This is a genomic window from Sphingobium lactosutens (assembly GCF_013393185.1).
Lineage (GTDB): Bacteria > Pseudomonadota > Alphaproteobacteria > Sphingomonadales > Sphingomonadaceae > Sphingobium > Sphingobium lactosutens_A.
The window spans coordinates 1-57,671 of sequence record NZ_QJQX01000061.1; the positions used below are offsets into that span (position 1 = coordinate 1).

Annotated in this window: 53 protein-coding genes and 2 pseudogenes (1 of these 55 running past the window's edge); 42 read left to right on the top strand and 13 right to left on the bottom strand. The window is 58.4% G+C overall.

The window, feature by feature from the left end:
- The 5 genes from DM806_RS17615 to DM806_RS17635 all read left to right on the top strand — a co-directional run.
- Positions 1-1,033, top strand: a 1,033-nt coding sequence (locus DM806_RS17615) for an IS256 family transposase (RefSeq protein ID WP_179041586.1), incomplete at its 5' end; no start/stop codon positions are given.
- Positions 1,034-1,170: 137 nt separating this feature from the next.
- A complete protein-coding gene (locus DM806_RS17620) occupies positions 1,171-1,527 on the top strand; it encodes a nuclear transport factor 2 family protein (protein ID WP_179044486.1) in 357 nt (118 codons plus the stop codon).
- 132 nt (positions 1,528-1,659) lie between these two features.
- Complete coding sequence (locus DM806_RS17625) at positions 1,660-2,535, top strand: SDR family oxidoreductase (protein ID WP_179044487.1); 876 nt, start codon at positions 1,660-1,662, stop codon at positions 2,533-2,535.
- Between the two features lie 38 nt (positions 2,536-2,573).
- Positions 2,574-3,464, top strand: coding sequence for an NAD(P)-dependent alcohol dehydrogenase (locus DM806_RS17630; RefSeq protein WP_218647548.1), 891 nt, complete (start codon positions 2,574-2,576; stop codon positions 3,462-3,464).
- A gap of 44 nt (positions 3,465-3,508) precedes the next feature.
- Entirely contained in the window at positions 3,509-4,231 is a 723-nt protein-coding gene (locus DM806_RS17635) for a helix-turn-helix transcriptional regulator (protein WP_179044489.1), read from the top strand.
- 130 nt (positions 4,232-4,361) lie between these two features.
- Here the strand turns inward: DM806_RS17635 and DM806_RS17640 are convergent, their stop codons facing one another.
- The 3 genes from DM806_RS17640 to DM806_RS17650 all read right to left on the bottom strand — a co-directional run bounded on the left by DM806_RS17640 (position 4,362) and on the right by DM806_RS17650 (position 8,023).
- Positions 4,362-5,114 carry an SDR family NAD(P)-dependent oxidoreductase gene (locus DM806_RS17640; RefSeq protein WP_179044490.1) on the bottom strand — a complete coding sequence of 251 codons (753 nt, stop codon included), beginning with the start codon at positions 5,112-5,114 and terminating at the stop codon, positions 4,362-4,364.
- Positions 5,115-5,195: 81 nt separating this feature from the next.
- Positions 5,196-5,687, bottom strand: coding sequence for a flavin reductase (locus DM806_RS27835; RefSeq protein WP_179044491.1), 492 nt, complete (start codon positions 5,685-5,687; stop codon positions 5,196-5,198).
- A gap of 119 nt (positions 5,688-5,806) precedes the next feature.
- Positions 5,807-8,023, bottom strand: coding sequence for a TonB-dependent receptor (locus DM806_RS17650; RefSeq protein ID WP_179044492.1), 2,217 nt, complete (start codon positions 8,021-8,023; stop codon positions 5,807-5,809).
- 239 nt (positions 8,024-8,262) lie between these two features.
- Here DM806_RS17650 and DM806_RS17655 point away from each other — a divergent pair, with 239 nt between their 5' ends.
- The 4 genes from DM806_RS17655 (at position 8,263) to DM806_RS17670 (ending at position 12,564) form a co-directional block, all read left to right on the top strand.
- Complete coding sequence (locus DM806_RS17655; RefSeq protein ID WP_256869365.1) at positions 8,263-9,255, top strand: thiamine pyrophosphate-dependent dehydrogenase E1 component subunit alpha; 993 nt, start codon at positions 8,263-8,265, stop codon at positions 9,253-9,255.
- Entirely contained in the window at positions 9,252-10,226 is a 975-nt protein-coding gene (locus DM806_RS17660) for an alpha-ketoacid dehydrogenase subunit beta (RefSeq protein ID WP_179044494.1), read from the top strand. Before DM806_RS17655 ends, DM806_RS17660 begins: the two co-directional genes overlap by 4 nt.
- A gap of 31 nt (positions 10,227-10,257) precedes the next feature.
- Positions 10,258-11,433 carry a dihydrolipoamide acetyltransferase family protein gene (locus DM806_RS17665; RefSeq protein WP_256869366.1) on the top strand — a complete coding sequence of 392 codons (1,176 nt, stop codon included), beginning with the start codon at positions 10,258-10,260 and terminating at the stop codon, positions 11,431-11,433.
- A 105-nt stretch (positions 11,434-11,538) separates the two neighbouring features.
- Positions 11,539-12,564, top strand: a complete 1,026-nt coding sequence (locus DM806_RS17670; protein ID WP_179044496.1) for an aromatic ring-hydroxylating dioxygenase subunit alpha — start codon at positions 11,539-11,541, stop codon at positions 12,562-12,564.
- A 19-nt stretch (positions 12,565-12,583) separates the two neighbouring features.
- Here DM806_RS17670 and DM806_RS17675 read toward each other — a convergent pair whose 3' ends face one another.
- Together DM806_RS17675 and DM806_RS17680 are read right to left on the bottom strand one after the other, a co-directional pair.
- The gene (locus DM806_RS17675) at positions 12,584-13,390 is read right to left on the bottom strand and encodes a helix-turn-helix transcriptional regulator (RefSeq protein WP_179044497.1); all 807 of its coding nucleotides are present in this window, start codon (positions 13,388-13,390) and stop codon (positions 12,584-12,586) included.
- Positions 13,391-13,532: 142 nt separating this feature from the next.
- Positions 13,533-14,315: an enoyl-CoA hydratase-related protein gene (locus tag DM806_RS17680; RefSeq protein WP_179044498.1), complete on the bottom strand. Its 783-nt coding sequence runs from the start codon at positions 14,313-14,315 to the stop codon at positions 13,533-13,535.
- A 197-nt stretch (positions 14,316-14,512) separates the two neighbouring features.
- Here DM806_RS17680 and DM806_RS17685 point away from each other — a divergent pair, with 197 nt between their 5' ends.
- From DM806_RS17685 to leuD, 10 genes are all read left to right on the top strand, one after another.
- A complete protein-coding gene (locus DM806_RS17685; protein ID WP_179044499.1) occupies positions 14,513-15,241 on the top strand; it encodes a dienelactone hydrolase family protein in 729 nt (242 codons plus the stop codon).
- Between the two features lie 10 nt (positions 15,242-15,251).
- Positions 15,252-16,418 (top strand): acyl-CoA dehydrogenase family protein, encoded by a 1,167-nt coding sequence (locus tag DM806_RS17690; protein ID WP_179044500.1) that lies wholly within the window; start codon positions 15,252-15,254, stop codon positions 16,416-16,418.
- Positions 16,419-16,466: 48 nt separating this feature from the next.
- Positions 16,467-18,065, top strand: coding sequence for an AMP-binding protein (locus tag DM806_RS17695; protein WP_218647549.1), 1,599 nt, complete (start codon positions 16,467-16,469; stop codon positions 18,063-18,065).
- Positions 18,066-18,180: 115 nt separating this feature from the next.
- Entirely contained in the window at positions 18,181-19,425 is a 1,245-nt protein-coding gene (locus DM806_RS17700) for an acyl-CoA dehydrogenase family protein (RefSeq protein WP_179044502.1), read from the top strand.
- Positions 19,426-19,454: 29 nt separating this feature from the next.
- Positions 19,455-20,012: a VOC family protein gene (locus DM806_RS17705; RefSeq protein WP_179044503.1), complete on the top strand. Its 558-nt coding sequence runs from the start codon at positions 19,455-19,457 to the stop codon at positions 20,010-20,012.
- A 34-nt stretch (positions 20,013-20,046) separates the two neighbouring features.
- On the top strand, positions 20,047-21,210 hold the full coding sequence (locus DM806_RS17710; protein WP_179044504.1) for an alpha/beta hydrolase family protein: 1,164 nt from the start codon (positions 20,047-20,049) through the stop codon (positions 21,208-21,210).
- A 16-nt stretch (positions 21,211-21,226) separates the two neighbouring features.
- Entirely contained in the window at positions 21,227-22,450 is a 1,224-nt protein-coding gene (locus tag DM806_RS17715; protein ID WP_372859610.1) for a CaiB/BaiF CoA transferase family protein, read from the top strand.
- Positions 22,451-22,452: 2 nt separating this feature from the next.
- On the top strand, positions 22,453-23,370 hold the full coding sequence (locus DM806_RS17720; protein ID WP_179044506.1) for a hydroxymethylglutaryl-CoA lyase: 918 nt from the start codon (positions 22,453-22,455) through the stop codon (positions 23,368-23,370).
- 2 nt (positions 23,371-23,372) lie between these two features.
- Positions 23,373-24,788 carry a 3-isopropylmalate dehydratase large subunit gene (gene leuC, locus DM806_RS17725; RefSeq protein ID WP_218647556.1) on the top strand — a complete coding sequence of 472 codons (1,416 nt, stop codon included), beginning with the start codon at positions 23,373-23,375 and terminating at the stop codon, positions 24,786-24,788.
- Entirely contained in the window at positions 24,785-25,441 is a 657-nt protein-coding gene (leuD, locus tag DM806_RS17730; RefSeq protein ID WP_179044507.1) for a 3-isopropylmalate dehydratase small subunit, read from the top strand. Before leuC ends, leuD begins: the two co-directional genes overlap by 4 nt.
- A gap of 319 nt (positions 25,442-25,760) precedes the next feature.
- Here leuD and DM806_RS17735 read toward each other — a convergent pair whose 3' ends face one another.
- Entirely contained in the window at positions 25,761-26,540 is a 780-nt protein-coding gene (locus tag DM806_RS17735) for a thiazole synthase (RefSeq protein ID WP_179044508.1), read from the bottom strand.
- 215 nt (positions 26,541-26,755) lie between these two features.
- Here DM806_RS17735 and DM806_RS17740 point away from each other — a divergent pair, with 215 nt between their 5' ends.
- From DM806_RS17740 to DM806_RS17750, 3 genes are all read left to right on the top strand, one after another.
- Complete coding sequence (locus DM806_RS17740; protein ID WP_179044509.1) at positions 26,756-27,580, top strand: SDR family NAD(P)-dependent oxidoreductase; 825 nt, start codon at positions 26,756-26,758, stop codon at positions 27,578-27,580.
- 97 nt (positions 27,581-27,677) lie between these two features.
- Complete coding sequence (locus DM806_RS17745) at positions 27,678-28,772, top strand: alkene reductase (protein ID WP_179044510.1); 1,095 nt, start codon at positions 27,678-27,680, stop codon at positions 28,770-28,772.
- 185 nt (positions 28,773-28,957) lie between these two features.
- Positions 28,958-31,153, top strand: a complete 2,196-nt coding sequence (locus DM806_RS17750) for a TonB-dependent receptor (protein ID WP_179044511.1) — start codon at positions 28,958-28,960, stop codon at positions 31,151-31,153.
- Positions 31,154-31,314: 161 nt separating this feature from the next.
- Here the strand turns inward: DM806_RS17750 and DM806_RS17755 are convergent, their stop codons facing one another.
- Positions 31,315-32,193, bottom strand: a complete 879-nt coding sequence (locus DM806_RS17755) for a LysR family transcriptional regulator (RefSeq protein ID WP_179044512.1) — start codon at positions 32,191-32,193, stop codon at positions 31,315-31,317.
- Between the two features lie 102 nt (positions 32,194-32,295).
- On the opposite strand from DM806_RS17755, the gene DM806_RS17760 reads away from it, so the two are divergent.
- The 4 genes and pseudogenes from DM806_RS17760 to DM806_RS27345 all read left to right on the top strand — a co-directional run.
- The gene (locus DM806_RS17760) at positions 32,296-33,405 is read left to right on the top strand and encodes an S-(hydroxymethyl)glutathione dehydrogenase/class III alcohol dehydrogenase (protein ID WP_179044513.1); all 1,110 of its coding nucleotides are present in this window, start codon (positions 32,296-32,298) and stop codon (positions 33,403-33,405) included.
- 30 nt (positions 33,406-33,435) lie between these two features.
- Entirely contained in the window at positions 33,436-33,834 is a 399-nt protein-coding gene (locus DM806_RS17765; RefSeq protein ID WP_179044514.1) for a VOC family protein, read from the top strand.
- Positions 33,835-33,842: 8 nt separating this feature from the next.
- The gene (fghA, locus tag DM806_RS17770; RefSeq protein WP_179044515.1) at positions 33,843-34,697 is read left to right on the top strand and encodes an S-formylglutathione hydrolase; all 855 of its coding nucleotides are present in this window, start codon (positions 33,843-33,845) and stop codon (positions 34,695-34,697) included.
- Positions 34,698-34,718: 21 nt separating this feature from the next.
- Positions 34,719-34,895 (top strand): annotated as a pseudogene (locus DM806_RS27345) (2Fe-2S iron-sulfur cluster-binding protein); the annotation flags it as partial.
- 60 nt (positions 34,896-34,955) lie between these two features.
- Here the strand turns inward: DM806_RS27345 and DM806_RS17775 are convergent.
- Positions 34,956-35,394: pseudogene (locus DM806_RS17775) on the bottom strand (transposase); the annotation flags it as partial.
- A 46-nt stretch (positions 35,395-35,440) separates the two neighbouring features.
- Between DM806_RS17775 and DM806_RS27840 the strand changes: the two are divergent.
- Entirely contained in the window at positions 35,441-35,611 is a 171-nt protein-coding gene (locus DM806_RS27840; RefSeq protein ID WP_372859612.1) for a hypothetical protein, read from the top strand.
- 178 nt (positions 35,612-35,789) lie between these two features.
- Here DM806_RS27840 and DM806_RS17785 read toward each other — a convergent pair whose 3' ends face one another.
- The 3 genes from DM806_RS17785 to DM806_RS17795 form a co-directional block, all read right to left on the bottom strand.
- Complete coding sequence (locus DM806_RS17785) at positions 35,790-36,143, bottom strand: EthD domain-containing protein (protein ID WP_179044517.1); 354 nt, start codon at positions 36,141-36,143, stop codon at positions 35,790-35,792.
- Positions 36,144-36,356: 213 nt separating this feature from the next.
- Complete coding sequence (locus tag DM806_RS17790) at positions 36,357-37,127, bottom strand: SDR family NAD(P)-dependent oxidoreductase (protein WP_179044518.1); 771 nt, start codon at positions 37,125-37,127, stop codon at positions 36,357-36,359.
- Between the two features lie 121 nt (positions 37,128-37,248).
- The gene (locus DM806_RS17795) at positions 37,249-38,487 is read right to left on the bottom strand and encodes an aromatic ring-hydroxylating dioxygenase subunit alpha (protein WP_179044519.1); all 1,239 of its coding nucleotides are present in this window, start codon (positions 38,485-38,487) and stop codon (positions 37,249-37,251) included.
- 387 nt (positions 38,488-38,874) lie between these two features.
- Here DM806_RS17795 and DM806_RS17800 point away from each other — a divergent pair, with 387 nt between their 5' ends.
- The 5 genes from DM806_RS17800 to DM806_RS17820 are packed head-to-tail and all read left to right on the top strand — an operon-like array spanning position 38,875 to position 44,035.
- Positions 38,875-40,101, top strand: a complete 1,227-nt coding sequence (locus DM806_RS17800) for an LLM class flavin-dependent oxidoreductase (protein ID WP_179044520.1) — start codon at positions 38,875-38,877, stop codon at positions 40,099-40,101.
- 10 nt (positions 40,102-40,111) lie between these two features.
- Positions 40,112-40,993 (top strand): alpha/beta fold hydrolase, encoded by an 882-nt coding sequence (locus DM806_RS17805; protein WP_179044521.1) that lies wholly within the window; start codon positions 40,112-40,114, stop codon positions 40,991-40,993.
- A complete protein-coding gene (locus DM806_RS17810; protein ID WP_179044522.1) occupies positions 40,993-41,949 on the top strand; it encodes a 3-carboxyethylcatechol 2,3-dioxygenase in 957 nt (318 codons plus the stop codon). The genes DM806_RS17805 and DM806_RS17810 overlap by 1 nt, the downstream gene beginning before the upstream one ends.
- Positions 41,950-41,965: 16 nt before the next feature.
- Positions 41,966-42,901 carry an alpha/beta hydrolase gene (locus tag DM806_RS17815; RefSeq protein WP_179044523.1) on the top strand — a complete coding sequence of 312 codons (936 nt, stop codon included), beginning with the start codon at positions 41,966-41,968 and terminating at the stop codon, positions 42,899-42,901.
- Positions 42,902-42,925: 24 nt separating this feature from the next.
- Positions 42,926-44,035 carry an NAD(P)/FAD-dependent oxidoreductase gene (locus DM806_RS17820; protein WP_218647551.1) on the top strand — a complete coding sequence of 370 codons (1,110 nt, stop codon included), beginning with the start codon at positions 42,926-42,928 and terminating at the stop codon, positions 44,033-44,035.
- Here the strand turns inward: DM806_RS17820 and DM806_RS17825 are convergent.
- The gene (locus tag DM806_RS17825; RefSeq protein ID WP_179044525.1) at positions 44,022-44,939 is read right to left on the bottom strand and encodes an SMP-30/gluconolactonase/LRE family protein; all 918 of its coding nucleotides are present in this window, start codon (positions 44,937-44,939) and stop codon (positions 44,022-44,024) included. The genes DM806_RS17820 and DM806_RS17825 overlap by 14 nt on opposite strands.
- 160 nt (positions 44,940-45,099) lie before the next feature.
- Here DM806_RS17825 and DM806_RS17830 point away from each other — a divergent pair, with 160 nt between their 5' ends.
- The 10 genes from DM806_RS17830 to DM806_RS17875 are packed head-to-tail and all read left to right on the top strand — an operon-like array spanning position 45,100 to position 55,353.
- Complete coding sequence (locus DM806_RS17830) at positions 45,100-45,858, top strand: SDR family oxidoreductase (protein ID WP_218647552.1); 759 nt, start codon at positions 45,100-45,102, stop codon at positions 45,856-45,858.
- 33 nt (positions 45,859-45,891) lie between these two features.
- A complete protein-coding gene (locus DM806_RS17835) occupies positions 45,892-46,440 on the top strand; it encodes a phosphonopyruvate decarboxylase (protein ID WP_179044526.1) in 549 nt (182 codons plus the stop codon).
- Positions 46,440-47,042 (top strand): thiamine pyrophosphate-dependent enzyme, encoded by a 603-nt coding sequence (locus DM806_RS17840; protein WP_218647553.1) that lies wholly within the window; start codon positions 46,440-46,442, stop codon positions 47,040-47,042. The genes DM806_RS17835 and DM806_RS17840 overlap by 1 nt, the downstream gene beginning before the upstream one ends.
- Before the next feature lie 10 nt (positions 47,043-47,052).
- The gene (locus DM806_RS17845) at positions 47,053-48,282 is read left to right on the top strand and encodes a CoA transferase (RefSeq protein ID WP_179044527.1); all 1,230 of its coding nucleotides are present in this window, start codon (positions 47,053-47,055) and stop codon (positions 48,280-48,282) included.
- On the top strand, positions 48,279-49,910 hold the full coding sequence (locus tag DM806_RS17850; protein ID WP_256869367.1) for an acyl-CoA dehydrogenase family protein: 1,632 nt from the start codon (positions 48,279-48,281) through the stop codon (positions 49,908-49,910). The genes DM806_RS17845 and DM806_RS17850 overlap by 4 nt, the downstream gene beginning before the upstream one ends.
- On the top strand, positions 49,907-51,043 hold the full coding sequence (locus tag DM806_RS17855) for a CaiB/BaiF CoA transferase family protein (RefSeq protein WP_179044528.1): 1,137 nt from the start codon (positions 49,907-49,909) through the stop codon (positions 51,041-51,043). Before DM806_RS17850 ends, DM806_RS17855 begins: the two co-directional genes overlap by 4 nt.
- Positions 51,036-52,520 carry an aldehyde dehydrogenase gene (locus DM806_RS17860; RefSeq protein ID WP_218647554.1) on the top strand — a complete coding sequence of 495 codons (1,485 nt, stop codon included), beginning with the start codon at positions 51,036-51,038 and terminating at the stop codon, positions 52,518-52,520. Before DM806_RS17855 ends, DM806_RS17860 begins: the two co-directional genes overlap by 8 nt.
- Before the next feature lie 5 nt (positions 52,521-52,525).
- The gene (locus DM806_RS17865) at positions 52,526-53,683 is read left to right on the top strand and encodes an acyl-CoA dehydrogenase family protein (protein WP_179044529.1); all 1,158 of its coding nucleotides are present in this window, start codon (positions 52,526-52,528) and stop codon (positions 53,681-53,683) included.
- Positions 53,684-54,514 (top strand): FAS1-like dehydratase domain-containing protein, encoded by an 831-nt coding sequence (locus DM806_RS17870; protein ID WP_179044530.1) that lies wholly within the window; start codon positions 53,684-53,686, stop codon positions 54,512-54,514.
- The gene (locus tag DM806_RS17875) at positions 54,508-55,353 is read left to right on the top strand and encodes an HpcH/HpaI aldolase/citrate lyase family protein (protein ID WP_179044531.1); all 846 of its coding nucleotides are present in this window, start codon (positions 54,508-54,510) and stop codon (positions 55,351-55,353) included. Before DM806_RS17870 ends, DM806_RS17875 begins: the two co-directional genes overlap by 7 nt.
- Here the strand turns inward: DM806_RS17875 and DM806_RS17880 are convergent.
- Positions 55,322-57,671: the 3' portion of a LuxR C-terminal-related transcriptional regulator gene (locus tag DM806_RS17880; RefSeq protein ID WP_179044532.1), read on the bottom strand. 464 nt of this gene lie beyond the right edge of the window; 2,350 of the gene's 2,814 nt are visible here — the last part of the coding sequence; its start codon lies beyond the right edge, outside the window; the stop codon is at positions 55,322-55,324. The genes DM806_RS17875 and DM806_RS17880 overlap by 32 nt on opposite strands.

Sequence of the window (57,671 nt, forward strand, 5' to 3'; positions counted from 1 at the left end):
CGGCTATGGCCGCAAGACAGTGACGACCGACGGGGGACGGATCGAGATCGAGGTGCCGCGTGATCGGGCCGGCAGTTTTGATCCGCAGCTTATCGCAAAATATCAGCGCCGTTTCCCCGGTTTTGATGACAAGATCATCTCGATGTACGCGCGCGGCATGAGTACCCGTGAGATCACCGGGCATCTGCGCGAACTGTACGGCATCGATGCCTCACCCGACCTGATCAGCACGATCACGGACGCTGTGCTGGAGGAGGTCACGGCCTGGCAGCAACGGCCGCTGGACCCAGCCTATCCGCTGGTTTTCTTCGATGCGATCCGGGTCAAGATCCGCGACGAAGGCATGGTCCGCAACAAGGCGATCCATATTGCCCTGGGCGTCATGGCCGACGGCACCAAGGTGGTCCTTGGCTTGTGGCTGGAGCAGAATGAAGGCGCCAAATTCTGGCTGCGCGTCATGAACGAACTGCGCAACCGCGGTGTCGAGGATATCATGCTGGCCGTCGTCGATGGCCTGAAGGGTTTTCCCGACGCCATCACCGCCGTCTTCCCCGAAGCGATGGTTCAAACATGCATCGTCCATCTGCTGCGGAACTCGATGGATTTCGTGGCGTGGAAAGACCGTAAGGCGCTCGGAACGGCCCTGAAGGCCATCTACCGTGCTGTCGATGCCGCGGCCGCCGAGGAAGCGCTAACGGCCTTCGAAGCGAGCTTCTGGGGGCAGCGCTATCCTGCCATCGGCCAGAGCTGGCGTCGGGCATGGCCCGAGGTCATCCCATTTTTCGCCTTCCCCGACGAAGTCAGGCGGATCGTCTACACCACCAATGCCATCGAGGCCTTGAACTCCAAGCTTCGTCGCGCTGTTCGTGCGCGGGGCCATTTCCCCAATGATGAGGCGGCCACCAAGCTGCTCTATCTGATCTTGAACCGATCGGAAAAAGAGTGGAAAATGCCGCCGCGCGAGTGGAACATGGCGAAGGCTCAATTTGCCGTTCTCTTCGGCGAACGCTTCATCAGGGCCATGACGGCCTGATGGTCAACCGCCTCGCCGCACACGAAATTCCTGACAGTCCCCTGTTCGTTTCTGCGGCGGCTCGACATCATGCTGACAGATCCTGTCACCGCCTTGTGCTATATGCTGTTTATCCCAACCCGCAAAGGATGAATAATATGACCAACACTGCAAGCCCTGCACTCCAGATCGCTCTGGCATACCACGAAGCCTGGAAGAACCGCGACCATGCAACAGCCATGAAAGTTGTCGCTGATAACGTGATTTCCGAAACGCCATTCGGCCCGGTCGAGGGTGGCGAGGCGCTGCACAAAGGCGAATCCGAGTTCGCACACATCCTCAAAGGAGCGACGATGATCGCCGCTTTCGGCGACGAGAACACGGCGCTCCTGATGTACTACACCCATACCATTCCCGTCCCCAGTGTCCTTTCCTCGAAGTATTTCAAGGTCGAGAACGGGAAAATCACCGAGATCAAGGCGCTCTTCGACAAGAGCCAGTTCGCGGCCCAGTAAGCTATCTCATCGAAGGTCGCGGAAGCGTGGCGGCAAAGAGCCGCGACCTTCGGCGAGTACGACGCCAAACTGGCCCTCGAATAGATGAAGACGATTCAGCCGCACCAAGGTGTCGGCAAGGAGTATCCCCACATGATTACCATCACCGCAGCAACGGGCCGCTACGGGCGGCTCGTTGTCGACGCTCTGTTGCGTCATGGCGTTCCCGCCAATGAAATCGTGGCCGCAGTCCGCAGCCCGGAAAAGGCGGCTGATCTTGGCTCCAAAGGCGTGCAGGTTCGCGAGGCGGACTTTGATCGACCCGAAACCCTGTCAGCCGCCTTCGCCGGCGCCGACAAGCTCTTGCTGATCCCGTCGGCCGACTTCGAGCAACGTTACCCGCAAATGGTGCGCGCGATCGAAGCCGCGGTCGAGGCCGGGGTCGGCCTTGTCGCCTATGCGAGCTTCGTCAACACTGACACCAGCACGATCCGGCTCGGTGAAGCGCACAAGCTAACCGAGGCCCTCATTCGCGACTCCGGGCTGCCTTACGTGATGTTGCGCAACGGGGCCTATATCGAGGTCTACGCGGGCGACCTGGGCGGCATGGACTATGCCGTCAATTCAGGCACGCTCGTCGGCTCGGCCGGTACGGGGAAGATCTCCGGCGCGAGCCGTGAAGACCTGGCCGAAGCGGCGGCCGTGGTGCTGACGAGCGACGATCAGGCTGGGAAGGTTTACGAACTGGGCGGGACGGCGTGGACGAAGGCCGATCTTGCCGCGGTTGTGTCGCAGCTCACCGGCCGGCCGCTCGTCTACCAGGACATGCCTATGGACGCCTACACGCAGGTGCTCGTCGCGGGTGGCTTTCCGCAGTTTCTGGCGGAGATCATCGCCGACGCCGGCTTTTCCGCGACAAGGGGCGACTGGTACACCGAGAGCAACGATCTGCCGCGCCTCCTTGGGCGGCCGAGCACGCCGCTCACTGATGTTGTCGCCGCAACCCTGAAGCGGAATGGCCTGCTATGAAACGAATCCAGTATCACCAATATGGTGGCCCGGAGACCATGAAGCTCGAAGACTTCGCGCTTCGGTCACCGGGCAAGGGCGAGGTCGCCGTAAAGGTGGCCTTCGCGGCGATCAATCCGATCGATTGGAAAGTGCGCAACGGAGCGCTGAAGATGGTGACGGGGAAGACATTCCCTCGCGCCCTCGGAAGCGACTTTTCGGGGACGGTGATTTCCGTTGGGCCTGACGTGACGCGCGTCAAGGCTGGTGACGCGGTGTTCGGCCTCGCGCCGATCAAGGAGGGCGGCGCGATCGGTGAAGCCGTGATCGCACCTGAGACCCTCCTTGCCAGGAAGCCGGATGCGATATCCTTCGAAGACGCGGCCTGCCTCGGGACCCCAGGCGTCACCGCCTGGAACGGCCTTGTCGACAAGGCGGGCCTGAAACGCGGGCAGCGCGTGTTTATCAACGGCTGCAGCGGCTCCGTCGGTGAATCGGCGGTCCAGATCGCCCGCATGCTCGGTGCGACGGTCTCGGGCAGTTGCAGCGCCGAAGGGGCGCAAAGAGCGCGCGATCTCGGCGTCGAGACCGTGTTCGATTATCGCACGACCGATCTGTCGAAGATCAGCGAGCGTTACGACATCGTCTATGACACGACCGCCACGATGGAGGTGGCCGTTGGGCTCGGTCTGCTTCGCAAGGGCGGTGTGTTTCTCGACATCAACCCAACGCCGATCAAGTTCATTCGCGCACTCTTCAATCGACGGCTGAAACCGATCGTCTGCACCGCGCGAGCCGACATTCTCGATGGCGTGGCTCGGGCCGCGGGCGAAGGGAAGCTGAAGCTGCCGGTCGCCAAGATCGTTCCGCTTGCGGATGCGATCGCGCTGGTCATCGCTCTCGAACAGGGGCGCAAGCTCAATGGGAAGGGCCTGGTTTCAATAGATTGAGCAACCCACTGCCAAATTTTGGCATTGGCTGGTAGAATGGTCTGATGTCCAAGAGCAACCGGCTTTTCGATCTTATGCAGACTTTGCGCCGACACAGCGGTCCTGTGGCGGGCACTGAACTCGCACGCGAAGCTGGCGTCTCGTTGCGGACCATCTATCGCGATATCGCCAACCTCCAGGCGATGGGTGCGGACATCGAGGGAGAGCCGGGCTTCGGCTATGTGCTGAAGCCCGGCTTTCTGCTGCCGCCGCTGATGTTCTCGCAGGAGGAGCTACAGGCGCTTACGCTAGGGGCGCAGTGGGTCGGCCGCCAAACAGATGATGGCCTGGCGCTCGCCGCCCAGAACGCTATCGCCAAGATCGGGGCGGTGCTCCCCTCTGAACTCCGGCACATGCTGACCGACAATGCCTTCCACGTTGGTCGCGCTGCGCCAGCGCCTGCCTCGGTGGATCTTCAGGTCCTGCGCCAGGCGATGCGCGAACAGTTCAAACTTCACATCGCCTATCGCGATCCGAAAGGCGATGAGACCCAGCGGATCATCTGGCCAATCATGCTCGGTTTTATCGAGACCAAACGCTTCGTCGCGGGGTGGTGCGAGCTTCGACAGGATTTTCGAACGTTCCGGACCGATCGTATCGGGCGAGTTGAACTTCTCGAAGAGCGCTATCCGGGGCGCAGGCGTGACCTCGCGAAGCGATGGCGAACTCTGGTTGACGCAGAAAAAGCAAAAGCCGCAGCCAATGAGGGCGTGACGGAAAGGTCCTAACGTTTCATCCGGTGCTTCATGCTGACAACGGCTGTCACCTGACTGCGCTATGCATTGCAGTTCGCCCGCAATGAAAGGAAACACTGCGGTGTGAGCCACGAGCGGAATGCTCTTGGCTTGGTCTTCCCCGTCATAATGTCGAGACCATGTGGCCGCCATCCACCGTAAGAACTGATCCGGTCATGTAGTTTGACCCGTCCGAAGCCAACAGAAGCAGCGGCGCTTCAAGATCCTCGAGTGTGCCCAAGCGGCGCATCGGATTCCGCTGGACCAAATCACTCCCGGCGTCGCTTGTGAAAAAGCTGTGATTGAGGGCGGTATCCACGTAGCCAGGTGCGAGTGCGTTCACACGAATTCCATAGCGCGCGAGTTCGAGTGCGAGTTGTTTAGTGAGCTGAATCACAGCGGCCTTGGAAATGGCATATGGAGTGACATGTCCCGCTTGCCGTAACCCCAATATTGAAGCAATATTGATGATCGATCCGCCTCGCTTACGATCGCGCATCCCCCTTGCAACTTCTGTAGCCGTTAGAAACGCGCCTTTCAGATTTGTCCCGAGTATTAGCTCATAATCTGCTTCGGTTTGGTCCAGAACCGGCTTGCTGTTTGTCACACCGGCAGCGTTGACGAGAATATCGACCGCGCCGGCTTGAGCGACGCCATTTATAACGGACTTTCTATCCGTCACATCCATCACAACCGCTTCGGCGCTGCCGCCATAGGCGGCTATCTCAGCAATTAAAGTATCGAGGGCTTCGGTCCGTCGAGCCGCGACAACGCCATGGGCTCCAGCCCTCACTAATATATTAGCAAATTGCCGGCCCAGCCCGCTGCTAGCCCCTGTTATTAACGCGCGCTTGCCCGCAAGCAATCCTTTAGGCATCCATTCCTCCGGACGTTTTGATCTATATAAAAATCACCGTCGGCGATCGGATGACGTCGCCAGCGATGCTTAGAGATAGAGCTATCGGAGGTTATGGTAGCGTCGATCAAACCATATCAATCCGCTAGCCGCTTCATGCACATGAAGACCGAGAACCTGCGCAAAAAACACGCTATGGCTCCCAACTTCACAGATAGAATCGATGCTACAATCAATGGAGGCAGTCGCGTCTACGAGTGCAGGTGCGCCTGTTTCAAGGTCAGTCCACTTTCCCAGTGCGAATCGCTCACCATGATCATCTTTCATGAATTGTGAGCACATGTCTTGCTGGTGCTCGCTTAGAATATTCACGCACAATACACCGTTTCTCTTAATTGTTGCATTTGCGCCTGACGATCGGTTGACACACACAATGATGGTCGGCGGGTTGTCTGTAACACTACACACAGCAGAAGCCAGGATACCATATCGGCCCCCAACACCATCGGTAGTGATAAAGTTTACAGCTGCGCCAAGCCGGGACATTGCCGAACGAAAAAGATCGGCTTTCGATATATCTTCTGATCCTCGCATCGCTGATCCCTAGGAAATATGAAAATTTACTGTGCGACCCCTTTTGTGAAGGGTTAGCGTAGAGAGTATCGGGGCCCCAACTGCGAAAGCTGGCCCACCCGTTTACGACAGGCTGCGAGCTATTTTAGCGACCAGCTGAGCGAAACCCCATACATTCTTGGCTCCGCATCAAATACATTGACGCCGAAAGAGTTCGGATTGAGCAAGGTGTTATAATATTGATTGGTCAGATTCGTGGCCCACAAAGTAGCTTTGAGCGGCGTGCTGGGGAGGGTGTAACTGATCGATCCATTGACGGTCCAGTAGGACTTTTGCGCAAACAAGTTGGAGGGATCCCAGAAATAACGGCCCGTATGCCGTGCCTTTATGCTCGCTTCTACTTTCGAGGAGTCGCTAAATTCGTGCGTATAATCAGCTCCGAGCGCGACGGTGAATTTGGGCGCCCGCTGGAGGCGATTGCCGCGCGGATCGATGTAAATTATTGCGTTGCCGGCAGGTCCGGGGACGATCGCACCATATCCTCCCGCACCAAATGAGCCGTACTCCGTATCCAAATATACGGCGCTAGCGTTTAAAACGAGATCGTGAACCGGTGCGAGTGTCAAGCTCGCCTCGGCACCTTTAACGGTCGCGGACTTCGCATTCTGAAGGACAGTTGCCCCGGATGAGCTTGGTTGAACGGTTTGAACCTGGAGATCGTGCACCTTGTAATAGAACAACGAGCTGTTGAAACGCAGGGTGCCGCCCAGAAAATCGGATTTGTTTCCGATCTCGAAAGCGTCCATAGTCTCCGGATTAACCGGACCGGGGCTGGTCGGAACGTTGAGATTGTAAGCAGCGACCTTGTAGCCGCGCGAATAGGATGCATAGAGCATCGTATTACCGAATTTATAATCAAGAACGGCCTTGGGGCTGAAATTATTCCAGTTACGTTTCAACGACGGGACGGGAACGGGAATAGCGATAGGGCCGCTCAGGATATTTTGAGCGCCGTCAAATGATTTCTCGTCGTGCGTATAACGCCCGCCTGCGGTCAAATTGAGGCCATCCGCTAACGGGAACGTTACCTGCCCGAAAAGTGCGTAGCTGTTTGAGCGCACCCGTCCGATGAACTGGATCTGGTCCGCCGGCGCGAATAGGAGCGAAACCGCCCGGAAATCGTACTGACCCGACCGTTCGTGAAAATAGAGCCCGCCGGCGAGCCACGAGATGGCACTGCCTGGCTTCGATTGAATCTGCAGTTCCTGGGACGACTGGCGCGCACGATTTACGGCGTTTCCGAATGCGAACAAGGGGGCCTGTGTGGCGTCATAGTCGGCCGAACCCAGAACCCGGCCATAGCGGTAGGCACTGATACCAACAAGATCAGCGAAGCCGAGATCAATTTCTTCTTTTACGGTCGCACTGTGGCCACGCATTCTCGTAAAACTGGGAAAGTCGGTATTAATCGAATAGCGCGGGGGAATGGCACCGGGTGCCCCCAGAATATAGCCAAGTGCCGTTGGTTGGGTCTGCCGGTAAGCGTTAAACTCGGGCGAGTGCGATCCCGTGATGTCTGCGCTGGCAGTTAGCTTTATGGCGTCGGACGCTTCCCACACAACTTTCAAGCGCGCGCCCCACTGCCGGACACTGTCCGGTTCACTTGACGCCCTGGGCTTTGGCTCGAAATCAATATAGGTGTCGCGGTCCAGAAATGTGGCATAGATGCCCACGCTCAAACGGTCAGTGAGGGGACCAGAGAGATAGCCGCTGGCTTCCTTGCGGTCATAATTGCCGTAGCCCAATTCGAGTTTGCCTTTGACTTCCTGGCCAGGTGTCAGCGTCACATAGCTGATCGCTCCTCCTAAGGCGTTACGCCCGTACAATGCAGCCTGAGGCCCAACCAGAACTTCGACGCGCTCAACGGCGAGTTGCGTCGACATCACGCCCTGCGGATCGGCGATATAGACGCCATCAACGTAGGTTGCGACGCTCGGCGCTGCATTAGGCTGCGTAATATCTGTACCGATACCCCGAAGGAAAGGCTGCGCGAAACCCACGAGCTGGTTGTAGGTCAAAGCCGGCACTGCGATTTGCAAGTCCATCGGCGCTTTGATGTGCTGGCGATCAAGTGTCGCTTCACTGACTGCGCTTATCGAAATGGGGACGTCCTGCGTGCGTTCCGCTCGGCGCTGCGCCGTCACCACAATATCGCCGATTCCAGTGTCCTGCGCATCGGCCTCTTGTGCCCATCCGTAGCTCGGCATTGATGCCAGGGCCAGCGCGATTGTGCTCACGCAGCCGCGTCGATAGCGCGGATTGATTTTCCCACCCTCCGGCGCTCTTCCAAAGTCCATAATTCCCCTCCCAATTTCTATCACCAGCTAGGTTCGTTTGAGGCGACCCATCCTTATGAAGATGCTCCCAAAACGGATGGCTATCTGTCCCCCCCGAGCGTTACAGATGGATCGGGAGAGTCGCTTGTCCCAGCGATAGGGGACCGCGGGCTCCGCACCGACCGTGTATGCTCGCCAAGCAAAAGAGAAATGCGGCTACCCAGCAATGGCATTTCCGAGATCATCTGCGGGAGACTTTCTTGAACCTCGAAACCAATGAGTCGATCGGTATCTCGAACGCCAGATATCCCGAGCTGCTCGAACTCTATCGGCGCATGGTGACGATCCGGGAGGCAGAAAAAAATTGCGGCGCGATGTTCGCTGCCGGCGAAATTCCAGGCTTTATTCATCTCAGCGACGGACAGGAGGCCGTGAGTGTCGGCGTAATGGCATCGCTTCGAGCCGACGATACCATAGCCTCCACGCACCGGGGGCATGGCCACGCGCTTGCAAAGGGCCTTCACATTGATGCCTTCTTTCGCGAACTGATGGGTAAAGCCGACGGCGCCTGTAAAGGTCGTGGAGGCAGTATGCATGTTGCGGATCTTTCGGTCGGCATGCTCGGTGCTAACGGGATTGTCGGCGGCGGTGTCGCAATCGCGCTCGGAAGCGGGCTGGCCCAGAAGCTGCGCGGGAGCGACGGTCTAGCGGTCTGCTTCTTTGGTGACGGAGCGTTAGCTGAGGGCATCGTTCATGAAAGTCTGAACATCGCACAATTGAAGACCATTCCGGTGTTGTTCGTGTGCGAGAATAATGGCTGGTCGGAATTTAGCCCAACCTCGACCCAGATAACCTTTACACTAGAGAGGCTCGCGGCGGCCTACGGTATTCCCTATTATAACGCCGACGGGTCGGACGTCGAGAAGGTTGCCGAGCTGACAGCGGACGTGGTCGAACATGTCCGCCGGCATCGTGGCCCGGCTGTGTTGGAATTCGCGACTACCCGAATCCGCGGTCACTACGAAGGAGATTCCCAACGCTACCGTAATGACACGGCTCCGCCCGTCGATCCGTTGGCTATCGCTCGGAGTCTTCTAGAGGAGCGTGGCATCGATGCGAACGAACTGGCCGCGATGGAGACCGAAATCCAGTCGGAAATCCAGCGAGCGGTTGAGGCTGCAAGGCTCAGCACCGATCCGACCCTCGAAACGGCGATCCAAGAGGTCTATGCGATCGTAGGGGTTGCGGCATGAACGAGACGCGGTTCGCGCAGGCGATTAACCGATCGCTCGACGACGCTCTCGCGCGTGACTCGAGCATCGTTCTCCTCGGCGAAGACATTGCCAATGCCGGCGGAACGTTCGCCGTAACACGCGGGCTGCTCGACAAATATGGCGCTGATCGGATTATAGACATGCCGATCGCCGAAAATGCAATCGCTGGCATGGCGGTCGGCCTGGCACTTGGTGGCTTCAAGCCGGTGATTGAAATCATGTTTATGGATTTCATGACCCTGACGATGGACGCGCTGGTCAACCAAGCTGCTAAATTGCACTTTATGTTTGGCGGGCAGGGTTCCGTGCCGATGGTTGTGCGGACGCAACATGGAGGCGGTATCAACGCCGGTCCGCAGCATTCTCAGTGCCTCGAAGCTTGGTTTGCACATATTCCCGGCCTCAAGGTGGTCGTGCCAGCTACGCTCGACGATGCCTATGCCCTCCTGCAGAGCGCAATTGACGACCCGAACCCGGTCCTATTCGTCGAGAATAAAGCTCTCTACCCGATGAAGGGTGTACTCACCGATGATCTGCCACCAACGCCGCTGGGCAAGGCGCGAATTGCGCGAGCGGGGAGCGACGTGACGATCGTAAGCTATGGCGCGATGGTTTATCAGGCAATGGAAGCAGCTGAGCAGCTGGCCAGCGAGGGCATCTCCGCGGAGGTACTAGACCTGCGCACCGTACAACCTTGGGACGAGGAAGCCGTATTTGCATCTCTGTCGAAGACGCATCGGCTCGTGATTGCGCACGAGGCGGTGGAAGCTTTCGGCGTCGGTGCGGAAATCGCGGCGAGGATGGCACAGATCGGCTTTGATGAACTGGATGGGCCGATCATGCGCGTGGGCGCGCCCTTCATGCCTGTCCCATTCGCGCGTGCGCTCGAAGTCGATTACATCCCTTCGGCGGCGCGGATTATCGAAGCGGTGCGCGCAACCGATGTCTGAGCCCAAACCCAGCGATGGCGCGTCAATCGTCATGCCCAAGCTCGGTCTCACGATGACTGAGGGGCTGATCGTCGAATGGATGGTGAAACCAGGAGATGTAGTCCAATCCGGCCAGACTTTGTTCGTTGTTGAGACCGACAAAATCAGCAACGAGATCGAGGCGCCGAGCGCCGGAACTATTCTTCGTCTGCTCATCGAAGAGGGGGGGACGGCTGCTGTCGGTGCTCCGGTCGCCATGTGGACAGGGCCGGCGCAAGGGCAAAGTGGCCCGGTGCAACCCGAATCCGTGGACACGTCCGCGCTGATCCCAGTGACGACAGTGGTGGAAGCGATTCCGCCTTCCGCAAAGTCGCAGCGTCCTTTGTGCACGCCTTTCGCACGACGGCTTGCCCAGCAGGCAGGGATCGATCTTGCCACCATCAACGGTTCCGGCGCGCGTGGGCGGATCAGAGCGTGTGACATCCAGGCTACGGTGGAGCGTAGTGCGGCGCCGGCGTTGCAGCCTGTCGGAAAAGGACGGACCCCACAGCGCGAGCGAGATCTGCGGTCGTTGATTGCTGCCCGGGTGTCGCGCAGCAAGGCTGAAGTCCCGCATTTTTACCTCTCCGCCGGTGTCCGTAGTGATGCCCTTGCTGCGCTACGCGGCGAACTCAACACCGATCCTCGATCGCCACGCAAGCTCAGCATTACAGCCTTTTTGGGGCTTGCAGTAGGCAAGGCTCTATTGCTGCACCCGGAAGCCAATGTTGTATGGCGCGACGATCGAGCCCAGCCGTTGGAGGATGGCATTGCTGTCGGTATCGCGGTGGAGGCGCCGGGTGGCGTAATGGCGCCGGTGGTGCCGATCGGGAGCGGCCTGTACGATTTTGCAGCCTCGCTCGACGCGGCGATCGATCGCGCGCGGCGAGGACGAATGGGCGCGACGGATAATGGCGCGGCAGCAATCGGAATTTCCAATGTTGGCATGTTTAACGTCCATTCTCTGACTCCGATCATCGATCCGGACCAGAGCTTCATGCTTGGCGTTGGTGCACCCCGCACGGTTTTTCGCGCAGACGAAAACAACTTGCCGGTCGCTGCGCAGGAAATGACGTTGAACCTTGCCTGCGACCATCGAGCAATTGACGGAGCGGCGGCGGCACGTTTTCTGGCCACAATTGTCGAAATGATCGAGCGCCCGGTCAGACTGCTATTGCCGGTCGTGTGATGCATTCCAGCCGAGCGCTCTACGTCCCGTCTCGGGGTGACACGTCGCGGATGACTTTATCGCCTAAGGTACCATTGGACAACGCCCTGAAATGAGGGAGTCAACATGCCGTTCCTGCGCAATCACTGGTATGTTGGGGCATTTGCTGAGGAGGTAGGTCACGAACCTCTAAACAGGCGCATGCTTGACGAGCCAATCGTGATGTATCGCAGTGAGGCTGGTGAGCCGATAGCTCTGAGCGATGTTTGTCCGCATAAATCTGCACCGCTGCATATGGGAGTTGTCCATGGCGATACGCTCGCGTGTCCCTATCATGGATTGCGTTTTGATCCGTCCGGGCAATGCGTTCACAATCCTAATTTCGATAGAGCAATCCCCAAAGCTGCAAGAGTACGCAGCTATCCGGTAAAAGAGCGCGACGGCCTGCTATGGATTTGGATGGGCGAGCGCGCGAAAGCCGACACGGTAACTATTCCTCTTTGCGATCTTGCTCAGCCCAGTGTGACGAGCCGACCGGTAAAAGGATATATTCACGTCAAGGCTCACTATGAATTGCTGACTGACAATCTCCTGGACCAATCTCACGGCGAAACGCTCCATCCTTATTTATTGAAGGAGGGAGCAACGAGCCGAATGCAATTCGAAGTTCGCCAAGAGCGAGACACTGTCATCTCCGATGGCCTTCTTCCCAAGGAGCCGATCACGCCCATTTTAAGCGGACTCTGGGATCGAGGACCCATCGATCGCGCAGATCACCGCTTCATTGTCACCTGGAATGCCCCATCATATATTTTACTTACGATCAGCGCTTACCCGCCGGGATCGAATTCCAGTGAAGGGGTCACCGGGACGAATGCTCACTTGCTGACGCCTGAGACAGCAGGCAGCACCCACTACTTCTGGATTTTTGCGCGCGATAGCAGGCTCGAGGATGACCCGTTCGATGAGGAGCTGACAGCAGCCTTAAATCAAACTTTCGTCAACGAGGATCGGCCGATTCTGGAGTGGCAGCAGACCTATTTGAGCGAATTGGGCGATCTCGTTAAGCGGCATCCTTTAAAGGCGGATGCTGGTGGTGTTCGAGCCAGGCGGGTCGTCGAGCGCATGCTGGCTGCTGAGCGTCAAAAATGACGTCTACGCTGCCACATAATCAAGCTGCCTTCAAAAACCAGCGGCAGAGTTCCTGCTGACTGCTGATTTGGAGGCGGCTATAAAGTCTCTTCCGATATGTTGCTACTGTCTCCTCCGCGATGCCCAGGTCGATTGAAATGCCAAGCGATGACTGACCATAAAGAATGTGTGCCGCGACCTGCCTTTCCCGCAAAGGGAGGTGAACTTCTTTTGCTGCTAGCCGCTCTTCTATCGCGACAAGGTCACGGAATATGTCAGACCCAACGCTCCAGGGGTCGTTCAGCACCCTGAAATGCTTGATTATTAGAGGTAGCAATACCTCGGTCGCGGAACCGTAAATGCCGATTCTATCGCGCCCGTACGGACCGTGGCGCGATGAGCGGACGAGATCCAGAACAGCTATTCCCTCGTCCGTCTTCAAGCATACCATCAAGCGGTGGTGCATTTTCTGTGAGAGAAATAGCTCCTCGCGAAAACGCATTCCACCGACAGAAGTCGTATCCACCTCTACGAGAAAAGAATGGTGGGTGAGCGCCTCGCTGCCGATCATTTCCATGGTGGGATCGGCAAGCCAATATCCGGTGTCGATATAGAGATCAACAAAGTCACTCGATTTGGTCGAGCCGTCCTGGCTGATGCCTGCGCATTTTTGGAGCGTACGGGCATTCAGGACGTAAACCCCACAATGTTCGACCGTTGAAATATCATTGAAAAGGCCAAACAAGCCGCTGGTGAACGCTGGCGTGCCGAGGTCGTTAATCAACCTTGACAGGTGTGGCATTGACGGGCCGCTTCTGTCAGGATGTATGGGGAACAAGCCCTGCATATCCTTCTCCGCATCAGTCTTTTTTTTCTTATAGCACCATCGCCTCGCCAGGTCAGCGATTAAAGTGGGCAAGCGTCGGCAGTCGCCACTGCCCTCAAGCAGAAGGGAGGGCGGGGCTCGCGCCGCAAGTCATTCGCAAGCCTTATTGATTGGCAAGCGGTTGGTATGTAGCGGCGCGCTTTTCGCGGAACGCTGCCAGAGCCTCCTTCGAATCGGGATGACCGCTCATTCGCACAGTGCCCGCCTGCTCGATCTCATAGCCCCTGCGCAAGGGTTCGTTTTCGATCCTGTCGAGGATTTGTTTGCTGAGTCGCAACGCCGTTGGACTGAAGCTTGCGATCCGCTCGGCCAGCGCCTTGGCACGGGGCATCAGGTCATCGGGGTTGCACGTCACAACGGCTCCACCAGCGGCGGCGAAAGCCGAAGCTTGCATGGGTTCGCCCGTGAAATACATGCGTCGCACGAGAGGCTGAGGGGCAATCCGAGCGAGATGACGCGCGCCGCCCATTACGCCGACGGTCAACTCGGGCAACCCGAATAGGGCATCCTCCGCCGCGACGACAAAATCGCAAGCCGCAGCGATCGCAAGCCCCGTACCAAGAGCAACTCCATGGACGGCTCCGACAACGGGCACTGGGCATTCGGCGATGGCAAAAAACGCCTCGCGAACGCGCCACATACGTTCGGCCCCATTGTCCGGGGTCATGGTTGCGAACTCGTCGAGGTCATTGCCTGCGCAGAAATGGCGGCCAGCGCCGCTGAGAACCACGCAGCGAACGTCCGGGCAATAGGTGTCAATATCTGAAAAGATCTCCTTCAACTCGATATACATGTCCCTATCGACCGCATTGACCGATCCGCGACTTAGCCGGACGGAAAAGACGCCATCTGTCATCTTGTCGATAACCAGGTATTTGCAACTCATGGGGCTGTCGATTCCTTAGCTTGAATTGGCGCAGCCCCAAAAAGAGAAGCCGTCAGCAACTGCGTTGATGTCCTTGAAATCGAGGAAATTCCAGTCCCGTGCGGAGGGGACAGGCGAGATCCCGCGGGCGCGTTAAGCTCGAGGTCACGCCGGTTTCTGCGGCGCGGTAGCCAGAAGCGATGGAGAGGACCTAGCGGATGACGGAGCAACGCATCGAGTATCGCGATACAGGTGGTGATACACTGGTTGGCTATTTATATCTTCCAGAGCATTGTTCCGAGCCTGTACCAGGAGTAGCGGTGGTCCCTGAAGCGCCCGGCTCGGGACCGATGCCCCGGAAGCGCGCTGAAATGCTGGCTGGAATGGGTTTCGCCGCGCTGGTTGTCGATCTCTATGGAGACGGGTTGTTTACCGGATATACGCCGGAGGCGAACGACCGTGCCCAGTCGATGCTTGCGAACCCCGGCTTGCTTCTCTCCCGTGTCGAGGCTGGCGTTGGGGCGCTGGCGGACCGGCCAGAGGTGGATGCCAAACGTATGGCTGCCATCGGCTACTGCTTGGGGGGCAAAGGGGTACTTGATCTCGCGCGCTCGGGCAAAGCGATCAAGGCAGTGGTAGCGTTTCATGGTCTTTTGACAGCATATCGAGCCGGGCCACCGCCGGCTTTGTCTGCAAAGATTCTGTTGCTCACCGGTGCACGCGATCCCCTCGTTCCAACAGCTGACGTTTCCGCATTTTGCGAAGAGATGACCGCGCTCGACGCTGAATACCGGGTTACCATCTTTGGTAAAGTCGGCCACGCATTCACCAGCTTTGAGGTCCCCCGCGGAACCATGCCTGCGGAACTGGGCGACTTTGGTTTCGACGCAGAGGCCGATGCGCTGGCGTGGGCCGAGACGGTATCTTTTCTCACAAACGAAGTTTGAAAGCGTCTCCATGAACTTTGAATTGCCTGAACATCTGGAACAACTGCGCAACATGTTGCGAAGGTTCGTCGACAAAGAAATGCCGCGCGGCGCTGTCGCCCAGTGGGATGCAGACAATCATTTTCCTCGCGACGTTTTCGACAAGCTCGCCGCGCTCGGGGTTATGGGAATGACTGTACCTGAAGAATATGGCGGCAGCGGACGCGATATCATCGGTACGATGATGGTCATCGAGGAATTGTCCCGTCGCAGTATGGCAGTTGCGATTCCGTATATTATGGCCGCCTGTTACGCGGGAATGAATCTGGCGGAGTGCGGCTCCGGACTCCAGAAGCAGGAATATCTTCCTCGGGTTGCATCAGGCGAGCTCATATTTGCCTATGGCTGGACAGAACCCGATGTTGGGGGCGACCTGGCTTCGGTACGAACAGTTGCGAGACGGGAAGGTGATGAGATCGTCATCAGCGGCAGTAAGCGTTTTTGCTCCGGGGCTGAGTTTTCCGACTATATCTACACGCTGGTCTGTTCTGACCCCGCGGGGGAACGCTATCGCAATCTCTCTCTCGTGATGATCCCTACGGGATCCCCAGGGATCTCGATCCAACGCATGGCCTCGATGGGCATCAAGGGGGTGCCGACGACAGATGTGTCTTTCGACAATGTGCGGGTGCCGGTTGGTCTCGTTATGGGGGGAGAGGATGGGTGGAATCAAGGCTGGCAGATGTTGACCGGCGCGGGCCTGGATGTGGAAAAGCTTGAAGTGGCGGCGATGGCCGTGGGCATAGCTGCGGCGGCGCTCGACGATGCTGCGCAATATGCACTCGAGCGCACGCAGTTCGGCAAGGCCATCGGCGCTTTCCAGTCGGTACAACATAAACTGGCCGATATGCGCACTCACCTCGAAGCTGCGCGACTCATGCTTTATCGGGCGGCCTGGCTCAGCGATCGTCACCAGTCCTGCGCACTTGAGACGTCCATGGCCAAGCTGTTTGCAACGGAGGCCGGGAAGACGATTGCGCTCGAGGCACAAACGATCCTTGGTGCTTATGGCTATGTCCGTGATTTCGATATTGAGCGCTATGTTCGGGATAGTCTTCTCATGCCCATCATTGGTGGATCCTCAGCCATTCAGCGCAATAACATCGCGAAGCTTGCTGGCTACGCAGTAAAGGGCTGAGCCATGCCAGATCGCGCACAGCAATGGCATACGCGGCTCTCTGAGGAGATGATCCAGCGCTACCGGACTTCGGGGCAATGGCGCGACGGAACGATCGTCGAGCGCTTCGGAATGCTTGTCCAAGAAGATTCCCAGGTTCCGATTCTCATCGATCGTGACGGGACGGCAACACGTTCGTTCATTTGGGAGCAGGCTTGCCGTGTCGCGACAGCTTTACGGCAGCTCGGTGTTGAAAAGGGGGATGTCGTCAGTTTCCAGCTTCCTAATTGGTTTGAGGCAGCGGTAATTGACCTGGCGAGCGCTATGTGCGGCGCGGTGGTGAATCCAATCGTCCCCATCTACCGAGAGAGGGAGTTGGCCCATATCCTGAATGACTGCCGCGCGCGCGTGATATTCGTGCCGGAGGTTTTTCGGGGTATTGAGCATGCGGCGATGATCGAGGCGATGCGGCCCGATCTCCCCTGGCTGGAACACTTCGTCACTGTACGACCTCGCAACCTGGCAGCACCAGGCATTGGGTGGGACGCGCTTCTTGAAGGAAGCAGGGTAGAAGGCTTTGCGCCCGAACCTGCTGATGCCAATTCCGTCAAAATCGTGATGTATACGTCTGGGACTACGGGAGCAGCCAAGAGCGTACTCCACAGCCACAGCACGATCGACGCTGAAGTTAGAACGGTTGCGCATCACTATGGCTTGAGACCTCAGGATCGTGTCTTTATGCCATCGCCCGTCACGCACATCACCGGATATCTTTACGGGATCCAGATGCCGATGACATTTGGCATGCCTGCGGTGTTCATGGATCATTGGGACAAGGATGTCGCCATCGAGCTCATCGAGGAGCAAGCCTGCACGTTCACAGTCGGCGCAACCCCGTTTCTGCAGGAACTCCGAGATGCAGTCGCGGCGCGCGGGCGACCGCTGGCGAATCTGCAGCATTTTCTATGTGGCGGCGCGCCTGTTCCCTCTGAGCTTGTATATGATGCGCGGCGGGTGATGGGCGAATGCATTCCGGGGCGCGTTTACGGTAGCACCGAGGCCCCAACCATCTCACTTGGGCCGGCGGATGCGGCTCATATGAAGATAGCGGCCGAATCCGACGGCGAGGTCGTTGGTTATGAGGTAAAGCTTCTTGGCGCGGCTGGACAGCCGGTGCCTTTCGGCGAAGAGGGGGAAATAGCGGTCCGTGGACCAGAGTTGTTCCTTGGATATGGTGATCCCGTTCGCGACGCTGAAGCGTTTGATGACCACGGATTCTTTTTGACCGGCGATCTTGGTCGCCTCGACTCCGATGGTGTCGTGGTCATAACCGGGCGAAAAAAAGACCTCATCATTCGGGGCGGCGAGAATATTAGCGCCAAGGAGATCGAGGACGTACTCCACTCTCATCCGGCAATCGCCGAAGCTGTAATTGTGGCGATGCCCCATGCTCGATTGGGGGAAACATGCTGCGCGATTGTTTCGCTCGTTCCCGGGAGTGCGCTCTCGTCCGCTGAAGTAATGTCTTACGTCGCAGCGAGCGGGCTTGCTAAACAGAAAATCCCGGAACGCGTCGATTTCATGGAAGTTTTGCCGAAGACAGCTTCGGGGAAAATTCTCAAGGCGCAGCTGCGGCTGCAAATCGCCAAGCAAGCCGCCACCGCGTGAAAGATAGCGGGTATTCTGTCCCGTCCGACAGGGACTGCGCCAATGAAGAGGCTGATCTAGTCTCACCTCGGAAGCTGACAAAAACATGTCAGTGCGGAATGAATCAGGAGCGACGATGCTGACCAGTGCCAAAAATTCCGTCGAGGAAGCGGCGAACGACATGTGCACTGCAGATGAGTTGCGGGCGACGATGTTGGCGCTCGATCCATTCTTTCGCGAACATGCGGCTGAGAACGAGAAACTGGGTCGGCTTGCGCCACCCGTCATCGAACTTTTGGCCACGCACAATATTCACCTCTTGCTCGTCCCTAAGGCGCTTGGCGGACTGGAAATGTCTCCGATAGAGGCGATGCGAGTCCTGGAGCAGATTGCCTGGTCCGACCCGTCAACAGGCTGGGTGGCGTTTGTAATCTGTACCGGAACGGCGATGGCCGCTGGCTTCCTGCCTGATTCCGGCGTCGCGCATTTGTTCGGAGAAGGAGGTGGGAACATTATCTGCGGCTCCGGCGCACCCACCGGGAGAGCGACAAAGGTCGATGGTGGCTATCAGGTGAGCGGTCGCTGGAGCTACGGCAGCGCAATCCAACATGCACACTGGCATCATAGTGGCGCCATGCTCTTCGAAGATGGCAAGCCCAAGCTGGACGAGGCTGGCGTGCCAATCATGATGATTATTCACGCTCCTACCGATACCCTGAGCTTTGAAGGCAATTGGGATACGCTGGGTCTGCGCGCAACTGGAAGCATTGACTATGCGGAGAATGGCGTTTTCGTCCCCGAGGAGCTGATCTTTCTTTTGAAGGATGCGACGGCGAAGCGGAACGAGGCATTTTATGGGATTGGATCGATCGGTTTGACATCGATCGGTCACTCGGCCTGGGCGGCGGGCGTCGGACGCCGAATGTTGGACGAAATCGCAAAGCTCGCGCGCGAAAAAAGTGCGCCCGCGATGAAAACCAGCACCAAGGCCCTTTCGGATAGCGAGGCGTTCTGGGAGGAATATGGGGCGTCCGAAGGGCGTGTCCGCTCCGCGCAAGCGTTTCTGTACGAAACATGGTCCATGGTGGAAGAGCGTATTGCCGGCGGCGTCGCGCTTTCGACGCGCGATATGACGCTCGTTCGCCTGGCCCTAAACACAATAACAACTGCTGCCGGCGAAGCAGCCGACTTTGCCTACAAAGCTGGTTCCGGTGCTTCGCTACGCAACGGCATACTTCAGCGTGTTTTCAGGGATATTTACACCGGTAAGCAGCACGTGACCGTTTCTCCCGGGGTTTTGCGTAATTGTGGACGGGAACTTGCCGGGCTGGCTGATGGCAAGGTCTGGGCGCTTTACGAACTTGCCGATTCCAAGAAATAGTTTGTCATAAGATTGCAAAGGAGCTGGATATGACGTTCAAGGTAGAGAAAATTCATCACGTTGGCTACCGTTGCCGCGATGCCAAAACGACGGTCGACTTCTATCGTGGGCTTCTAAATATGGACTTCATAGCGGCTGTGTCTGAGCCAGTCGTGCCGACGTCCAAGCAGCCTTGCCCTTACTTCCATCTCTTTTTTGATGCTGGCATGGGGAATGTTTTGGCATTTTTCGATATCGCCGGAATTGAGATGGATCCCCCGAAGATGGACGGGCCGATGTGGGCGCGACATATTGCCCTGCAGGTGCGTGATGTTGCTGCGTTGGAGGAGGCCAAGGCCAAATTGGTCGATGCCGGTGTTTCCGTCGGCGGCCCCACCGACCATAACATGTTCACGTCGATCTATTTCAGCGATCCGGACGGCAACCGTGTCGAATTGACCGCTCCTGCCGTCGATGAGCCTGAAAAGATGGCCCGTCTTCTTGCTGTTGCGGATGATATGCTGGAGGAATGGACGCGCACCAACAAGGTTCCGCCGCGCCATGCCGCTTGGATTCACGAGAAGGAGTTTGAGGGCCTGGACCTTTAGAACCCGCGCCTTCAACCACCATCGGACAAATAATATGTATGATATATCACGTGAATGGGCGCATATCACGTACCCGGAAGAATCTGCGTACCTCGACACCTACGGATTCTCCCGCAGCCAGGGTATGGTTAATCTAGAAGGCATCCTGGTGCGTCCGCGTAATCGCATGTCGCGAACGCTACTCATCTATATGCACCCCAGTGCGACGATGCAGCTTCTTCCTGCGCCGACCCATGCCGCGGCGCACGGCGCGCATATTCTGTGTGCTGGTAGTCGTTATCCCAAGAATGACTCAGCGCTGATCATGGAAAATGTCGCGCGTGACCTGGGCGCGTGGATCCGGCATGCAAGAGAAGTATGGAACTATCGTAACATTGTCTTGGCCGGATGGAGCGGTGGTGGATCGCTTTCCATGTTCTATCAAGCGCAGGCTGAGAACCCGACGATTACGCATACGCCTGCCGGCGACGCGGTGGACCTGACAACTTCCCAGCTGATCCCGGCGGATGCGGTTGTCTTCCAAGCTGCCCATCTCTCTCGGGCGCAATTGCTTGCCGATTGGATCGATCCGTCGGTCCTCGATGAGCTTAATCCGGACGTACGGGACCAAAGACTCGATATCTATGATCCGAACAATCCCGTGCAACCGCCATATGATGCGGCCTACATCGCTGAGTTCCGGGAAGCACAGCGTGCGAGAGTCAGAAAAATCGCGGCCTGGGCTCGCGGTGAGCTCGACACGTTGCAGCAGCGTGGGGGCGCGGAAGTAGAACGAGGTTTCGTAATCCATCGTACGATGGCCGATCCTCGATTCATCGATTCCACCCTAGATCCCAATGGCCGACGGTCAAACTGGTGCTACCTTGGTAACCCGGAGACGGTCAACAATGGTCCCGCCGGACTCGCGCGCTTCTCCACCCTTCGGTCCTTTCTCTCGCAATGGTCGATCGAGGACACGAATGCGCATGCGCCCAATAATGCTCCGAGCGTCAACGTTCCGATGCTGGCAATTGAGAACGGCGCCGACGATGCTGTTCCACAGCCGCATACACAAATAGTGTTCGATGCGGTCGGTAGCCAAGATAAGCAGATGCACGTCATCGAAGGCGCAACACATTATTACGCTGGGCAGCCGGAACTCCTCAGCCAAGCAACAACGCTGATGCTCGATTGGCTTCGCAATCGCAATTTCGATTGAGCATTGGAGAATGTCAGTGGAGGAATATGCTGTCAGGCCTGCGCTGGAAAAGCTGCGAGTGCTCGAATTGGGGCATTTCGTAGCCGCACCATTCTGTGCGCGTCTGTTGGGTGATCTCGGCGCCGATGTCATCAAAGTCGAACCGCGGGAGGGTGATCCGGTTCGGCAATGGGGCGAAATGGTGGATGGACGCTCGCTCTGGTGGTCGATGCACGGTCGCAACAAGCGCAGCATCACCCTGGATTTGAAGAGCGAGAAAGGGCGGGAGATCATCCTGGCGCTCGTGAAGCATTGCGACGTGGTAGTAGAAAATTTTCGGCCCGGCCAATTAAGTCGGCTCGGAATAGGTCCCGATGTTCTTCGCGGCGTAAAGCCGAATCTGATCATCGCTCATATTTCAGGCTATGGCCAGACGGGTCCCGGTCGCGACCGCGCCGCCTTCGGGGTGATCGGAGAGGCTGTAGGCGGCTTGCGTTACCTGACTAACCACAAGCCTGGCATGACTGATCTTCCTCCGGTGCGGGTCGGCGTCAGTATCGGGGACTCCGTCGCGGGACTCTATGCGGCGTTCGGCATCATGGCGGCGCTGTGGCAACGCGACCGCGTGGGCGGGGACGCGAAGGCGCGAACCATAGACGTGGCGCTGACCGAGAGCGTTCTCAGCTTGATGGAGGGCATGCTGCCCGAATATGGGCAACTCGGCATCATCAAACAGCCAACGGGTGGAGGAATCGCCACGGCCGCCCCAAGCAACGCCTATCCGACGAGCGATGGGCAGTGGGTTTTGATCGCCGCGAACTCCGAACCGCTGTTCGCAAAGCTCATGACCCTGATTGGCCATGCCGAACTGATCGGCGCACCGGGCTATACAGGGAACAAGGAACGGGTCGCCAATGCTGTCGAGTTGGATCGATTGATCGGCTCCTGGACTGCAGGTCATGACGCAGGATGCCTGATGGAAATGCTCGATACGGCGGATATCCCCAGTTCCAAGGCCTATACCGCCGCTGATTGCGCGAGTGATCCGCAATATCGGGCGCGGGGCATGGTGTGCGACGTGCCGGACAGTCACTTCGGATCGGTGCTTCAGGCCGGTGTGGTACCGCACATGGTCGAGGCGCCTGGAGCCGTTCGCTGGGCCGGTCCCGATATCGGCCAGCACACGTCGGAAGTTCTTTGCGAACTTCTAGGGATGGACAAGAGCGATGTCGCGTTGCTCAGACAATTGGAGGTAATTTGAGGATGAAGAGCGCGGTTGAATTGGTCGAAGTGGGGCCACGCGATGGATTCCAGTCGATCACGCGATTCATTCCGACAGACGAAAAGATCGCCCTGATCGGTACGATGTTTGCATCGGGCGTACGGCGCATGGAGATAACCTCGTTCGTCAGTCCAAAAGCCGTGCCGCAACTGGCAGATGCCGCCGCCATATTAGCTGCGGTGACTGAATTGCCGGGCCTGGACGGTCAGGTGCTGGTGCCGACAGCACGCCATGCTGAACGTGCGCTGGCAGCTGGCGCGACGCATCTCTGTGCCGTTCTATCCGTCAGTGAACCGCACAATCGTAGCAACATTCGCCGTTCGCCTTTGGAATCGGTAGACGATTTCCACCAAATCGTCGCGATGGTTCCGAAGGGTGTGAAGCTTCGACTCAACGTGGCCACCGCCTTCGACTGTCCTTATGCTGGCCGTGTCGAGGCTGGCGAAGTGCTGACGTTGCTCGAGCGCCTCCTCGCCCGCACGGAGGATGTCGAAATCGCGCTCTGCGATACCACTGGGCGAGCAGACCCATGCCAGGTGGCGGATCTTCTGGCATCGGGCATGAAGAACTTTCGCCCCGCGAGAGGCTGGGCTTTTCACGGACATGACACCTATGGGCTCGGTGCGGCGAATGTGCTGTCAGCCTGGCAGACAGGGGTGCGTGTGTTTGATGCCTCCATAGCAGGACTGGGCGGATGCCCGTTTGCCCCGGGAGCGACGGGCAATGTCGCCACAGAGGATCTGGTCTGGATGTTTATGGGCATGGGTGTCGATACAGCTATTGATCTTGACGCATTGGTCAGGGCCGCAGCCATGGCTGGCCGTTTGCCGGGTGCGCAAATCGGTGGCCGGGTTCGCGACGCGCTGTCAGCGAAAGCACGTGCGATGGAGGCAGCGTGATGCTGCCGGGTCCACGCACGCTGTTTCAGAAGATATGGGACGACCATGTGGTCGCACGCGTGAACGGCGACGCCGTGCTGCTCTACATCGACCGGCATCTGGTCAATGAGGTCACTAGTCCGCAAGCGTTCGAAGGACTACGCACAGCCGGTCGCAAGGTCCGGGCGCCCGGGGCGACGCTTGCGGTTGCAGACCATAACGTATCGACCGATGATCGCTCGAACGGTATCACGTTCGGCGACCCCGAAAGTCGGGCTCAGGTGGAAGCGCTCGAACGCAACGTTCGGGCGTTCGGCTTGCCCTATGTCCCTCTGGCGGATCGACAGCAAGGTATCGTCCATATCATAGGCCCCGAGCTTGGCCTGACGCTACCGGGCGGCACGATCGTCTGCGGCGACAGCCACACGTCGACGCATGGCGCTTTTGGCGCGCTGGCTTTCGGCATAGGCACGTCGGAAGTTGAGCATGTGCTCGCAACGCAGACGCTCGTCCAACGGCCCGCCCGCGCGATGTTGATCCGTGTCGACAATGAATTGGGCCAAGGTGTAACCGCGAAGGATCTTGTGCTCCACATTATTGGAACGATCGGCACAGGCGGCGCGACCGGCCATGTCATCGAGTTTGCGGGAGATGCTGTGAGCGCGCTCGACATGGCCGGGCGCATGACGCTCTGCAACATGTCGATCGAAGCGGGCGCGCGGGCCGGGATGATCGCGCCAGACCAGAAGGTTTTCGATTGGCTCAAGACGGCGCCTCTAGCGCCTAAAGGGGGAGAGCTCGACGCCGCGCTCGCGTATTGGCAAACTCTGCGGAGCGATGAGGGGGCCCTATTCGACAAGGTCTTGATCGTCGATGCGTCGGATGTGTCGCCGATGGTTACATGGGGAACGAGTCCGGAAGCCGTCATCACGGCCGACGGAATTATTCCCGACCCCTCAGCTCTATCCGACCCGTCAAAGCGGACTGAGGTCGCACATATGCTGAATTACATGGGCCTTCAAGGCGGGGACCGAATCAGCGGAACGCCGATCGATGTCGCTTTTATCGGCAGTTGCACAAACGGACGGATCGAGGATTTGCGCGCGGCTGCTTCCGTCATCGGCGATCGCCGTGTTGCGCCCGGCGTGCGGGCAATGGTGGTGCCAGGGTCCGGCCTGGTAAAGGCGCAAGCCGAGTCAGAAGGCCTGGACCGGATCTTCATGGACGCGGGCTTCGAATGGCGGGAAGCAGGCTGTTCCATGTGCCTCGGCATGAATGCTGATCGCCTGTTGCCTGGTCAGCGTTGTGCATCCACCTCCAATCGGAATTTTGAAGGGCGGCAGGGTCCCGGCGGCCGCACGCACCTTATGTCGCCCGCAATGGTTGCAGCTGCAGCGTTGGCGGGGTGCATCGTCGATCCACGAGTGGCAAGGCAATGAAATCTTTCACACGACTGCATGGCATAGCTGCCGCCCTCCCGACTGCGAATATCGACACCGACAAGATTCTCGCTGGCCGCTTCCTCAAAACCGTTACGCGTGAGGGATTGGGAAGGGTGCTTTTCTCGTCATTGCGCGAGCAACCAGGGTTCGTGCTCGATCAGGCACCCTGGAATGAGGCGCGCTTTCTCATCGCGTTGGACAATTTCGGCTGTGGCTCGAGCCGTGAGCATGCCCCCTGGGCACTGCTCGATTTTGGAATTCAATGCATCATTGCTCCCAGCTTTGCTGATATCTTCTATACCAATTGCCTCAAGAACGGGATCTTGCCGCTTAAATTGAGCCTGCTCCAGGTCGAACACCTGATGAGCCTTGCTGAGGATCCTCGAACTGCATCAATGTCGGTAGATCTTAGAGACCAAATATTGTCTTACCATGGCGGCGAAACGAGCTTCGACATCGGTGCGCAAGAAAAGAATGACCTGCTCAACGGGGTCGATGAGGTTGCCCGAACTCTCACCTTCGCCGCTTCCATCAGATCTCACGAGATGATCAGGGATGCGCAGCGGCCTTGGCTCGCCGGGACGCTACGAGCACCTTGGGAAACGAAGTGGTACAACGTGACACGGGAAGATGCAGGGGAATCACGCTGAGCGTGCTCCGCTGTTGGATTTGGCTGTCAGGTAGGGACGTTCACCTCAATGCCAATACTGAGCCCGACAGAAAGGGAGCTGATGGTCAATTGGTCACTGGCCAGCTCCTGGCCGCGGATGGGGGAATGATGAAGATAAGCTAGGCGCGTGCAGACTATCGCAAGCATGATCGTACAGGATTGATGGCCGGATTCTAAATTGCGTCGCTGTTATGCTCATCCTTGTGTCCGCTCACCATGGTTTGCTGCAAACGACTTTGCCCCGTCATTGATGGACGCCCGTCGCATGGCGGACTTTGTAACCACAAAGGATATCTGCCCTAAATCAAGCCCGCCAGCGGGCTGGAAGGATCAGCGTACATGCGACGTCCCATACGGCCGGCCCGGTAGGCCAGTCGACCGCTTTCAACCGAAAGTTTCATCGATCGCGCCATCATGACCGGATCCCTCGCTTCGGCAATTGCGGTATTCATCAAGACCCCAGCGCAGCCCAATTCCATTGCCACCGATGCGTCCGAAGCAGTGCCGACGCCGGCATCTACCAGTACGGGCAGGCTGGTACCTTCGACGATGAGTCGGATTGTCACCTTATTCTGGATACCGAGGCCCGAGCCGATAGGCGCGCCCAATGGCATGATGGCGACCGCACCGGCATTTTCGAGCCGTTTCGCTGCTATAGGATCGTCCACGCAGTAGACCATTGGCAAGAAGCCCTCCCTGGCGAGAACTTCGGTCGCGTGCAACGTCTCTACCATATCGGGATAGAGCGTCTTGGCTTCTCCGAGGACCTCAAGTTTTACCAAATCCCATCCGCCAGCCTCCCGTGCGAGGCGAAGTGTCCGAATTGCTTCGTCGGATGTGAAGCACCCAGCGGTGTTAGGTAGGTAGGTTACTTTCTTCGGATCGATGAAATCGGTGAGAATGGGCGCGCTCGAGTCTGAAATGTTCACGCGACGCACGGCAACGGTAACGATCTCGGCCCCTGACGCCTCCAGCGCCGCCGCATTCTGAGCGAAGTCCTTATACTTTCCCGTGCCCACGATCAGGCGTGAACTGAAGCTGCGTCCCGCCACGGACCAGCGATCGCCATCAGGATCCATTGAAATTTATCCTTGCAAAAGGTCATGTCTAAGCCGGGTTCTGTTGCAGTGAACGCGCCAGAATGGGCGCATCCCGTTCGCTTTTTGCCGCTGCTCTGCTCCGGTCGGCGCCCTCTATCTGACCGACCGAGGTTGTGGTCCATCCGAAAGTTAGGTGCGGAGGATATTTTCCGCGCGCACCATGCCTTAGTCGAGGCGCTGTGCGCCAAGACGCAATGGTGCAAGCGACAAGATCGCTGGCGCGGCGAGGCGAGGAGGGGTCTGTGGAGACAGGAGTTTCTGGCCGTACGGCTGTATTGTCGGGTGCTGCGAAGCCAAGCGGCTTGGGCTACGCCTTTTCGGAAGGTTTGGCGCGCGAAGGCGTCAATATTGTCATTGCTGATATCGAAGACGGCAGCGAATCCGCTGCTGCGCTAAGGCGTCTGGGCGTCAAAGCGCAGTTTGTCCGCTGCAACGTCGCCGACGAGGCGGATGTGAGCGCGCTCGCGGCGGAGGTAGGCCGTGAATTTGGCGGATGTGATATCCTGATCCACTGTGCGTCACCTTTTCCCACGCACCATCTCGATGACATGGAATTTGCCGAGTGGAAACTCGTCACGTCCGTCAACCTTGATGGAATGTTCCTGCTGGCACACGCATTTCTGCCTGGCATGAAGGAGCGTGGCTGGGGTCGTATCATACCCATTTCATCAACGACCTATCACGCCGGTTTAGGCGGCCGCACGCATTATGTCGCTGCAAAAGCCGGGCTCATTGGCTTGACCCGGTCGTTGGCGCGCGAGGTGGGCGATTATGGCGTCACCGTCAATGCGCTGGCGCCTGGCCTGGTGCGCACGCAGGGCGCAGCGGATAGCCATGTCGCGGACCCAGTATATTCGGGTGAAGATCCTTACTCAATCATTCGAGAGCAGCAATGCATCCGGCAGAGCTTGCTGCCGGCCAACCTCGTCGGGCCGCTGCTCTTCCTGGCTTCCGACCAATCCGCATACGTGACCGGGCAGACACTGCTCGTCGACGCTGGTTGGCAGCATGTCGGATAGGAAGTGCGATGCGAGGGACCGGGAGCGGGGGGAAGAGCCCGCTGTGCCGGACCGTTCCCGCATCATGGTTATGACGAACAGAGGGGATGATAATCCGATGACAGACTTGGCGGCTTTATTTTCGCCGTTTGGGCTTGGTACCCTGACGCTGCCAAACCGGATCGTCATGGCCCCGATGACGCGTCTGAGGGCGCCGGGCTCGATTCCGGCAACGGCGGTAGCGGATTACTACGCACAGCGGGCAACTGCGGGCCTTATCATCAGCGAAAGCATTATGATCTCGGACACGAGCGCTGCTTATATGAACGCGCCCGGGCTCTTTGCCGACGAGCATATCGATCCATGGAGGCGCGTCACTGACGCTGTGCACATGAGAGGTGGGCGCATTTTCGCGCAACTTTGGCATTCCGGGAGGGTCGGCCATTCTTCGTTGCAACCTGATGGCAAGCCGCCCCTTGCCCCTAGTGCGATTGCCGGCGAGGGAACGATCCACACGGTCTCCGGGCGACAGCCGCTTTCGGTTCCAAGGGCCTTGTCATTGGCGGAGGTCGCGGGTGTGACCAGAGCGTTCGGCAAGGCTGCCGCCCGTGCCCGGGCGGCGGGCTTTGACGGCCTCGAACTGCACGGCGCCTATGGATATTTGATCGATCAGTTTCTCCAGGATCGAAGCAATCGCCGGACCGACGAATATGGCGGCTCGCTCGAAAACCGCCTTCGCTTTCTCTTGGGCGTCGTAACGGCCTGCCAGCAGGAATATGGGAGGGACGTCGGCGTCAAGCTGTCGCCAGCGAACCGCACCTACGGTATGGGAGACAGCGATCCCGTCGGGACGTTTAGTTATATTGCCAATAAACTCGATGAACTCGATCTGGCGTACCTCCACTTCATGGAGCCTTTTCCCGAAGATATTGCGGTTGGGTGCAAGATCAGCAGTGTGACGCCAATGGCGCGTCGTTGGTGCCGTGGGCCCATCATTGCAAATGGCGGTTTCGACATGGAGCGAGCCGTGACCACGATTGCGGCGGGCCAGGCCGATCTCGTGTCGTTCGGGCGCAGCTTTATCGCAAATCCAGATTTGGTCGATCGTTTCCTAGCCGGGATTCCATGCGCGGACGCTGATCCAGCAACGGTCTACTGGATACCTGAGGCTCCATTGGAGCGTGGATATACAGATTATCTTCCTCATAAATAGAGATTCAAATCGATCGAACATGTGTCTGTGTTGTCAGAACAATCCGAAAATCAGCACAGTAACAACTTCGAAAGTAAAAGCAAGTTCGGCATTTCTGCAACTTATTGCGGAATAGCGCCTCAGATAAGAACTCTGAACCAACAGAGCGGATAGCATAAACGTTATAGAAGAGGAGAGAGGGGATCATGAAGATGAACAGGAATCCGTTGGCTGGAGCCGCTTTGACTGCCATTGCTTTGGCGTCCGTAAGCACTGCTCATGCCCAGACCGAAGGCGCCGGACAGCAATCCGCCAAGCAAGAGCAAGGTCTAGCAGACATTGTGGTGACAGCTCAGAAGCGAGGTGAGAATCTCCAGAAGACAGCAGCGGCAGTCACGGCAGTAACGAGCGAAGTTTTAGTGGAACGTGGTATTTCCAACCTGCGTGACGCTCAAATGGTCATACCGGCAGCGAGATTCCAGAAAGAAGGCAACAATACGCAAGTCTTTATTCGAGGTGTGGGATCGAATCTCGATAATCCGCAGATCGAGCAATTGATCGCATTCAATTTCAATGGCGTCTACATGCCGCGCGAAGCCACCAGTACGGCCTTTTACGACCTCTCGAGTGTCGAGGTTCTACCAGGCCCCCAAGGGACGCTTTATGGTAGAGGCGCTATCGGCGGCACAATCAACGTTCAGATGAGGCGACCCGGATTCGACAATGAGGGGAACGCGATCATTGAGGCCGGGAACTACGAACTCGTGCATGGAACGGTCGCGCAGGATTTTGCCTTTTCCGACAAGCTCGCAATTCGCACGGCGATCGACTACACGCACCATAAAGGCTACTTTACAAGCGGTGCCGACGCAGCGGATGATGTAAGTGGTCGCCTTTCGCTACTCTACCAACCGGTCGACGGTTTTTCAGCATATGTTTGGGCATTTGGTTCAAAGAAGAATGGGACTGTTCCTAACACAGTGAACCATAGCCCAGACGGGTATCTCACCAAAAATCCATACGACGATCTCGGCGCTGATAGAATCGCGAAGCAACTGGCCCAAAGCTTGGCAGACCAAGGGATATTCTTGCCGTTTGCATTGGGAACGCCGCAAGGGGAGGATTCGGCGTACAAGATATTTTCGACAGGCGGCGAGTTCAACCTAGACGTGGGTGATCATATGAAAGTGACCTACATCCCTGGTTATACGCGCCTAAAATCCAAGCCATTTTACTGGGTTGGATCTCTGCTTTTCAGGCTGCCCGCCGAAATCAGAATGCAGAGTCATGAGCTGCGTCTTTCAGGTGACACGGGTTCGGTCAAATGGCTGGGGGGCCTCTTTTATTATCGCCAAACCAATAGCGGTACGATCGAAACTTACTTCAGCGATAAGGACGTGCCATTCGTCCAGTATGGTTTTGATATACGAAGAAACAGTCTGAAAGGGGTCGGCCTTTTTGGTCAGGCAACGTGGAGCGTGACCGACGCCTTACGCGTTACGGCTGGAGGGCGATATAGCCGCGACAAGCGCGAAGCCAATGGATTTGACCCGCAAACCCGCCCGCCCGGTCAAGCGCCGATCGCGCCGTGGGACTATAAAAAGTCCTACTCCTACATCGACTGGAAGGCAGGGATCGAATATGATCTGGCCCCGCGTGTGATGGTCTATGCCAACGCCCAGACCGGTCATACCCCTGGCACCTATAATCCGATCTCTCAGGCTGGCCTCGATGCAGGCGGCTATGATGGCAATGTGGACGTTAAAGAAGCGAAGCTGACCGCCTTTTCTGGCGGTATCAAGAGCCGCTTCTTCGACAACACTGTGCAGATCAACCTTGAAGGTTTCTACTATAAATATAGCAATCTCCTGCAACAGCAGTTCAATGCATCGATTCCGTTCAATCCGGTGTTCAACGCTAAGAAACTTGAGATTTATGGGTTGCAGGCGGATCTTGAGTGGCGGCCGACCTCCAATGATCGGTTGGGCGGCAGCGTTGGTTATTCGCGCGCGCGCAACAAGGAGTTCGTAACGCCGAACGGCGACGATTTCAGCGGGCTCCAGCCACCCTACGCGCCGGACTGGACCTTGCTTGGCAGCTACACGCATACGTTCACGATCAGTGATGAAGGTACATTGGATGCTACGGTGTCCGGGCGATATGAAAGCTCATGGTTTGCTGATTATTCGCATACGGTCGGTACCAAGCAACAAGCGACCGCCAAATTGGATGCATCCTTGACTTATGACTCGGGGCGTAACTGGCAGTTCAGCTTCTGGGGAAAGAACTTGACGAACAGGGCAGTGCTTGCTGCCACTGCGGCGGCCGGCTTTCCAGGGCCAGCGTCAGGTTATCTTGAAGCGCCGCGCACCTACGGTATCCGACTGGCTCTTAAATACTGATTAATTCCGGAAATCGGCAAACGGGCATTTCGCCGCCCAAAGATTGTGACGCCTGGAAGGTGACTGATTTACTGGTCACGTCCAGGCGTCCAACAGGAAATGAATCACTGAAAGGACGCTAAGGAAATCCCCGTCGCGAATCCTAATTCACGTGCGATGCTCTAGCTCATCGCCTCTGCAAGTTCATGTTCCAGGCTGCGGACTACATTCTGTATCTTGGGGACAAGATGGCGCCGCCGCGGATAGACAGCCCAAATAGGTTCATCGTCCGGCTGGAATTCCTCCAAAATTAGTTCGACAATGCCGTGTTTCAGGTGGGGAAGGATGTAAAAGTCCGGAAGCTGACAAATGCCGAGGCCGGATATGCAGGCTTCGATCACCGCGTGACCGCTATTGCAGCGGAAACGCCCTTTAGGCTGATGCAAAATCTGACTGCTCCCGACGCTGAAGTGCCAATCTGTACTGGTGCCAGCGATGCACTCATGCGCCTGGAGGTCGCCTACCTCGGAGGGCCTGCCAGCGCGGGCGAGATAGCTGGGCGCTGCGCAGGTATAGAGCGTTCGTGAAGCGACCTGCAGAGCTATCAGGCGGGGATCAGAAACGTGACCAGTCCTGACCGCGAGATCATAGCCTTCACCCACCAGATCGACGATGCGGTTCGAAAGGTCAATTGTTACATTGAGCTTCGGATGGTGCATCGCCAGACGTCGAATGATAGGCGCGACGAACCGCTCTCCCATCGCTGTCGAACAGGTCACGCGAAGCTCACCTTGCGGTTCGCCTTGTTCGCTGACCGACGCGATCGCTTCATCCCGCTCCTGGGCAATGCGTTCACATCGTTCAAAGAAAACCTGTCCGGTGTCGGTTAGCCGCACAGTTCGCGTCGTTCGGTGAAACAGCTGAGCCTGAACCCGTTGCTCAAGCGCGATGATGGACCGGCTGACATGGGTGGGCGACATGCCAATCGCCTTCGCCGCTCGCGTAAAAGAGCTTGTCGTCGCTACAGCTATGAATTCATCGATGCCATCCCAATCCGACATATTATCCCTCATCAGGCATAGTGTATTTTCAGAATACTATATTAACGCAGGGAGGGGGTAATGATAAACCGTCTTCATTCAGGAAATTTGAGGAACGCTCTGATGAAGACCCGCGCCGCGGTTGCATTCGAAGCCAAGAAACCGCTGGAGATTGTTGAACTGGATCTGGAAGGCCCCAAGGCGTGCGAAGTGCTGGTCGAGATCATGGCGACGGGTATCTGCCATACCGACGCCTATACGCTCGATGGCCTCGATAGCGAAGGCATCTTTCCCTCGGTGCTGGGGCATGAAGGCGCGGGTATCGTGCGCGAGGTGGGGGCAGGCGTTACTTCGGTAAAGCCGGGCGATCATGTGATCCCGCTCTACACCCCCGAATGCCGCCAGTGCAAAAGCTGCCTCTCTGGCAAGACCAACCTGTGCACCGCGATCCGCGCGACGCAGGGCAAGGGGGTGATGCCCGATGGTACGACCCGCTTTTCCTACAAGGGCCAGCCCATCTTTCATTATATGGGCTGCTCGACCTTCTCCAACTTCACCGTCCTGCCCGAAATCGCGGTCGCGAAAATCCGCGAGGACGCGCCGTTCAAGACCAGCTGCTATATCGGCTGTGGCGTGACGACGGGCGTGGGCGCGGTAGTCAATACCGCCAAGGTGCAGGTTGGCGACAATGTCATCATCTTTGGTCTGGGCGGCATCGGCCTCAACGTGTTGCAGGGCGCGCGGATGGCGGGCGCGAACATGATTATCGGCGTCGACATCAACCCGGACCGGGAGGAATGGGGCCGCAAGTTCGGCATGACCCACTTCGTAAACCCGAATGACATTGAGGGCGACATCGTCGCGCATCTGGTCGCACTGACCGATGGCGGGGCCGATTATACGTTCGATTGCACCGGCAACACGACCGTCATGCGGCAGGCGCTGGAAGCCTGCCATCGCGGTTGGGGCACCAGCATCATTATTGGGGTGGCCGAAGCGGGCAAGGAAATCAGCACGCGGCCCTTCCAGTTGGTGACGGGCCGCAACTGGCGCGGGACCGCGTTCGGCGGGGCGAAGGGTCGTACCGACGTGCCCAAAATCGTCGACTGGTATATGAACGGCAAGATCGAGATCGATCCGATGATCACCCATATCCTGACGCTAGAAGAGATCAACAAGGGCTTCGATTTGATGCACGCGGGCGAGAGCATCCGCAGTGTCGTCGTCTTCTAACATCTTGATAATCCAAGAAGGAGTAGCACTATGCCCGTAATTTCCGGTGACGGCGTATTTTCGCACACCACTCTCGGGGCGAACGATCTGCCCATTTCCACGGCATTCTATGACGCCGCGCTGGCACCGCTGGGCGTCAACAATCTCGGGCCCTTCGGCGATAGCGCCGTTCTCTACGGCAAGGACAAGCCCGCCCTTCTTGTCCTTTGTCCGGGTAATGGTGAGGCTCCGTCTAGCAACGGCGTGACCATCGGCTTTGCCGCTGCGACCACCGACCAAGTCGATGCCTTCCATGCAGCTGGCCTTGCCGCTGGTGGTACGAACGAAGGCGCGGCTGGTCCCCGCGGCCATCTGCCTGGCGCTTATGCTGCCTATCTGCGCGACCCTGCCGGGAACAAGGTCTGCGCGTACACTTTCACCGCGCAGTAAGGCGAAAAATGGCTCTCGAGATTGTATCGACGAGCCGTAGCTTTGGAGGTGTGCAGGGCGTGTATAAACACGCTTCTGCCGCCACCGGCACGGACATGACCTTCTCCGTCTACGTGCCCCTGCATGCTGCGGACGCAAAGTTGCCGGTGGTCTGGTATCTGTCGGGCCTCACCTGCACACAGGCCAATGTGACCGAAAAAGGCGAGTTTCGCCGCGTCTGTGCGGAGCTGGGTCTGATCTTCGTCGCACCAGATACCTCGCCGCGCGGTGAGAACGTAATGGATGATCCTGAAGGCGCCTATGATTTCGGACTGGGCGCTGGCTTCTATGTCGACGCGACCCAGGAACCATTCGCCCCGAATTATCGCATGTGGTCCTATGTCACTGAAGAGCTGCCAGCACTAATCGCAAGGCAATTCCCAGCAGACATGGATCGGCAGTCGATCATGGGGCACAGTATGGGCGGGCATGGGGCGCTCACGATCGGATTGACCTTTCCAGACCGCTTCAAGGCGGTGTCGGCCTTCTCACCGATTGTCGCGCCGTCGCAGGTTCCCTGGGGGCAAAAGGCGCTGTCGGGCTATCTGGGAGACGACAAGGCAGCATGGCGCAAGCATGACGCGGTGGCGTTGATCGAAGATGGCGCGCGCGTTGCGGATATGTTGGTCGATCAGGGTGAAGCAGATCCTTTCCTCGCTGAACAACTCAAGCCTCAGTTGCTGGAAGAAGCGTGTAAGGCAGCGGGTAACCCGCTGACGCTCAGGCTCCAGCCCGGCTATGACCATAGCTATAATTTCATCTCCACCTTCATGGGCGTTCATCTGCGCTGGCACGCGGTTCGGCTCAAAAATCGGGACGTGTAATGGTTCAGATACGCGTTACGGATCGTGCGGGCGCCGAGCGCAGAGGCCAGCCTTTCCCTTATGGAGGCCATTTGTGACAATGGCGTGGATGAGCTTCTCGCCCTGTGTTGCGGTTGCTGTTCGTGCACCACTTGTCATGTCTATGTCGGTGCTGGCAGCGCAGCGGCTCTCCCAGCTTTGAGCGAAGATGAGGGAGAAGCGCAGTTATAATTCCATGGGGACTGTCGGGAATTTCGTGTGCGGCGAGGCGATTGGTCATCAGGCCGTCATTGCCCTGATGAAACGTTCGCCGAAGAGCACGGCAAATTGTGCCTTCGCCATGTTCCATTCGCGCGGCGGCATTTTCCACTCTTTCTCCGATCGGTTCAAGATCAGATACAGCAGCTTGGTCGCCGCCTCGTCGTTGGGAAAGTGGCCCCGCGCCCGTACTGCGCGGCGGAGCTAGGAATTCAAAGCTTCAATGGAATTTGTCGTATAGACGATCCGCCTGACTTCATCGGGGAAGGCGAAGAATGGAATGACCTCGGGCCATGCCCGGCGCCAGCTCTGGCCGATGGCCGGATAACGTTGCCCCCAGAAGCTGGCCTCGAAGGCCGTCAGTGCCTCCTGGGCGGCCGCAGCATCGACGGCACGGTAAGATGGCCTTCAGTGCCGTTCCGAGTGTCTTACGGTCTTTCCACGCCACGAAATCCATCGAAAGGCAGGGATCATGCTTTATTGCGAACGATTTTGAACGCACCTGCATGAAGACGAAGATTATTCATCGCACGACACGGCCTTATACACCTCAAACGAACGGTATGGTCAAACGCTTCAATGACCGTATTGCCAGTGAGGAACGCGGCATCAATGTCGCCGGTCACGCTGGCCTTGAAATCCTGCTGACCGGCTTTAACTGTGACTGCAATCGATGACCGCATCCAACTCAAGCCGGCTCTCGCCAGCCCCCTTTACAAGCCAGCGGCGCAGGACGGCCTTATGGCTAAAGTCGATGACGTACTACATTATGCCAATGATGTATCGCAACCAGACAGCTAGTCATCAGTTAAGAGCTTTATCATATTTCTTGGTAGGCTTGGAAAGATCGGCCGCTTACAGGCTGCCGTGATAATCAACCTCGAAGACGCGAATATTGTCACGGTCAACATGATTCATTTCATCAGGAATAATTCTTTCTCTGACGGGTTCGCTCATCCACTTTGCGAACCATTGGTCCGCTGAGCTCCGATCTTCGAACCTAATTTCAGTGATTACGTCGAAACCAAGCGGTGGATCATTTTGAGTTAACGTATACGAATACGGCGTCTGAAGATAATTACGCCGATAAAAAACTAGCGGTGGCATAAGCTTTTGGACAAGCGGAACATGAACATCTTCGTAATAATCTACAAATTGTTGTTGAGTAAGTCCCTTCTTACGAGGAATCAATATCAGGAATACGATCATAGGATTTCTCCCTTATGTTCTTGCGGGGTCCACAATATGGGCTCAGTGTGATGGAGGTTTGCCGTCCGTCGCTTGACGGGATGGTCGTGGGCAGAAGGCATCATGTTCTTGCGCAAAATTGACCCAGGAGGTGGTGATACCGTGACCAGACTTAGCTATAAGATCGGCAGTTTCTCGCCTAATTGACAAAAGACTGTTTGTTGGTCGACCATCTCAGCTATGCGTCCAGCCTCCATCAACGACGATATTTTGCCCCGTTATGAAGCTCGCGTCGTCGGAAAGCAGAAAAGAGACTGTGCCTGCATAATCGTCGGGAACAGCGACCCGCTTTATGCACTGCAATTTCGCCAAGGGCTCCAAAAGCTCTCGCCGCTGGGGTTCATTCTCCACCGTCTTGGTCCTGGTGATGCTCGGGGCGACGCCGTTGACAGTTATGCCCCAATCCCCGACTTCCCGGGAAAGCGAGCGCACGAACCCGATTACCGCACCTTTACTCGCGACATAGTGGGTCAGGTTGGCGACCCCTAACTGAAACGTGTTGGAGGTAATGGCGACTATACGGCCCCATCCACGCGACCGCATGCCCGGCAAAAACGCCCGCACCAGAAAATAGAGCGAGTCGATATTGACCGCGAAGACACGGCGCCATTCGCCAAAATCGATCTCGTCTACGGGTTTCATCGGATAAATGCCGGCGGCGTGGACAATCGCATCGACTTCGATACCCCGTGTGGCGATATCCGACGCGAAATCCGCAATTGACCGGCTATCTGTGAGATTGCAGCGAAGCCACTCAACCGTTCCCTGAGCGCCAGCTGCAAGCGCAACGCTTTCGCTCGCGTCGGCGACATCGCAGATCAAAATATGAGCGCCTTCCTCTGCGAGGCGGTGGACGAACGCCTGTCCGATGCCGTTGCTCCCTCCCGTCACTATGATAGTCTTTCCGGAATGGCGTTTTTCCTCATGCTGCGGAGCATTCGCCATCAGCCTATCCTTTCGTCGAGCAAGCCCTGGTCCGCGTCGGAGTCACGGGCGGCGGCCCTAATTTGGGAAGGCGCGGTGAGGCTGTCACGGCGCCTCACGGCGACCTGGGAAAACGGCAGCATCATGCCGAAATGGGCGCGATTAGAAGGGACGAATTCTCGCCATCGTCTTCGATCTCATCCGGCGAACCCGACTCTTCAAGGATAAGTTTGCGCATGATTCTGCGTGCCTGCAGGGCGGCCCGATCGCCTTTGTTGATGACGGGCGTCATGGTCAAAATGTCCCAGTCGCTTCCCATATTGGACTGAACCGCCTCAATGATGCGCCGATCCTGCTCGAAGGCGAAGGTCTGGGCCTTACGCCAGAAGTCGATCGCGGTCGTATCGCCGTTGTGGAACGACAACGAAGTTCCGTAGAAATAGTGGGTCGTCGTTGCCGTCTCGGGCGTTATGGCGTCCATGCTCAGCAACTGAAGACCCTGTTCGCGCTTGCCACCGACGGGCATGACGCCCACGTCAAGCATGAGATTGGACGCAGGCTCCCAGTGCATATCGATCCAGAAATCGACATTCCCCTGGGCCCATGGATCTCTGATAGTCTCGGCCCAGCCTGCAACCATGGGAGCATCCGGGACGAACCAGCGATCCACCAGGCCCCGGTCGGTTCGCTCCGTTTTGCTGGTCGTTCGATCGGCAAGTTCGGGGTCGCCCAATATACCTTCGTGCACGAAATTGATGTGAGAGAGATCTAGCAGGTTGTCGACAACCAGTAGGTAATTTCCCTTCACATGCATATATTGCGTATCGGCGCGCCAATCCGGATGATCATAATACCACCAGTCCGGTATGAGATTGGCATCCGCATCGGTCGCCAGTCCCATCCAGATCCAGATCATGCCGTGGCGCTCTTCCAACGGATAGGCGCGTACACACGCATTAGGATGCAGCTTTTCGTTCGGCTGGGTTGGATTGTTGAGGCACTTGCCGCCGCGTCCAAATTCCATACCGTGATAGCCGCAGGCGATACCCTCGTGCGTCATCCGGCCGACAGAAAGGGGCGCAAAGCGGTGCGGACAACGGTCTTCCAGCGCCAACGCCTCGCCGGCGCGTGTTCTGAATAATACGACCTTCTCGTTTAGGAACGTCCTCGCAAGCGGTTCTAGCCGCGTCACCTCTCGCGAATATGCGGCCAAATACCAACGGTTCTTAAGAAACATCCCGCAATCCTTTCCACCTGCTTTACCAATACCGTTCGGCCCAACGCGGAAGCCTTCAGCCGCCAGCGACCGGATGACATGCTCTTCCAGCTCGGGCTGGACCAACCATGGACATTCGGGCCCGCGTGGACGGACTTGCGTCATTGTTTTGGTGGACCCTTGTATCCCTGGGGGGTTTCTTCACCTTTCTTATGGCTGGAAATGACGGTCTGCGGTGACACCGCATTGGCATTTTTGGCCCAGAATGGATTGCCTCGGCCCCCTCGTTGGCAAGTGCCGTGCGACTGATCCGTTGAAGGAAGTCGCCGCCCAGATCTGACTTCAACTGATACGAATACGGAAAATGAGTGCCACCTCGAACCCGTCGGGTTGATCAGGTTGTTTGACGTCTTGGCGCCGGAGCCCGGTCCTTAAGGCCAGGCTCGCATCGGTTTGTGGGACATCTATCCTTCGACAAAAGATAGGTGCGTGCTTGAAGGGCGGTGCGCAACCTCAGACCCCCAAGCACTTAGAACTCCGAGAGAGGGTAACATGGAAGTTGCATTGTTCGTTCCGCCAACCGTGGGCCCCGCTGAGGAGTTGATGAAGGGCCTCGCTGGGCGGCGCACTGACTTGTACCAGGTGATGCTCAAGAACCTGGTCGAGATCGCCCAGTATATCGACGAGTTCGGGTATTATGGGATAGGATTCACGGAGCATCACCTTTCCGTTGAAGGAATGACGTTGTCGAATAGTCCGGCGATGCTTGGAACATATCTCGGATCAAGAACCAAGAATTTGAAGTTCGGCGCGATGGGATACGTCCTTCCCGTTGCCGATCCGCTACGGGTAGCCGTGGAAGTATCGATGCTCGATCAGATGACCCAAGGGCGGGCTTTTGTCGGTTTCGCGAGGGGTATCCAGACGCGCTGGATCAATACAATGGCCCAGCATCGTTATTCTCTCAGTGATAATATCACAGATCCGCAGCGCTATGACGATGATCGGCGACGGCTATTTTATGAGAATCTTGAAATTATTCTGAAGGCTTGGGACAATGACACGTTTTCCCACAAGGGCGAATTTTGGACGATCCCGGCGCCCCGCACGGATTGGCCGGCACAACGCATGACGAGGGAAATGGGCGGCCGCAGCCTGGACGCCGAGGGCAACCTGGTCGAGATCGGCATCGCGCCGGCGATGTATAACCGCAAGCGGCCACCAATGTTCGAACCCTTCTCCGTCAGCAACCGGTCCATCGAACTTGCAGCAGCAAACGGGCTGATTCCGATTGGGATCATGTGCGACCCAGGCATTGTCTCTGAGCAGGTGGACGCGGCGCAGCGCGGATGGGAAAAGGCGGGGGTGTACACCAAGCGAGGCGAAAAGCTTGGATTCGCGCGTTATATGATCGTTGGCGAGACCGACGCGGAGGCGCGCGAATTTGCGGAGCTCGCCATGTTCGAATGGACCTATTTTTTTGCGCAGTTCGGCTACAATGCAGTTCTGGCAAAGCCGGGAGAGGACTGGAAGTCAATTCCCTCGACGGTTGAAAAGTTCATCGAACGCGGGATCCTCTTCTGTGGCAGTCCCGACACGGTGAACCGCCAGCTCGAGGCCGCGTTCAAATTTATGCCTGTCGAGTATCTGTGGCTCTTCACGCCAAACGAGCTTCTTCCACAAGCGAAGATGATGAAACATCTGGACTTGCTCACCCACAAAGTCCTTCCGAACTTCACCGACCGGATCGGTCATAGCCGATCGAAAAACGCGGCCTAAGGAGGGCAATATGGGACAGCAGTATGAAAGCCTGTGGAGTGACATCCACCGCAGTTCGTTCACGCAAGCCTATGTCGATGCGGCCGGTATCAGGACGCGCTATATTCAGGCAGGTCCTGACACGGCGCCGACGGTTATCTTCTTGCATGGTACGGGCGGGCACGCCGAAGCATTCCTGCGCAATCTCGACGCGCATGCGGCACATTTCAACGTGTTGCTCGTCGATTATCTCGGTCATGGTTGGACCGATAAACCGGCTATTGACTATGAAATCCCGGATTACGTCAAGCACCTAGCCGATTTCATGGATGCTGTCGGCGTCAAATCGGCATCGCTGTGCGGAGAGTCGATGGGGGGCTGGATCGCTGCTGCCTTTGCAATCGCACACCCGGCCAGGGTCGATCGGTTGATCCTTAATACGATGGGCGGTTCGACGATGAACGCGACCGTCAGCCAGACCGTCATCGACAAGACGATGGCGGCGGTGGAGGATCCCGCGGCGCATGTTCGCGCACGGCTCGAATGGCTGATGGCCGATCCGAAGGTCGTGACCGACGACCTGGTCGCGTGTAGGCAGCGGATATATGCCCAACCCGGCATGCGCGAGACCATGCGCAAGATCCTTTGTCTGCAGGAGCCCGAACCGCGGTTGCGGAATCTGATGACAGAGGATAACATGTCGAAAATCAGCGCCCCGACCCTGGTTGTTTGGACGACCAAGGATCCGACGGCATCGGTCGAGGTCGGCGAGCGCATCGCGAGTTGGGTCCCCGGGGCGCAATTCACCGTCATGGCGGATTGTGGACATTGGCCGCAATATGAGGATCCCGACACCTATAACAGGTTGAGCGTTGAATTTTTGCTGGGGCGTGCGGTTCAGGAGGCGGCGTAATGGGCGTTGAACTCCTCTGCACCTCACACTCGCCGCTGATCAATGTCGACGGTCAGGCGCCGGCGGAGCCCACGTCGCGCGTGGACGATCTTTTCGGGACACTCGCGGGTGACCTGGCAACGCGGCCGCCCAAGTTCGTGATCCAGTTCGGCAATGATCATAACAGCGGCATGGCTCTAAAGCTCATGCCACCCTTCATGGTTGCGCTGCGTGCGCGCGCTGTAGGCGACTTCGATACGTCGCAGGGACCGATGCTGGTCGACGAAGCGACCGGCCGGGCCCTGGTCAAGTACCTGCACGGGGCGGGTGTGGACGTCGCCACATCCTACGACGCCTATCTCGATCACGGATTTGTCGTCGCGCAGGATCGCCTGTTCGGTGGTATCGACAAGATACCGGTGATCCCGATCTTCATCAACTGCGGCGGTGATCTACGGACACCTCTCGATCGCGTGCTGGCCCTCGGCACGGCCGTCGGCGAATTTATCCGCCGGGAGCACGCCGCGGACGATGTCCTGATCCTGGGCTCGGGCGGATTGTCGCACGACCCGCCACTTCCAGACTTCATGACTTCGGACGGGATCATGCAGCAACGCATGATCGACGGCACGCAGTGGACGGCGCAATCGCTGCGGGAACGCACAGAGCGCGTATCGGAGATGGGACGCGAGCATGCCCTCAATGGCGGTGGTCTGCAGGCGCTCAATCCCGGCTGGGACCGAATGATCCTGCAGCATCTGGCGGCTGGGCGATTGGAAGACATTGCAGCGATGGACGACGCCGAGGTCGTTCGCCTGGGCGGCCGGGGAGCGAGCGAGATCCGTAACTGGCTAGCAGCCTTTGCTGCGCTCAGAGCGGTTCGGGGAAGCTATTCCGCGGAGGAACTGTACTACGAGGCGGTTCCGGCCTGGATTGTTGGTTTTGCGGCAATGCGTGCACGGGCTTGCATCGCCTAGATATATGAGGGCTGTAATGTACATCGATCCAGCGGCTCGGTCCTTCCTGGCCGAACTCGAAAATTCCTCAGAACCGGCTCCCGAAACGATCGCAGAGCAGCGCGTCGCCTTTAGCGCGCTGTGGCGATCGATGGCGCCGCCGGCGCCGGATGTCCATGAAATTGTAACACTGACCATTCCCGTGGAATCCGGTTCGATCGACTGTCTGGTCTACCGCCCCCGCGCATCCAGCGCGGCCCTTCCTGCTGTGATATTCTTTCACGGCGGAGGCGGAATCACGCTCTCGCCTGAGGATTTTGACGCGACAAGCCGCATGCTGGCCCTTGATGCCGATTGTGTGGTGATCGTTCCGCGATATCGGCAGGCCCCTGAACATCCTTTTCCGACACCGCTCGAAGATTGCAGTGCAACCCATAGCTGGGTGGGCGCCCATGCCGGCGAGTTCGGCATCGACCCGGACCGCATCGCCGTGGCAGGCGATAGCGCGGGCGGATATCTGGCCGCAGCGGTCTGCCAGGAAGCAAAGCGTCACCGTCAAAGGGGGCCGCTGGCACAGATACTCCTATATCCCATGCTCGATATGGCCGGCGCCGCACCCAGCAGGTTCGATCGCGCTTATTTCGTGACGGAAGAGGCCCTGAAACGCACCGTCGACCTACACTTTGGCGATGCAGTTCTGGATCCACGGGCATCTCCGTTGCGCGAGCCCGACCTGACCGCTCTCCCGCCGGCATTGCTCATCACGACCGACCTTGATCCGTTGGTTGATGAAGGTCGCGCTTATGCCCATCGGTTGCGCGCCGCCGGCATACCGGTCTCCTATTTCTGCTATGAGGGGCAAGTCCATGGTTTCTTCTCCTTTGGAGGGCGCATGGAAGAGGGGAACCGGTGCGTGGCGCATGTCGCAAGCTATCTGCGGCACGCCTTTGATCGATTCCTGCCGGCTCGCTGAGAAAACCGGGCCATGCGGGAACGAATGGATTGCGTGGTCGTCGGCGCCGGCGTCGTAGGGCTGGCCGTCGCGCGCGCCTTGGCTCTGTCAGGACGCGAAGTTTTGGTGTTGGAGCAAGAGAACATTATCGGCAGCCATACCAGCAGCCGGAATTCCGAGGTTGTTCACGCGGGCATTTATTACACGCCGGATTCACTCAAGGCCCGGCTCTGTCGGCGCGGTCGCGATCTCCTATACTCCTATTGTATCGAGCGCGGGCTGGGTCATTCCCGCTGTGGCAAACTCATCATTGCTGTCGATCCGGACCAGCTGGAGAAGCTCGAGGCCGTAAGTGCCTATGCCGCACGCAATGACGTCCACGATCTCGTTCGCGTGTCCGGTGCGGAAATCGCGGAGCTGGAACCCAACGTCGTGGCGATAGCGGGCCTGCTCTCTCCCTCAACTGGGATCGTCGACAGCCACGCGCTGATGACGAGCTATGAAGGCGATATCGAAAATAGCGGCGGGATGGTTGTCTGCCGGTCCCGCGTCGAGCGCATCGAGCAATCCGGCGGCGACTTGATATGCTATCCTGGCGATCCGGACGGTATCGAAATCGCGGCGCGGACCGTCATCAATGCAGCAGGGCTGTTTGCCCAGGACCTCGCCAACTCGACCAGCGGCCTACATGAGGCGCAAATTCCGCGTCAGCATCTGGCAAAGGCGCATTACTACACGCTCAATGGCCGGCAGCCGTTCAAGCGACTCATCTATCCTGCCAACAACAAGGATGGTGGGCAGAGCATCCATGTAACAATCGACCTAGGCGGTCAGGTGAAATTCGGTCCGGACATGCGCTGGGTGTCCACGATCGATTATGATTTCGATGACAGCAAACGGCAGGATTTCATCGCGGCAATCAAGAGCTACTATCCCACCCTCGATCCTGAAAACCTGGTCCCGGGCTATACGGGGATTCGTCCGCGAATATTCGGCCCGTCAGAGGAAACCGCCGATTTTCGTATCGACGGCCCCTCCGTCCATGGTGTGGAAGGGCTCATAAACCTATTCGGTATCGAATCCCCGGGCCTGACCGCAAGCATGGCCATCGGCGACTATGTATCGCAGATGGCCAAAACCGCTATTCGGGGCTGAAGTTCAAGGCCAGCCCCGGCCGCGGCCACTTCAGCTTGACCAGCTGGCCCATGCAGCCGAGCGTGACATAGGCCGTGCGCCGATCGCTTCCGCCGAAGCAGATATTTGTCGTTCCGGGGTCCGGGAGCGGGACATGTTCGACGAGATTTCCCTGAGGATCGATCACTGTGATGCCGCCGCGCGCGAGCGTCGCAACGCAAACGTTCCCACATTCTTCTACCGCCAGTGAATCGTACAGATCGAATCCTGGGGCACCATAGAGAAGCGATTCACCATTGAGAAGTCCGGCCGGAACTGCTGCGCGTCCCGGTTCGGGTAAATTATACCGCCATACACGGCCGACCATTGTTTCCGCGACATAGAGCCATTGTTCGTCGGGCGACAGCCCGACACCATTGGCGTGGCTGCAGGGATAGACTTGTTCAGATATGAAACTCCCATCTGCTTTCGCATAATAGACGGCGCCGACGTCTTCAGTGCGCGCACGGCGCTTTCCATTGTCGGTGAACCACATGCCACCGTGGCGGTCGAAGACCAGATCGTTCGGCGCCTTGAGCGGCTCACCCTCACAGTGGGTATAGAGCGTCTCGACCTGACCGGTATCGAGGTCGACAGCCTGAATGGATCCGCCTCGGTATCCCGCAGGCTGATGGCCGGGAATCAACATGCCGTCACGCTCATGCCATTCCATACCGCCATTGTTGCAGACGTAGCACCGCCCATCTGGACCGATAGCCAGGCCATTGGGTCCGCCACCGAGATCAGCGACGACGCTGACTTTGCCCTCCGGGTCGACACGACTGACTGTTCCGCGCTCGATCTCGACAAGCAGGATACTCCCATCGGGCATGGCGATGGGGCCTTCCGGAAAGCGCAAGCCATCTGCGACAACCTCATAATGCATCTGGATCTCCTCTTTTTGGGATCGCCTGTATGATGCGCGAACGTGCGCGTCTCACCATCCGAAAGGAGGGATGTGTTGCTGGTCAAAAGTTAGGTGCGTGCGTCCAGAAGCTCCTGTCTAAACTTCTGAGCGCCCCAAGATGGATCGAGGAGGGGAATATATGACAAGAATGCTCGAGGATAAGATTATCATCGTCACGGGTGCCGGGTCCGGCATGGGTGCGGCTGCGGTAAATATATTTGCTCGGGAAGGGGCGCATGTGGTGGCCGTCGGGCGCACCGCGTCGAAGCTTCCACCCGGGCGGGATCGTAACGGCGATATCCCGGCCGTTCTTCCGTTCGTGGCGGATGTCTCAAAGGGAGATGAGGTCAAGCGACTCGTCGAAGCGACCGTGGCGCGGTTCGGAAGGCTGGACGGTGCATTCAACAATGCCGCGATTGACGGGGTGATCGCCAAGACCGCCGATTATCCCGAGGAGGAGTGGGACCAAGTCATCGCGATCAACCTCAAGGGTGCCTGGAACTGCATGCGGTATCAGATTCCCGCGATGCTTGCTTCCGGCGGCGGCGCGATCGTGAACAACGCATCGAGCCTGAGCGAGGTCGGCCAGTTTTCCATGCCAGCCTATTGTGCGTCGAAAGCAGGGCTGGTCGGCCTCACCAAAGCGGCTGCTCTGGACTACGGGGCTTCCGGTATCCGCGTGAATGCGCTGTCACCCGGCGTAGTGCAGTCGCCGATGCTGCAGATCCAGATCGACGCAAATCCTCAAATTCGGGACATTCTTGTCAGTCGACAGGTAATAGGCCGGCTTGGAATTCCTGAGGAACTCGCCGAGGCGGCTGCATGGATGTTGTCGGATCGTGCCAGCTTCATGGTCGGCGCCAATGTCGCAGTGGACGGCGGTTATCTCGCGCTCTGACGCGCTAAATATTTTTCGGAGAAGTCAAAGATTATGTCTGACCACGATATTTCGCCCAGTCTGGCGCCCGAGGAGACTTGGCAAGATCAAGTCCTGAACGTCTTGAAGGATCATGGGGTCTCATTGATCAGCTATGTCCCGGACGCCGGTCATGCAGCGGCAATTCGGGGTGCGATCGCTGACCCCGATATCGAAGCGGTTTCCCTCACCACCGAAGAAGAAGGAATAGCGGTCAACGCCGGCGCGTGGCTGGGTGGCCGCCGTGCCGCATTGCTCATGCAGTCGAGCGGCGTCGGTAACTGCATCAACATGCTCTCGCTGATCCAGATCTGCCGCTTTCCGTTTCTCACCATCGTTACGATGCGCGGTGAATGGAATGAATTCAATCCATGGCAGGTCCCGATGGGGGCGAGCACGCCGGCCGCTTTCGAACTCATGGGGGTCCGCGTTCTTCGAGCGGACAGCGCCGATGATGTGGCGCCAACCATCGCGTCGGCGGCAAACTTGGCTTTCTTGGCAAGCATACCCTGCGCCGTGCTCATTTCGCAGCGTGTCATCGGCTCCAAGGTCTGGACGAAGTAATGAAGGGAATGGAAATGGGTTCAGCGCTTCTGGAGCGTCGCGATGCTGTTGTCCGACTGTTGTCGGAGCGGTCCGGTGCGATCGTCGTCTCGGGTCTCGGCTCGGCCACTTATGATGTCGCGGCCGCTGGGGACAATGACCGGAATTTCTATCTTTGGGGCGCAATGGGTGGGGCCGCGATGATCGGGCTCGGTATCGCGCTGGCGCAACCGGACGTCCCGGTCATTGTAGTTACCGGCGATGGTGAGATGTTGATGGGGCTCGGGGGTTTTGCAACCATCAGCCAAAAGAACCCAGCTAACCTGACCGTTGTCGTGCTCGACAACGAGCTCTACGGGGAGACAGGCGAGCAGCACAGCCATACGTCCAAAGGCGCTGACTTGGGCGCAGTTGCTGCGGCATGTGGAATCCGCGACGTGCGAACCGTGCGGTCGTTCGATGAGCTCGCTGTCCTGGCTGCCCGCAGCGGAAGCGTTGGCGAGGCGACCACCGTCGCAGTGGTCAAGATTGATCCAGGTGAAACGCCGCGCGTTCTTCCCTCCCGGGATGGTGCGCTGATCAAGACGAAGGTGCGCGCTTCGCTTGGCTTGGACAGCATGTAGGGCGCCGATCATGGTGCCTTTCGATCGAAGTCTTTCGGGTTTGCGTATTGTGGAGGTCGCGTCATTTGTCGCCGGACCATCAGCGGGTCTTCATCTGGCTCAGCTTGGTGCCGACGTTATTCGGGTTGAGGATAAGGACGGGGGCCCGGATTTCCGACGATGGCCCCTTTCGAACGACGGAGCGTCTTTCTACTGGGAAGGCCTTAACAAGGGAAAGAGATCGCTTGCGATCGACCTTCGCTCGAAGGACGGGCGTGGGTACGTCGAGGAGATTGTAACGGCGGCCGGCGACGGTGCGGGAATTCTGCTGACGAACCTTCCCGATAGGTCGTTTCTCAATCACGAAGAATTGGCGCTGCGTCGCCCTGACCTCATTTCGGTACGGATCGAGGGGTGGCCGAATGGCCGCACGGCTGTGGATTACACGGTAAATGCGGCGCTCGGTGTGCCACTTATAACCGGAGCTTCCGAAGGGCCCCCGGTCAACCACGTGGTACCCGGGTGGGATCTACTGATGGGTGCCTATGCGGCCTTTGTGGTGCTCGCTGCACATCGATTGCGCTGCCAGACAGGGCAGGGGCAGGAAATCCGGCTTGCCTTGGGGGATATCGCCGCCGCGAGCTTGGGGCATCTGGGAATGATCGCAGAAGCAGTGGCTGGGGATGGTGACAGGCCGCGTCATGGGAATAATCTGTTCGGCGCCTTTGGGCGGGATTTCATTACCGCCGACGGCGAACATATTATGATTGTGGCCGTTACGCCCGGACAGTGGAAAGCGCTTGTTGCTGCACTCGCGCTCGAGGATGCGGTCAAGACCCTCGAACAAAGCTGCGGGGCAAATTTTGCTGACGAAGCTAGCCGGTTTATCCATCGTGACGCACTCAACGCGCTCGTTTCAGGCGCCGTCGCGCGCCTGGCTTTGGCCGATCTCGAATCGCTGTTGCGTCGGCACGGGGCGTGCTTCGACGCCTACAGGCCACTTGCTGCGGCCGCTCGCGAAGTGGCCGGGCCGATTGCGGGCAATCCGATCTTTTCCGAGATCGAGCAAGTCAGCAAGGCGCGCTATCCCGTTGCGGCGACGATCGCCCGCTTTACCGGCGAGCGTCGCCCGCCTGCGCCGGCCGGGGAGCTCGGACGCGGCGGAGGGCGCTTGTTGATCGATCTTTGCGGGGCTCATCTGTCGATCGTCCAAGACTTGGTGCGGCGCAATATCCTCCGCGATCCGGAGGTGGGGGAATGATGTCGGGTCCAACAGGCGGAGAGGCGGACAGCATCGAGCGGGCATTTGGCGCCTTGAAGGCCGTGGAAAGCTACTGCCAGTCGGCTCTCGCCATATGCCGGGAGGATCTTGCGTATCAAGGCCAGCGCCCGCGCCATGGTCTCGCATGGACATTTGTGCTGGCCGAAGGATTGGTCGCACTGACGCGATGGGCCTCCGGGCTCCGCGCATTCGGAGCGCTGCAATCCATCGATATCGCGATCGTCGAGGCGGCCTTCCAGGAGTATCTGGGGCAGCTCATCGGCGGAATTCCCGTAAGCCAGCTCGAAATGATCCGGCCTGACGATGTCGGTGGCAGCGCGGATTTGCTTCGATCGGATCCGTCCGTTGCCTGGTTTTTGAGCGCAGCGCATGGCGCGAGGGGACGGTTGGCCGATGCGCTCCTGGAGGGCGCGCGACCCAGCGAGGGCACCGGCGACGAGACGATCGATGCCGTGCGCGACGTCCTGCGGCGCTTCTCGTCCGATCAGATCATTCCCCATGCTCAGACATGGCATTTGGAGAATGCTCTGCTGCCCGACGCCGTTCTCGAGAGCATGAGTGCGCTCGGTGTGTTCGGACTCCCGCTCTCCGCCGACTATGGCGGTACCGGTCTTGGCAAGCTGGCGATGTGTGTGGCGTCGGAAGAGCTCAGCCGTGGATGGCTTGCGGTGGGGTCGGTCGGTACGCGTTCCGAAATTGCTGGCGAATTGATCGCTCAATCCGGGACAGAAGCGCAGCGTGAACAATGGCTCCCGGGCATTGCTTCGGGGGCGGTCCTCCCGACAGCCGTTTTCACGGAGGCCGGCGCAGGGTCCGATCTCTCCGCTGTCTCGACGCGGGCTGTGAAGCTTCCGGATGGCAGGTGGCGCATCGATGGCACCAAATTGTGGATCACACATGCGGCGCGCGCAGACTTGATGGTGATCCTCGCACGCACCGACACATCCGACGAGTGCGGCCGGGAGCTAAGCATTTTCCTCGCGCCTAAACCCCGTAGCGTGTCGGGCCCGCGTTTTTCCATTCCGGGCCTTACAGGGTCCGAAATCGAAGTGCTAGGCTACCGGGGAATGAAGGAATATGAGCTAAGCTTCGATGGCTTCGAAGTGCCCGCAGACGGCTTGCTCGGAGGTGTCACGGGGCAGGGTTTCCGCCAACTCTTGGGAACGTTCGAATCGGCGCGGATTCAAACCGCCGCCCGCGCTGTGGGTGTGGCATCCAGAGCGCTGGACCTCAGCGTCGACCAGTCGAACCAGCGCGAGCAATTCGGCCGGAATATCGGAAAGTTCGAGCGGGTCGCCGACAAACTGGCGATGATGGCGACCGAGATCGTTGTGGCGCGCGAGCTCAGCTATCTGGCCGCCCGCCGAAAAGATGAGGGACGCCGCTGCGACCTCGAAGCGGGAATGGCCAAATTATTGGCTTCCCGAGCGGCTTGGTCGTGCGCCGACGGTGCCGTTCAAATCCATGGAGGCAGCGGATTTGCGCTTGAGGCGGAACCGAGCCGTTTGCTCTGCGATGCACGCGTCCTCAGCATTTTCGAGGGGGCAAGCGAGATCCAGGCCGAGATCGTCTCGCGCCGGATATTAGAGCGGAGCCTGAGGCAATGACGGGACTGGGACGGGAGCTGGAAGGTCTGACGGTCGTATCGATCGAGCAGGCGGTTGCCGCACCCTATTGCGGCCTGCTGCTAGCGGACGCCGGCGCGCGCGTCATCAAGGTGGAGAGGCCTGATGGCGATTTTGCACGCGCCTATGACAGCGCAGCGGACGGCGAGAGCAGCTATTTCATGTGGCTGAACCGGGGGAAGGAGTCGATCGCGCTCGATCTGGATATTCCGGCCGACGGCGATCTCCTGGCCGGAATGCTCGATCGCGCGGATATCTTCCTCCACAATCTCTCACCTGGCGCGCTGGAACGGCGTGGCTTCGGACATGAAGCTCTCGGCCGGACAAACCCCAGATTGGTGAGCTGCGAAATCACCGGTTACGGGCGCGCCGGGGCCGCCGCGGGCATGAAGGCCTATGACCTGCTCGTGCAAGCCGAGACGGGGCTGTGCTCCATTACCGGTACACCCGACGGGCCCGCGCGGGTAGGTGTTTCATTGTGCGACATCGCTACCGGATTGACGGCCTTTTCGGGGATCCTGCGGGCGCTGTTGCGCAGAGCGGTTACGGGGCAGGGCATGGCGCTGTCCGTATCGATGTTCGACGTGCTGGCCGATTGGATGAACGTGCCTCTGCTGCATTGGCGCGCGACGGGACAGCTCCCCCCGAGGCTCGGCGTTTCGCATGCGACGCTTGCCCCTTATGGTCTTTACTCGGTGCAGGATGGCACCTTGCTGATAGGCGTTCAATCCAATCGAGAATGGGCGGCTCTTTGTAGCGACGTTCTTGGCAAGCCCGAGCTGACGCAGGATCCGCGCTTTTTAAGAAATGACGATCGCGTCTCGAACCGGAGTGCGATGGATGAAGAAATCGGGCCCATTTTTGCACGAATGATCAAGTCGGAGCTCATCGCGCGGCTGGATGGGGCACGGATCGCCTACGCAAATCTGAACGATATCGAACAGCTGTCGAACCATTCCCAGCTCCGCCAGATCGAGGCCCGGCTTGGCAGCGCGCGGGTCAGCATCGCCGATCTGCCGATCGTCACCGATCAACGTTCGCGTGACGTGCCGGCGCTCGATGCGCATGGCGCCGCCCTTCGGCATGAATTTAAAAAGGAAAATGAGGATGGCTGAAACATTGCAACGCTACCGCATGGTGATCGCAGGCGAATATGTCGACCCTATCGCCGGCGACTGGTTCGAAACCGAAAATCCCTATGGCGGCAAGCCATGGGCGCTAATTCCGCGAGGTGATGCCGCCGACGCAGACCGGGCGGTTGCGGCCGCCTCCGCGGCGTTTCCCGGGTGGAAGTCCCTGCGACCCTCCGATCGGGGGCGCTTGCTCATGCGCCTTGCCGATCTTATCGAGCGCGATGCCATGCACCTCGCCGAGGTGGAGGTTCGCGACAATGGCAAGTTGCTCGCCGAGATGTCGCTCCAGACGCGCTACATGGCTGAATGGTATCGCTATTATGGAGGTCTGGCCGACAAGATAGAGGGTTCGGTGCTACCTTCCGACAAGGAAGGCGTTTTCACGTTTCTCCGTTACGAACCGATTGGCGTTGTGGCGATGATTACGCCATGGAACTCTCCGCTTTTCCTTCTTGCCTGGAAGCTTGCGCCCGCCTTGGCTGCGGGAAACACCGTCGTCATCAAGCCCTCCGAGTTCACATCGGCCTCGACCATCGAGTTGATGTCTCTCATCGCCGAAGCAGGCATTCCGGCCGGTGTGGTCAATGTGGTCACCGGTTTTGGCGCCGACGTGGGCGCCGCATTGGTCGGACATCCGGCGGTTGCAAAGATCGCCTTCACCGGCAGCGATGGCGCGGGGCAGACGATCAACGAGAAGGCGGCACGCGATTTCAAGCACGTCACGCTGGAGCTCGGTGGAAAGTCTCCGAACATCGTGTTCGAGGATGCCGATCTGGATGTGGCGGAGGCGGGTGTCTTGTCAGGCATCTTCGCCGCAGCGGGTCAAACCTGCATTGCCGGCTCGCGGCTTCTCGTTCACCGATCGATCCACGATGCCTTGGTCGAGCGGTTGATCGTTTCGGTGCGGCAGATCAAGCAAGGCGATCCGATGGACGCCGAAACTCAGATGGGTCCGATTGCCACGGGGCCGCAGCACGCGAAAATTCTTGCATGCATCGAAGCCGCGCGCAGCGAGGGCGCGATATGCGTTGCCGGCGGGTCAACCATCCCTGACGATGGCGTGCGCGGAAATCTTTTTGTCGAACCGACCATATTCACCGGCGTGCACAACCGAATGGGGATCGCGCAGAATGAGGTGTTCGGTCCCGTGCTCGCGGTCATCCCCTTCGATGACGAGGACGAGGCCGTCGCGATAGCGAACGATAGCCGCTTTGGTCTGGCAGCCGGAGTTTGGACCAGGGATATGGGCCGCGCGCTGCGCATGTCGGAGAAGCTCGAGGCCGGCACCGTCTGGATCAACACATATCGGGCCGTCAGTTTCCTCGCGCCTTTCGGGGGCTTGAAGCGAAGCGGATTGGGACGCGAAAGCGGCATTGAGGGGATCAAGGCCTATCTCAAGTCCAAGACCGTCTGGATCGCGACCGACGTGAAGCCAGCCAACCCCTTTGTCCTGCGGTGATGCAAATGATCGAAGATCGAAATCGCTTCAGCGACATTCGCGAAGAAGTCGCGAAACTCTGTGGCGGGTTTCCGGGCGAATATTGGCGCGCTCTCGATCGTGCGCAGGCCTATCCTTCGGAGTTTGTCGAAACCGTTACGCGTGCCGGCTATCTGGGGGCGCTCATTCCAGAAGAATATGGCGGTGCCGGATTGCCGTTGGCCGCGGCAGCGGCAATTTTGGAGGAGATCCAGCAAGCCGGCTGCAACGGTGCTGCTTGCCACGCACAGATGTACGTGATGGGGACGGTGCTCCGGCATGGCTCGGAGGCTCAAAAGCAACGCTATCTGCCGAAGATTGCCTCCGGAGAGCTACGGCTTCAGGCCTTTGGTGTTACCGAACCGACGAGCGGCACGGACACCGCCGCCCTGAAGACCTTCGCGCATCGGGACGGAGACAGCTATATCATCAGCGGTCAGAAGATCTGGACCTCGCGCGCGGCGCATTCGGACCTGATGATCTTGTTGGCGCGCACGACGCCGATAGCGGATGTCGCCCGCCGCCACGATGGCCTCTCGTTGTTCATCGTCGATATGCGCGAGGCCGGCGACCGGCTCACAGTGCGGCCTATACGAACCATGATGAATCATTCGACGACGGAAATCTTCATGGATGAAGTGCGCGTGCCGGCGGAAAACCTCATCGGCGACGAGGGGAAGGGCTTTCGCTACGTTCTTTCAGGAATGAATGCCGAGCGAATCCTGATCGGTGCCGAATGTATCGGCGATGCCAAATGGTTTATCGACCGGGCTTCAGCCTATAGCCGGGAACGCGTCGTTTTCGACCGGCCGATTGGCCGCAACCAGGGCATCCAGTTTCCGATCGCAAAGGCTTATGCGCAGATGCGCGCCGCGGAATTGATGGTTCGCGAAGCGGCCGATCTGTACGATCAGGCCCAGCCTTGCGGCGCGGAGGCGAATATGGCGAAGATGCTGGCGGCGGATGCGTCCTGGGCTGCCGGCGAGGCTTGCCTGCAGACCCATGGCGGCTTCGGCTTCGCTGAGGAATATGACGTCGAGCGCAAATTCCGTGAAACCCGCCTCTACCAGGTCGCGCCGATCTCGACGAATATGATCCTCTCCTATCTCGCCGAACATGTGCTCGATCTTCCCCGGAGCTATTGAGTGATAGAGACGCCGGACCATGCGCATCTCGCCGGTTGGATCGGTCGGGAGGAGACACGGACGGATCTGCTGTCGCCCACCGTGGCGCGCGGCCTGGCCGCCATCCTGCAGGAGAGGCCCGTCCGCGCCGTGCCCTTGACGGTCCATTGGTGCCTTGCGCCTGCCATTGTCGGACTCGACCAGACAGGAGAGGACGGGCATCCGCGCCGAGGTGGTTTCCTGCCTCCGGTGCCGCTGCCAAGGCGGATGTGGGCCGGCGGCGAGGTGACCTTCGATGGTGACATAGCAATCGGAGACGCAATCGAACGTCGCTCCAGGGTTCGGGACGTGGCGTTTAAGCAAGGCCGTTCCGGACCGATATGCCTCGTCACCGTCGATCATGAGATTTGGCGCGAGGGCCGATGTCTGGTGCGAGAACGCCAAGATATCGTTTATCTTGAGCAGGCTGCTCCTTCGGGAGGTCAGCCGTCACCGGCGGCGTCCGTTCCCGAAACCCGGCGCGACATCGTCGCGACCCCGGAGTTGCTGTTTCGCTATTCAGCCCTCACGGCAAACAGCCACAGGATCCACTATGATCGCACCTACGCGCAGGAGCGCGAAGGCTATCGAGGTTTGGTCGTGCATGGCCCACTGCAAGCTGGGTTGCTTGCCAATTTCGTCGAAGAAGCATTGAACGTCCGGATAACGGGATTCTCCTATCGCGCTATTTCACCGTTGATCGATGGTACCTCGTTCGCCGTGTGCCTCTCGAGGCCCGACGACCGCCGCGTCGACTGCTGGACGATGGCGGCGGATGGTCGCACCTGCATGAAAGCGCACGCAAGATGGTGAGCGACGATATCGCGTGTGCGACGACCTTTCTGTTCGTTCCGGGGGATCGGCCGCAGCTGGTTGGTAAGGCGCTCACATCGGACGCGGCGTTCCTGATCGTGGATCTTGAAGATGCCGTGGACTCGACACGGAAACACCATGCTCGCGAGGCGATCGCCCAGCTCTCTCCGGATCCGCGGATCGGAATTCGGATCAATCCATGGGGCACTCCCGATTGGGAAAAGGATATCGCACTCCTCCAACATTGCTCCCCCTCCTTCCTCGTGCCGACGAAATGCGAATCTGCTGATGAGCTCCATGAGCTGCATGGGCGGATCGGTCGGAAGATGAATCTGCTACCACTCATCGAGACGGCGAGGGCGGTCGACCGGCTGACCGATATCGGTCAGGTAGAGGGCGTCGTGCGGCTATGCTTCGGCTCGATAGACATGGCGCTGGATCTCGATTGCGACGATGATTGGGAGCCCCTTGGGTGGATACGTTCCCAGCTGGTCTGGGCCAGCCGGGTCAGCGGACTCGCCGGGCCGGTGGACGGCGTGACAGTGGAGCTGAACGACGATGAAAAGCTCACCGCGGCGGCCTCGGCGGCGCGGCGTTGGGGATTTCGAGGCAAGCTTCTGATCCACCCGCGGCAGGTATCGATCGCCGCCGCTGCATTTCAGCCCTCCCGCAAAGAGCTGGATTGGGCTCGATCGATCGTTGCAGACGTGTCTGGCGATGGTGCGCGGGCTATCGGAGGGCAGATGATTGATCGGCCGGTGATCGCGCGTGCGCGTCGGCTTCTTCGGGAACAGGAAAGAAATCGCGTTAGCCCATCAAACCAAGCTGGCGCGCCTTGAACACCGCCTCAGAGCGCCGATTGACCCCCAACTTCATATAGATCTGCTGCAGGTACCATTTGACGGTACCCAAGGTCAGTCCGAGCTCTTGGGAAAGCTGATTGTTTGTCACACCCGTCGCCAGCATCAGCAAAATTTCCGCCTCACGGTTGTTGAGCGCTCCCAGCGGCCCATCGAGATCGGTGCGGCTGGTCACAGGCTTTGCGGGTGGCTTTCCACCTTTGAGCATCGCAACGATCTGCTGATGAAATATCCCGACAGTGTCATCGGCGCCCGTGTTTGTTATCTGCATCTCGGTGATGAACCGCTGTACTGCCGAATTTGCATCCGCAAATACGCGCGTAAACCCACCCGGTTGGGCGATCGTCAGTGCGCTGCGCAGGGTGCGATGGGCCGTCTTCGTTTCACCCTTGAGAAGCTGTACATGCGCGAGAAGCATTGAGAAATTAAGCGCGAATCGGGAACATCGGCGATCTTCGAAGAAACGCAGCCACCGTCGGAGCAAATGTTCGGCTGAACCAAGCTCATTGTCGATGATTGCAATCTGCGCCGCCGCATAGGCGTTGGCGACCGCGCGCGAGGTACTGCCGGCCGCAGGTTGCCAGCGATCGAGAGGGCCGACTAGATTGTGGACGATGGCCGCCTGGCGCGCCTCGGCAAAATCACCAGCTATGATTAGCAGACGAATGCGTTCCGCAAGAAGAATTGCATGAAGTCGCTCAAATTCGCGCGACAGAGCGATTTCGTCGCCTTCGTCGAGCACGCTCAGCGCCGCCGCCGTCGAGATGCCAGTCGCAATGCGGGCTTTGGTATAATAGCCCGCGACCAGTTGATCAACCATGCCGGTTCGCCCGGCGAGCGGGAGATAGTCGGTGATCAAATCGTCAGCGTCTTGAAGTTGGTCACGCTCATAGAGAAGGTCGGCGAGGTGAAGCGCCGGCATCGCCGCAATCGGGCTGAGTTTGCCGCTCACGTCTTGGGCGGTCGCCAGCGCTTCGCGAAAGATTCCGTGTGCGCGATCCAGATCCCCGGCCATGACGTGTGTTTCGCCGACAATGCAGTCATGCCACACGCAGCCCCACCGTCGATCATGTTCGACAAACAACTGCCGGGCGGAAGCGGCAGAGGTGACGGCCTTGGGATTGAGTTGCTCCCGCTCGGTATATATCAGCGTCGTCTGTACAACGGCTTGTTCGAACGGCGTGCAATTGCCAGGCATCTCAAGCCATTGGCGGCCGAGTGCATGAGCCCGCCCGGCATCATCCACCAAGCTCGAAAGATTCATTTCCCGATGGATGAGCTTGCGTTGGAGCATCTCGATGTCGAGACCGCGCGCGCGCCACCGATCTACGGTGCTTCCGTCCATGAGCGCCGCGCGCAATTCGCGAAGGACTCGCCGTGCGTCTCCGAACTGCCATGCCAAAGTAGACGCGTAGACTCGCGCGAGCTGTAGATTGGGGTAGTCGAACGCTATTTCCGGGGGGAGGGAGGTCGAGTAGCGCAGGAGCGTGGCGCCCTGACCTGTCTCTAGAAGAGCCAAAGCCACATCGTTGAGAAGCTCGACCGCGAGTTCAAGATCTTCGGACGCGAAAGCGTGCTGAAGCGCCTGTAAGGTCATGCCTTTCCCGGAAAACCAGGTGGCCGCGCGCCGATGCAGTTCATCCCGGTCAATAGCTGATCGGGCTAGCAGTTGCTGAAGGAGATCGGCAAAAAGCTGATGATAGCGAAACCAGTCAGGCTCCTCGAGCGCCTGCAGAAATAACTGTTGCGCCTCAAGCGCCGAAAGAATCTCTTCCGAATCGGTTCTGCCGGTCACCGCGTCGCACAAATCAGGATGCAGGTTCGACAGAATCGACGTTTGTAGCGCAAAGTCCATGAGATGTCCGGGAAGGCGATTAAGGACCTCATCCCGGAAAAAACTGTGAATGCTGCGGCTCTTACACTTCAGCAAAGTGTCGAGAATTGCCGGGTCGCGCCCTCCGGACATCGAGGTCGCGGCCAATTTCAATCCAGCCGCCCATCCTTCGGTCCGCTCCAGCAGCCCACGTACGACATCGTCGTCGGCAGTATTCCCGAGGTGGCGCTTGAATAGCTCGCGCGACTCTTCGAGATCGAACCGGAGATCATGGATGTCGATCTCGAGAACTTCGCCGCGGACGCGTGCTTTGCCAAGCTTGACGGCAGGGCGTGTCCGCGAGCAGATCGCGACATGGAGGTTGGAGCTTCCATGTTGAATGATAGTATCCAGGAAGGCGTGGATCTTTGGATCGGTCACGAAGTAGAAGTCATCCATGATGATGAGTATGTCCGATTGCACG

Coding starts and splice junctions, on each gene's coding strand:
- DM806_RS17620 (WP_179044486.1), top strand. CDS start 1,171: ATGACCAACACTGCAAGCCCTGCACTCCAGATCGCTCTGGCATACCAC.
- DM806_RS17625 (WP_179044487.1), top strand. CDS start 1,660: ATGATTACCATCACCGCAGCAACGGGCCGCTACGGGCGGCTCGTTGTC.
- DM806_RS17630 (WP_218647548.1), top strand. CDS start 2,574: ATGAAGCTCGAAGACTTCGCGCTTCGGTCACCGGGCAAGGGCGAGGTC.
- DM806_RS17635 (WP_179044489.1), top strand. CDS start 3,509: ATGTCCAAGAGCAACCGGCTTTTCGATCTTATGCAGACTTTGCGCCGA.
- DM806_RS17640 (WP_179044490.1), bottom strand. CDS start 5,114: ATGCCTAAAGGATTGCTTGCGGGCAAGCGCGCGTTAATAACAGGGGCT.
- DM806_RS27835 (WP_179044491.1), bottom strand. CDS start 5,687: ATGCGAGGATCAGAAGATATATCGAAAGCCGATCTTTTTCGTTCGGCA.
- DM806_RS17650 (WP_179044492.1), bottom strand. CDS start 8,023: ATGGACTTTGGAAGAGCGCCGGAGGGTGGGAAAATCAATCCGCGCTAT.
- DM806_RS17660 (WP_179044494.1), top strand. CDS start 9,252: ATGAACGAGACGCGGTTCGCGCAGGCGATTAACCGATCGCTCGACGAC.
- DM806_RS17665 (WP_256869366.1), top strand. CDS start 10,258: ATGCCCAAGCTCGGTCTCACGATGACTGAGGGGCTGATCGTCGAATGG.
- DM806_RS17670 (WP_179044496.1), top strand. CDS start 11,539: ATGCCGTTCCTGCGCAATCACTGGTATGTTGGGGCATTTGCTGAGGAG.
- DM806_RS17675 (WP_179044497.1), bottom strand. CDS start 13,390: ATGCAGGGCTTGTTCCCCATACATCCTGACAGAAGCGGCCCGTCAATG.
- DM806_RS17680 (WP_179044498.1), bottom strand. CDS start 14,315: ATGAGTTGCAAATACCTGGTTATCGACAAGATGACAGATGGCGTCTTT.
- DM806_RS17685 (WP_179044499.1), top strand. CDS start 14,513: ATGACGGAGCAACGCATCGAGTATCGCGATACAGGTGGTGATACACTG.
- DM806_RS17690 (WP_179044500.1), top strand. CDS start 15,252: ATGAACTTTGAATTGCCTGAACATCTGGAACAACTGCGCAACATGTTG.
- DM806_RS17695 (WP_218647549.1), top strand. CDS start 16,467: ATGATCCAGCGCTACCGGACTTCGGGGCAATGGCGCGACGGAACGATC.
- DM806_RS17700 (WP_179044502.1), top strand. CDS start 18,181: ATGCTGACCAGTGCCAAAAATTCCGTCGAGGAAGCGGCGAACGACATG.
- DM806_RS17705 (WP_179044503.1), top strand. CDS start 19,455: ATGACGTTCAAGGTAGAGAAAATTCATCACGTTGGCTACCGTTGCCGC.
- DM806_RS17710 (WP_179044504.1), top strand. CDS start 20,047: ATGTATGATATATCACGTGAATGGGCGCATATCACGTACCCGGAAGAA.
- DM806_RS17720 (WP_179044506.1), top strand. CDS start 22,453: ATGAAGAGCGCGGTTGAATTGGTCGAAGTGGGGCCACGCGATGGATTC.
- leuD (WP_179044507.1), top strand. CDS start 24,785: ATGAAATCTTTCACACGACTGCATGGCATAGCTGCCGCCCTCCCGACT.
- DM806_RS17735 (WP_179044508.1), bottom strand. CDS start 26,540: ATGGATCCTGATGGCGATCGCTGGTCCGTGGCGGGACGCAGCTTCAGT.
- DM806_RS17740 (WP_179044509.1), top strand. CDS start 26,756: ATGGTGCAAGCGACAAGATCGCTGGCGCGGCGAGGCGAGGAGGGGTCT.
- DM806_RS17745 (WP_179044510.1), top strand. CDS start 27,678: ATGACAGACTTGGCGGCTTTATTTTCGCCGTTTGGGCTTGGTACCCTG.
- DM806_RS17750 (WP_179044511.1), top strand. CDS start 28,958: ATGAAGATGAACAGGAATCCGTTGGCTGGAGCCGCTTTGACTGCCATT.
- DM806_RS17755 (WP_179044512.1), bottom strand. CDS start 32,193: ATGTCGGATTGGGATGGCATCGATGAATTCATAGCTGTAGCGACGACA.
- DM806_RS17760 (WP_179044513.1), top strand. CDS start 32,296: ATGAAGACCCGCGCCGCGGTTGCATTCGAAGCCAAGAAACCGCTGGAG.
- DM806_RS17765 (WP_179044514.1), top strand. CDS start 33,436: ATGCCCGTAATTTCCGGTGACGGCGTATTTTCGCACACCACTCTCGGG.
- fghA (WP_179044515.1), top strand. CDS start 33,843: ATGGCTCTCGAGATTGTATCGACGAGCCGTAGCTTTGGAGGTGTGCAG.
- DM806_RS27840 (WP_372859612.1), top strand. CDS start 35,441: ATGAAGACGAAGATTATTCATCGCACGACACGGCCTTATACACCTCAA.
- DM806_RS17785 (WP_179044517.1), bottom strand. CDS start 36,143: ATGATCGTATTCCTGATATTGATTCCTCGTAAGAAGGGACTTACTCAA.
- DM806_RS17790 (WP_179044518.1), bottom strand. CDS start 37,127: ATGGCGAATGCTCCGCAGCATGAGGAAAAACGCCATTCCGGAAAGACT.
- DM806_RS17795 (WP_179044519.1), bottom strand. CDS start 38,487: ATGACGCAAGTCCGTCCACGCGGGCCCGAATGTCCATGGTTGGTCCAG.
- DM806_RS17800 (WP_179044520.1), top strand. CDS start 38,875: ATGGAAGTTGCATTGTTCGTTCCGCCAACCGTGGGCCCCGCTGAGGAG.
- DM806_RS17805 (WP_179044521.1), top strand. CDS start 40,112: ATGGGACAGCAGTATGAAAGCCTGTGGAGTGACATCCACCGCAGTTCG.
- DM806_RS17810 (WP_179044522.1), top strand. CDS start 40,993: ATGGGCGTTGAACTCCTCTGCACCTCACACTCGCCGCTGATCAATGTC.
- DM806_RS17815 (WP_179044523.1), top strand. CDS start 41,966: ATGTACATCGATCCAGCGGCTCGGTCCTTCCTGGCCGAACTCGAAAAT.
- DM806_RS17820 (WP_218647551.1), top strand. CDS start 42,926: ATGGATTGCGTGGTCGTCGGCGCCGGCGTCGTAGGGCTGGCCGTCGCG.
- DM806_RS17825 (WP_179044525.1), bottom strand. CDS start 44,939: ATGCATTATGAGGTTGTCGCAGATGGCTTGCGCTTTCCGGAAGGCCCC.
- DM806_RS17830 (WP_218647552.1), top strand. CDS start 45,100: ATGACAAGAATGCTCGAGGATAAGATTATCATCGTCACGGGTGCCGGG.
- DM806_RS17835 (WP_179044526.1), top strand. CDS start 45,892: ATGTCTGACCACGATATTTCGCCCAGTCTGGCGCCCGAGGAGACTTGG.
- DM806_RS17840 (WP_218647553.1), top strand. CDS start 46,440: ATGAAGGGAATGGAAATGGGTTCAGCGCTTCTGGAGCGTCGCGATGCT.
- DM806_RS17845 (WP_179044527.1), top strand. CDS start 47,053: ATGGTGCCTTTCGATCGAAGTCTTTCGGGTTTGCGTATTGTGGAGGTC.
- DM806_RS17850 (WP_256869367.1), top strand. CDS start 48,279: ATGATGTCGGGTCCAACAGGCGGAGAGGCGGACAGCATCGAGCGGGCA.
- DM806_RS17855 (WP_179044528.1), top strand. CDS start 49,907: ATGACGGGACTGGGACGGGAGCTGGAAGGTCTGACGGTCGTATCGATC.
- DM806_RS17860 (WP_218647554.1), top strand. CDS start 51,036: ATGGCTGAAACATTGCAACGCTACCGCATGGTGATCGCAGGCGAATAT.
- DM806_RS17865 (WP_179044529.1), top strand. CDS start 52,526: ATGATCGAAGATCGAAATCGCTTCAGCGACATTCGCGAAGAAGTCGCG.
- DM806_RS17875 (WP_179044531.1), top strand. CDS start 54,508: ATGGTGAGCGACGATATCGCGTGTGCGACGACCTTTCTGTTCGTTCCG.